Origin of the sequence: Salinimicrobium terrae DSM 17865, from assembly GCF_000424665.1 — a bacterium.
Lineage (GTDB): Bacteria > Bacteroidota > Bacteroidia > Flavobacteriales > Flavobacteriaceae > Salinimicrobium > Salinimicrobium terrae.
Genome location: NZ_AUKI01000002.1, coordinates 1 through 57,671 on the forward strand (window position 1 = coordinate 1; position 57,671 = coordinate 57,671).

Consider the following 57,671-nt stretch of genomic DNA (forward strand, 5'->3'; position numbering starts at 1 on the left):
CAGATGCATGGAATCGATTTCCAGTATATCCAGCCAGGGAAACCCACACAGAATGCTTTTATTGAACGATTCAACGGCACCTATAGAAGAGGAGTTTTAAATAAATACATTTTTGAAGACTTGAATCAGGTAAGAGAACAAACTCAAATCTGGATGGATGATTATAATAATCAAAGACCACATGATGCATTAGGAAAAATGGCACCAATAGAATATGCTGAATTTAATTCTCTATTAGCGACTACAGATAAAACCAAAAACAATAATTTTATCCCATCAAACAGTTCTAATTAGGGGAAGCTTACAGTAGCTCCTCTCCTTCGGAGAGGCGGGGGTGAGGCTTTATTTCAGCAATACACCCTTCTTCTGCATCACAGGCACATCCTGAAGAGCTTTATCATTGATGCTGTTCTTTGGGAACGTAAATTTTTTATGGAACATTTTTCCTTCAGCAAAAAAGGAAACGGAAAATTCATTATTCAGCTGGAGAACGTCGTCCTGCAGAAATTCTACTTTAGCAAAAGATTGTGGCGGCAATTTCGTTATGCTGTGCCTCATTGTTGAAGTTTCCCGTTTACCATCGTAACCTTTGGTCACAATCAAAACTCCTTCAATTGCTTCAGACCGGTCATTAATCAGGTAAGCATTCCAGTCAAAAGTGCCATAATCCTTATGCTTTTCCCGCACGGCAGCAACGTAAACCTCTTTAACTTCAGGAATTTCAATGTCCTTCTTCACTAATCGCTGATCTTGTTTTTAGCCCATTTATAAAGCCCGTAAAGGATTAGTGCTGCAACTCCAAGAAGGATGGCTCCTATTGTAAACTCAATGATTTCAATGGCTATTAATAAGATAATAATTCCTAAAGCAATAACTCCGATAACAATAAGGCCTGCTGTTTTCATATAGATGATTTAAACTGTTCTAAAAATCTCATGTCGTTTTCATAGAACATTCGAATATCCCCAATCTGGTAAAGCAGCATAGCAATTCTTTCTATTCCCATCCCAAAAGCAAAACCTGAATATTCTGAAGGATCTATGTTACAGTTACGCAGCACATTTGGATCGACCATTCCGCAGCCCATGATTTCCAGCCAGCCGGTACCTTTCGTGATTCGGTAGTCGGTTTCGGTTTCAAGGCCCCAGTAAATGTCAACCTCTGCACTTGGTTCTGTAAACGGAAAATAAGAAGGTCGTAACCTTATCTTCGATTTCCCGAACAACTGCTTAGTAAAGTACAACAAAGTTTGCTTTAAATCTGCAAATGATACGTTTTTGTCAACGTAAAGTCCTTCTACCTGATGAAAAATACAATGTGATCGGGCAGAAATGGCCTCATTTCTAAAAACTCTTCCGGGAGAGATGGTTCTAATCGGCGGCTTATTGTTTTCCATATACCGCACCTGCACCGAGGAGGTATGGGTGCGCAACAGCACATCGGGATTCGTCTGAATGAAAAAGGTATCCTGCATATCCCTTGCCGGGTGATATTCGGGAAGGTTAAGGGCAGTAAAATTATGCCAGTCATCTTCCATTTCAGGCCCTTCAGAAACATTGAATCCAATATTGGAGAAGATCTCAATGATCTGGTTCTTTACAATAGAAATAGGATGGCGAGCACCAATTTCAACCGGTTCACCGGGACGCGTAAGGTCACCATAGATCCCTTTTTCTTCCTCACGACTCTCCAGTTCCTCTTTTAGCTGCTGCACTTTATTGGTAGCAGCATCCTTAAGTTCATTCACCGCCTGTCCAAAAGCTTTTTTCTCCTCATTTGGCACCGCTTTGAATTCAGCAAAATACTGGTTCAAAATACCCTTTTTGCCAAGGTACTTTATACGGAAAATTTCTACTTCTTCTTTCGTATTTGCCGTGAAAGCTTCAATTTCAGCGATGTGTTCCTTAATGGTTTCTGTCATGGTTCCTTTTCTTTAGGAGGCGCAAATTTAGGAAAATAATGCGGCACTTCAACTGTCCAGGTAGACCGTATAAAATGATTACTTACCTGTCAAAAATGCTATTTTATGTATTCTTTTTCCAGGAAATACTGAACAATAGCTTCTTTCATGAGCACCTGTTGCTCCCCCGCCTTTAATTGTGGCAGATTTTCCAAAGTCTTGTAGTGTGGCCAGCCTTCATCATCAAAATATTCAAATTCGTAGTACCCGTAAGGCTCCAGGAGCCGACAAATTGCAATATGCATTAGGTCGAGCTTATGATCCTTTTTGAATTTCCTGTGCACCTGCCCCAGTTCCTGAAGACCTATAATATATATAATGGCATCGAGCTCCAGTTTTTCACCATCTGCAAATTGCTTTGACAGCTTGGTTTCCACCTCGGCCCAGCGTTGTTTTAATTGTTCATCTCTTGACATGGCGCAAAGATAATTACTAAGAACGGGAAATTGCTATCTTTGAGCACATGAATGTTCTGGACCTGCTCCTCAGTATATTCCTCCTTCTTGGGCTTGTAAGGGGGCTTTTTAAAGGCTTTTTTGCAGAACTTGCCGGCCTGCTGTCCCTCATTGGAGGGATATATGCCGCTATTCACTTTTCAGGTGCCACCTATGCATTCCTGAATTCGTTTATTGATTGGGATGAAAAATATCTCACCGTTCTTTCTTTTGCCGTCACTTTCTTTCTAGTCGCTTTTCTTATCTCGCTGGCGGGGAGTTTCCTTACCAAGATGGTGCACATGGTGGCACTTGGAATCGTTAACAGGTTAGCCGGCGCAGCGTTAGGGGTGCTAAAAATGGCATTTTTGGCAAGTATATTTATCATGTTCATAGAACGCTTCGAGGTTTTTCATGCCGAAGAAGCTACAAAAGAAGAATCTGTCCTCTACGAACCTGTCAGGATACTCGCCCCGGCTTTTCTACCCACTATTATTGAAGAAGTAAAAGAAGGGGATCTTTTCAAAACCTCTTCTGAAGCTGATGAAGCTCAAAAATAGTATTGAAAAAATCACCTTTTTTGGAAGGTGTTTTAGAAGCTCAATTGATAGACCTCATCAAGTTCGGAGTTGTTGCTGATGTTCACTCCCAGATCCTGAATAATTCCTGATCCCACTCCATAAACCACACCATGAAGAAATAATGGCTGATCGTGATTCCAGGCGTTCTGCACGATGGAAGTCTTGGCAAGATCATTAACCTGTTCTCGAACGTTCAATTCCACAAAACGATCAAAACGCTCCTGTTTATCTTCAATGGCATCAAGTTCCCGGTTGTGAAGACGATAGACATCTTTTATATGACGAATCCAGTTATCAATTAGTCCTATGGATTCATTACCCATAGCAGCTTTTACCCCACCGCAGCCGTAATGTCCGCAAACGATTACATGTTTCACCTTAAGTACATTCACTGCATAATCCAGAACACTCAGCATATTCATATCGGAATGCACTACCATATTGGCAATATTTCTGTGAACAAAGACTTCTCCCGGTTGCGCTCCAATGATCTGGTTGGCGGGAACACGGCTATCTGCACAACCTATCCACAACAACGGTGGTTGTTGTCCCTGAGCCAATCTTTCGAAAAATTGCGGATCATTTAATGTGGTTTCTTCAACCCATTTTTTATTGTTCTCAATTATTTTTCTATAAAAATCAGGCATAGTATTTTTTATTAGAACTCTCGGATTAAATTTTTTCCCAAATATTTCCAATACTCTCGTTTCTCAATTCCCGTTCCCTGTCCTTCGGCATTTTTTAAAAAAACCATGATATCAGACATGGATTTTAATCGCCGTTTTTTAGCTTCTATTTTTCTCAACTAAGTCGCAGGACTTTGACCTGCAAATGATCAGATATAAATTAACCACGAGTAAAATAATTCAATCCTTTAAAAGCTTCAAAAAGGGAGCTAAATGAAAATATTCAGGAAAAATTCACCTCCTTCTGCTGTTATATAAAAGTAGATAAAAAATAAAACATCACATATTTTCCGGGAGAAAGTATCTCATTTTTTCCGTCAGAGAATCGTAAATTACTCCTGACGGCTTCAAGTTGGAAAAGTTACAGCGGTTGAAGATTATATCGGTTTCACGGAGTTTTTAATACAACCTGGAATGACTTTTAAATGTATTTAATAGAGTAGGCACTCCTCACATTCTATTTAAGTAATTAATAAATTTCTGTTTATGTATATTAATTCGGAGATTTGCACCGGTCTAAAGTTTTAAGGACCTTCAAATATTAGAATTAATTTTTTATATATTTCTTTTAATTCAAAATCTGAGATTATGTACACTTTGAAATTAATAGATAATAAATTCACTCCCGAGGAAGCAAAGGAGGTTCTTCTGACCCTGATCAACGATAAAATCAAATTCCATTCTACAAAGAACTTCAGTTCTGAGATACGCACTGGATTATCCCAGGAACATTCCCGGCAGAGAATCAAAGAGCTGGAAGAGGCGAAAAAGGAAATAATCGCATTGATCAGAAAAGCTGAAGATGTGAACATCTTACTGGATGTGGAATCTTCCATACATATCTCTGGAAATCCTGTAGAAAAGAAATACCAGATTTAAGAATAATTATTTAAAATTCAATTAAACCCCCTCCTGGATGAATATAGATCTATTAATTGACAACCTCACCAGTCCGGCTTTACTGTTCTTCCTTTTAGGAATTATTGCAGTTTATATCAAAAGTGATCTGGAAATACCGCCTAACTCATCAAAATTTATTTCGCTTTATCTCCTGTTTTCGATTGGATTTAATGGGGGACGGGAACTTGCCCATAGCGAATTTTCCATGGAAATTATATGGGTTCTTTTATTTGGTGTGGTAAGTTCTATCATTATTCCCATTTATACCTTTTTCATCTTAAAAAGAAAACTTAGTACTGAAAATGCCGGAGCCATTGCAGCAGCTTACGGTTCTATTAGTGCTGTGACTTTTGTTACTGCAGTTTCATTTCTGGAATTGCAACAAGTTCCTTACAGCGGACACATGGTTGCTCTTATGGCCCTAATGGAAGCACCAGCAATTGTTGTAGGAGTAGTATTAATTATGCTGTACGGGAAAAAAAGTACAACATCACCAAAGGTAGGAAGCCTGGTAGGTCATTCTTTTGCCAATGGAAGTGTATTGATGATTCTTGGAAGCCTTGTAATTGGAGCTCTTGCAAGTGAAAGTCAGGCACAAGATATAACTCCTTTTACTACTGACATATTTAAAGGGTTCCTGGCTCTTTTCCTTTTAGACATGGGAATTGTTAGCGGAAGAAAATTAGGAGATTTTTTAAGAAATGGCTGGTTTACAACTCTGTTTGCCATTTTTATTCCGGTGGTAAATGGAATTGCGGTTGCATGGTTAAGCCAATTTGTAACAGAAAGTGTAGGAGATAGATTTATGCTCGCGATCCTTTGCGCCAGTGCATCTTACATCGCTGTGCCGGCTGCCATGAAAATGGCAGTACCAAAAGCAAATCCGGGATTATACTTGCCTATGGCCCTGGCTGTAACTTTCCCCTTCAATATAACTCTGGGATTCCCGCTCTATATGTCGGTGATCCTAGCATAAGGAACAAGAGAATATAATACTTCTTTAAAGAAGTTAGGATTATGATGATATTAACTCCGAAATTCAAGATAAGAGAAGAGTAACAAAGAAATCTTTCATTAAAGAGTGCTAAACTTTAATTAAAGCACCGATCATACGCTCTAGAATTGGAAAACAACTGTTAAGCTTAAGCTTATAATCTTTTTATACCCTCTTTAGGCATCCAGCCACGACTTCCGTTTGGCAACTCAATTTCAACCCAGTCCTGGAAATCTTCGACAATCTTCACCTTCGCTCCTTCATGGAGTAATAAAGCTTCTTCGGCCCGGGGCGAGGGTTCGTTCTTTACTTCAACCTCTTCAGAAAAAATTATAGCATAATCCCTTTCCTGCTGAAAGTTTTGCTTTGTTGCGGCTATTATTGCTGAAGATATTGCCATCACGACAAAGAACATGGCTCCTATGAAAAGCAATCTCTTAACCATGGTTTTTCTACTGAAATAATAAACCAGAAAGAACACGACAAACGTTAGCATACAAAAAATGGCAACCCAACCCCAGCCTGATGCAGAGAATGCTGCAGTAGAAGTGTCAAAAATGCCTCTAAACCCGGTTCTTTCTTCCTCTCCTATAGCGTCTATTGCCATATTCTTAGCAAATTCAAGATTGTTGCGGACATCCTCATCACCGGGTTTCAATTGTAAAGCCTTTTCGTAGTGGTAAATACTGGGCGCAACTCTGTTCAGCTTGTAATAAGAGTTACCCAGGTTGTAATGCACTGCGGCCGATGTTTCTCCGCCAGCGAGGATCTGTTCATATTGCTCAATCGCCCTATCATAATTTCCTGCGGCATATGCCTCATTAGCAGTCTCAAAAAGTTGAGAATTTTGAGCAATTCCGGTAAAACTGAAACACAATGCCAGTAAAAAGATTAGCTTTTTCATACTTGTTTATCCAATTTTGAAATTACACGCACGGCCTTATCATAATCCTGCTGCATCGCAACGTTTGATGCAGGAGTATAGCGGGCAAATTCACAGCTCTTTAGCAGCTCATTAAACTCTGCCACCGTAGTGGCATTAGCACCCTTACTTTCTAAAAGCTCCATTATCCTTTCCTTACTCATCTCACTGGTCTGGATGTGTAACTTGGCTTTTAAATAATTATGTAGTGCCCTTTCAAGGGATTCGTAAAATTTTGTTTGATCTCCCAGATTCTTTTTAGCTTCAGAAAGATATTTACGCGCCAAACGATCGGCTTTTCTAATCCTGTTTCCGCGGACATCCCCGGCTTTTTCACGCCTTTTTTTTCCCAAGAGGATCACCAGCGGAATGAAGAGTAAAGGTGAAAGAAACAAACTCCAGAATAAAGCAGATCCCATAAAAGGCGCTTCGCCAATTGTTTTTAAAGAGGTACTGAGTTTTATATATCTAAATTGCTTTGCAGCGGTAGGCTCCTGCTGTACGATCGCTCCTGTACTTCCCGAAGCCGGTTGGCTTCCCCCCGGCGGTGCAGCCACATCTACCATGATCTCGTCTGAAGTGAGGGTTCTATAGGACTGGGAATCGAGATCAAAATAACTAAAAGTGACAGGGGGAATCGGATACTTTCCTTTTGACTGCGGCACCAAAGTGTAGTTATTCAATATGCTCCCCTGCATCCCATTAATTGTGGTATTGACGTCTTCTACATACTCAGGCTCATATTTCTCCATAGAGGCAGGTACGGTCAAAGGTGGCAGGTCGAACAATTTAAGATTTCCCTGTCCGGTTACCTCTACAGTGGCCTGCAGCGACTCGGTTGCGCGAAGTTCAGTTTTGTCGGTGGTTACGTTGAGATTCAGATTTTTACCAACAGCACCGGTAAAGTCGGCCGGGCGGCCTTCCTGTGGTAAAGGTTTTACTTCAATACTGCGATTTCCCGCAGCAACTACTTTATCTACAGTTTCATAAAACCTGTTCCCAAAGATATCCCTTCGGTTACCGGGCACCTCAACAGAAATATTCAGGGTTAGCGGTTCAATGTTCAGCTTTCCGGTCTTTTGCGGATAAAGCACTGTCTTCCGAAGTACCACAAACCTGTAGGGTTCGCCATCATAGGTTCCATTCTCGACCTGCAGCCTTCTAATATCTATATTCTGGCTCCAGAAATCGCTAAACTTTGGACTATCGATCTGGCGCCAGTCACTCACATTGATACGAGGACTCACATACAACTTATAGACAACCGTAATGGCCTCATTTAAATAAGGGTTGGTATCGGATATTTCTGCTACCAGATGAATATTTTCTGAAGCTATGTATTCTGAATTTTCACCGTCTGTTGGTTCATCTACAGCCGCAGTGACTTCCACCTGTACCGGTGTAGTTTTATAAATATTACCGTCTATCGTGATCTCAGCTTGGCCAATAGTGAAATTTCCCCGGCCTTTTGGAGCGAGAAAATAGCTGTATGTTTTGGAGTAGCTTCTCTTTCCATTGATCCAGCTGTTACTTACCGACTGGTTTGGACCTCCAACAACAGTAAAGTTGGCAAATTCCGGAGGATTAAAATTATCACCATCCTGGTTCATTTCAAAGTCAACCCTAAGACGCTCATTCACCCCAAGTTTATCCTTGCTTACTTTGGCCTCAAACTGTACCTGTCCAATGGCAAAGCCTGAGACAAGAAACATCACTAAAAGTAGCAGTTTGTGCTTCATTTTTTACCAGTCTTTTTCTGTTTGTACAGGAACACCCTTAGCCTTTTTAGCATTTATCCTTTCCTGCACTTTCTGTTCTTCATTTCCCATAGCTTCCAGCAGGTTTTTCACCTGTTGTGGAGAAAGCTGTCCCGGCCGTTGTTGTGGCTGTTTGGGCTGCTCACCTTCTTTTGGTTGTTCCTGTTTTTTCTGCTCTTTATCGCCTGGCTGGCCGGCATTATCTTTCTTTTGCTCGCCTTCTTTATTTTCGTCTTCTTTTTTATCACCACCCTCTTTATCATCGGGTTGACCGTCATCGCTCTGCTCCTTCTCGTTCTCTCCCTCCTGCTGTTCGTTCTTATCCTGTTGATTTTCCTGGTCCTGCTGATCCTTTTCGTTGCTGTCACCGCCGCCGCCCTGCTTTTCCTCTTCTTCCAGCATCTTTTTAGCCAGAGCAAGATTATAACGGGTTTCGTCGTCTTTTGGATTATTGCGCAGGGATTGCTTATATGCCTCCACAGCTTCACTGTACTTTTTCTGCTTCATATAGGCATTACCCTGGTTGTGAAAAGCGTCATGTTTTAAAGGCTTTTCCTCAGCTGTAGTTGCAGCGCCACGGTGACGCTCCAAAGCCTGACTTGTAATGTCCTTGTTATAGTAAAGATTTCCCAGATTGTATTTCGCTTCGGCATTTGCAGGATCTTTTGCTATTGCTTTACGATAAAAAGCTTCTGCAGTAGCCGGGTTATTATCGGCCAGTGCAGCTTCTGCTTCCTGCATATATTTTTTTGCTGCTTTAGTTGCAACTTCAGGATTTTCCTGCGCAGCAGCAAAAAAAGGAAAAGAAAAAAGGATACCAAAAAACATCATTTTTGGCAGGTATTGTTTGGTCATTCTTTTCATCATCAGCTTCTTTTTTCGTTAAACAAATTTAACCTTTTTAACCAGGAAGTTTGTCGTTCAAGTAACAGAATATCAAGCAACAAAAACAGCAGACCCAAGGCTAAAAACCATTGGAATTGACTTTTATACTCGGCTATTTGCTGCGATTCAAATTCTTTTTTGTCCATATTTTGGAGGATCTCTGTCACTTCTTCCACAACTTCGGAAGTTACTCTTCCATCAATATATCTCCCGTTTGCTTCGGAAGCTATCTCCTTCAGGGTTTCTTCATTAAGTCTGGTAATTACTGTTTCCCCCTGATTATCCTTCTTATAATTCTGAATTACGCCATTTCTTTTCACGGGAATTGGTCCTCCTTTTGAAGTTCCCACCCCAATAGTCACGATCCTGATGCCTTCACGGGCAGCTTCCGCAGCTATTTCCTCAATATTTCCTTCATGGTCTTCCCCATCACTAATTAGAAAAAGGACCCTGTTAGTCTGTCCATCATCATTAAAGTAGGTTTTTGCCAGTTCTATCGCTTCCCTAATGGCTGTTCCCTGCGATGAAAGCATATCGGTATTCATGTTCTGAAGGAACATTTTAGCCGCAGCATAATCTGTCGTGATTGGTAACTGCGGAAATGCACTACCGGCATAAGCTATGATCCCAACCCGGTCACTGGCCAGATTGTTAATTATCTGCGTGACCAGTTGTTTCGATTTCTCAAGCCGGTTTGGCGCAATATCTTCGGCCAGCATACTCTTTGAAACATCCAGAGCAAAAACGACATCTACTCCCTCTCTTTTTACAGTTTCCAATTTTGTGCCAAACTGCGGATTCACCAGTGCTATTACAAAACTGGTAATAGCAAGGCAAAGCAGGATGATCTTCATTACCTGTTTCCCGGTGGAGCGGTTAGGGCTCAACCTGTCCAGCAATTCTTTGTCGGCAAATTTGCGCTGTGTTCTTTTTTGCCAAAAGATAACCATGGCATACAGCAGTACTATGACAGGAATGCCGATCAATAACCACAAATAAGTTTTATCTTCTAACAAAAACATCTTCTACTTTTTTTATACAAAGCTTCTGAAAACAGTAAATCTCAACAGTACTTCAAACAATAACAGAAATCCTGCCAGTAAAATCAACGGCCGGAATTTTTCCTCGTAATTATAAAACCTGAATTCTTCTATTTCAGTTTTTTCCAGCTCATCTATTTCCGCATATATTTCCTCAAGGGATTCATTATCGGTCGCCCGGAAGTATTGTCCGCCGGTGGTTTTGGAAATTTCTCTTAGGAGGTCTTCATCAATTTCCACGGGTACCCTGCCGTACTGGAAATTTCCATTTGGTAAAATAGCTATGGGAGATAAGGCGGTGCCGTTACTTCCCACTCCGATGGTATATACTTTAATCCCGAATTCAACCGCAAGTTCGCTGGCTATGGTGGGATCGATAAACCCTGCATTATTCATTCCATCGGTAAGCAAAATGACCACTTTACTTTCCGCTTTACTATCTTTTAATCTGTTCACTGCTGTAGCGAGACCCATCCCAATAGCGGTACCATTCTCCAGCAAATTGTTGTACTCAATCTCCTCAAGTGCACTTAGCACAATGCTTTTATCACTGGTAATAGGAGTTTGAGTAAAACTTTCTCCGGCGTAAACTACCAGTCCTATCCTGTCTGCAGGACGATTTTTGACAAAGTCTGCGGCCACTTCTTTTGTTGCTTCGAGCCGGTTTGGATCAAGATCACGCGCCAGCATACTCGCTGAAACATCTATAGCCATTACAATGTCAATCCCAAAATTACTGCTGGTTTGGGAGGAGACATCGACGCTACGCGGTCTTGCAAGTGCTGTTATTACAAGAGCGAGAACCATCAATCTCAACACGAATAAAACCGGACGAAATTTTCCAAGTAAGCCGGGTTTGGCTTCAAAACCTTTTATGCTCGAGATCCTGAGTTCGGCTGTTTGGCGGTTGCGTTTCCACACATACCAGCCCAAAGCCAGCGGCAGGAGCAGCAATAACCAAAAGAACTGCGGGTCTTCAAAAAATAATCCTTCGAACATTAATTCGCTTTGTTTATAAGTTCAACCGATGTCGTTATTCGCTGAGCAATCTCATCGGCATATTTATCTTCTTCATTGTAGATCATTACCACCTGCTGGTATCCTTCTCCCATTCCAAAGTTCAGAATCGAATATTTTTTTGAAACAGGTTGTGATTTTTCATCTTCCTGGAAGGTCATGGTTCCAAAGACTTTTAAACCTTCCAATCCATTTAGAGTTGTAAATTCTTCCTGCTTGGTAATTATATTTCTCGCACCCCTCTCTTCCAGATATGTATAAACCTCCTCAAGAGCAGAGTCAAGACTAAAATCTTCCCCTGCCCGGCGGGTATTAATACTTACGAACAGGTTGGAATCAAGACTTCCGTAATTAAAAGTTTCTTTTCCGGTAGCCATTGCATCGGGGTTATTTATATCCCTCACCAGGACATCCGGGGTGGCAATAGTAACTGCAGGAGTACCGTATTCACTGGAGATCCATTCACTTTCCAGTATTTCTTTGCTTGTATTTCCTATGTAAGTATCTGTAAAATATTCAAATCCGCGGGTGGAGATTATGTAGGCCGTACCTGCACTTATAAGTAGTACCACCACAACTATTCCTAAAATGATCTTTTTGACCTTCTTTTTTCGCTCTAACCTTTCGCGATATTCTTTATCGGCAAGCAATTCCTCCTCTGTAGGCTGCGGAATTGAAGCTTTCGTGTCTTTAATTACATTCTCAACACTACTGCGATCTTCCTTTGCAGTAAGGACATCGGGCCGGGAATTTGCAAACTTGGCGAGATCGGCTCTTTCTAAAATCTCTTTTAACCGGCTAATCGTGGTGTTCTCAAGTTTTAATCTGCCACGATCTCTTTCGGCTTCGAGGTAGGCGATGAGTTCATTTGTGGTACTTTCCAAAGCATGATCGTAAATGTCCCCATCAAGATATCGCCTCACAGCGGCTGAAAGCTGAGAATAGTATTCCTTGATCTCCCGTTGTTCTAAAAGATGAGAATCATCAAGCTGTTTCAGTTCAAAAAGTGCACGCTCGTATGGCGGAAGCTGTTTCGCAGCCTCTTTTCTTTTTTTCCTGCTCCTGTAAAGCAGGTAAACTACTACCCCCAAAAGTATAATCCCCAGCAACCACAATATCCAGGCTGAAATTTCAAAAGCCGGTGGCACCTCAACGGCAGGTTTTATGGGAAACATTTTTTGCTTTGTGGTATCAACTACTACATCATTCACCACCACTGCAAAGGAATCAGTAAGAAATTCCCGATCATTGATCAATACCCGCTGCCGCGGAATAGTATAGCTGCCGGAGTCAAATTGGGTAAGGGCGTACTCACGAACGAGACGGTAACGGTCACTAATATCGCTGGTGTCAATGGCATAAGCCTCGATCATTTCCAGCGGAGAAAAAGTCTGGCCTTCGGGGAAAACTACCAGATCTTCCCGGTCTGCTTCCACCGAAAGTTTATAGGTGATCTGCTCTCCAATTTTAATCGTGGTAGTATCCACAGAAGCCGAAACTTCCTGGGCACGAACTTCAGTAAGTCCTGAAGTAAGAAAAAATATGAACAGACAGAATAAAAGAAAGTTATTCTTTAGGGTTTCAAAAATGCCATTCTGCCTTAAAATTCTTTGCATTAAATAATCTTTTATCTGGCCTTAAAATAGCCGAGTAATTTTTTTACATAACTTTCATCAACACGGGTGCTAAGGCTTCCTGCCCCGCTTCTTCTAAAGCTTTCAGAAAAATAGTCAACCCGTTCGCGGTAATACCGGGAATAATTTTTCCGTACTGCTCTGGAAGAGGTATCTACCATTATTCTTTTACCGGTTTCTTCGTCCTGCATGGCGACCATTCCAAGGTTAGGAATTTCCTCTTCCCGTTCGTCGTAGACCCGAATTCCAGTCACGTCATGGCGGCCACTGGTTATTTTTAAGGTTCGCTGGTAGTCTTCATCAATAAAATCTGAAAGCACAAATACGATCGCCTTCTTCTTCATGACGCGAGAAAGATAACTCAGCGCATTTTCAAGGTTAGTTTTGTGGCTTTTCGGTTCAAACTCTAAGAGTTCTCTAATTATTCGAAGTACGTGAGAGCGGCCTTTCTTCGGCGGAATATAAAGCTCAATAACATCTGAAAAAAGAATGAGCCCGATCTTATCATTGTTTTGGGTAGCCGAAAATGCCAAAGTAGCGGCAATTTCTGTGATGATGTCCTGCTTAAATCCATTTCGGGTTCCAAACAATCCGGAACCGGAAACGTCAACTACCAGCATCATTGTGAGCTCACGTTCTTCTTCAAAAACCTTCACAAAAGGTTCGGAATAACGCGCAGTCACATTCCAGTCAATATTTCTTACATCATCTCCAAAATGATACTGGCGCACCTCACTAAAGGTCATTCCACGACCTTTAAAGGTAGAGTGATACTCGCCGCCAAAGATGTGGTCACTTAACCGGCGGGTTTTAATCTCTATTTTCCGTACTTTTTTGAGTAACTCCTTAGTATCCATTTTTTCAATTGACAATGATCAATAAACAATTAACAGGAAATAATCAGCAATTATCAGAATCTAAAAACCTGATCATTGCTAATTGATCAATTGTTCATTATTAAGGTACTTCGATCTCGTTTACGATCTTGTTAATGATATCTTCAGAAGTTACATTTTCGGCTTCGGCTTCATAGGTAATACCAATCCTGTGACGCAGTACATCGTGTACGATGGCACGAACATCCTCTGGTACTACGTAACCGCGACGTTTAATAAAAGCGTAGCATTTGGCTGCTGTCGCCAGGTTTATACTTCCCCTTGGAGAAGCTCCGAAATTGATAAGCGGCTTAAGGCTCTCAAGCCTGTATTTTTCGGGGAAACGTGTAGCAAAAACTATATCGAGAATGTATTTTTCAATCTTTTCATCCATATATACCTCCCGCACCGCTTGTTGTGCCCTTGCAATTTGCTCCAGACTCACAACAGGATTCACCTTTTCAAAACTTCCTTTAAGATTGGCTCGAATGATCATTTGTTCATCGGCCATTTCGGGATATTTTATTACCGTCTTCAGCATAAAACGGTCAACCTGTGCCTCGGGCAGCGGATAAGTTCCTTCCTGCTCCACCGGGTTTTGAGTGGCCATAACCAAAAAAGGACGATCCAGCACAAAAGTTTCTTCTCCAATAGTAACTTGTTTTTCCTGCATGGCTTCAAGTAGAGCCGATTGCACTTTCGCCGGCGCCCTGTTAATCTCATCTGCAAGAACGAAATTGGCGAAAATAGGTCCTTTTTTAATGCTGAAATCATTTTCCTTCATGTTGAAAATGAGCGTCCCAACAACATCTGCCGGAAGAAGATCGGGCGTAAACTGTATCCTGCTGAAGGAACCATGCACAGCCTGGGATAGCGTATTTATGGCCAGTGTTTTTGCAAGTCCGGGAACTCCTTCCAGCAGAATGTGTCCCTGGCCAAGTAACCCGATTAACAAGCGTTCAACCATATGTTTTTGGCCTACTATGACCTTCTTCATTTCTGAACTGAGTATATCAACAAAGGCGCTCTCGCGTTCTATTTTTTCGTTGATACTCGCTATGTCTACCGAGCTGTTATTTTCCTGCATGAATGATTAATTTTTATATGTGAAGATACTTATCTATAGTCAACGGCGCAACCTCAGCAAATATTCAACCAATTTATCTTAAAATTTTGTTAAAAGAAAAAGCAGCGGGATTACCGCTGCTTTATTACTAGCAAAACTTTATTGCAATTTATTCAGTTACATCGAGCCATAAAGTTTCGACATCCACATCGGCACCAGCTGCAACTACTACATTATTCACAACAGCTATGTCTAATCCTAATCCGGAAGCCGGAGTAGCAGTCACTCGATAAGTTCCCGCAGGAAGACCATGTATTTGAAAATTCCCATTAGCATCGGTATACGTCGAAGCATTTAAAGAACCGCTCTCAGCTGTTACCAGTACCTGCTCGGTTGTAGGATGAACCTTCCCTACAATAGAACCGGTATTAGCCTCTGCCGCCACTCTAATAACAGGATGAAGTTTATAACCCTCGCCGGCAATATTCTTAACAGATTTGTCAACGTCAAAATCCAGAATAAAAGTATATTCTGCATTTGCCTCGAGCTCTTGATCTACCATTACTTTGAGTCCCGACTGTTGTGCACTGGGAGTTTCTAAGGCATACTTATGCTCCACCTGCTCTTCATCCACTACTACAATAGTGTTATTATCTCCAAGAACAAGTCTGATTTGATGAAGGTAACCTGCTTCAATTTCGGTATCAACCAATAATTCAGTAACACCACCTGTGAGACTTAGAAGATCAATAACTCCCGTATTTACTCCTTCAAGACTGGTCCAGTCTTCTTCCTCACTTCCTTCAGCAGTCGTTTTAATCATCACATCTTCAACTTCAACCAAGACATGCTCATAATCCCCAGGGGCATCGGTTAACTTTACGGCCACTCTTGCCATACCTTCCTCTGTTCCTCCGGAATTATCATCTGAACTACAACTAACAAGCCCCGATACCAGAGCAAAAAGGAATAAAAATAAATGGTACTTTTTCATAAAAGATTGTTTTTAGGTTTAGGCATAATAACGCTCGATAAAGTGGTTTAATTTATCGATTAATGAAGTTTAACTAAAATTAACTATCCTCAACACTCCTTTAACAACACAGCTTTTAGTTAAAATGCAGGAGTTCATTACTTTTAAAAAATGAGACAAAGAAATTCTTATTCCCGTATCATTCAGGATCCGGAAGCATGGGATGAAATATCGAAAGGAAAGAAAATAAGACTTTTTCAACATTGCGTGGAAAAAGGGATAACAACATTTCTAATTAATTTATCAAAGGATAAAAATTATAATCATAGCCTGGGAACTGCATTTAGTGAAAGTGGATTAAGTCGTGATCAGGTACAAATGGTTGCCTTCCCGGGCAGAGATCTTACAAATAAAGAGACGATCATCTCCCGGGTAAAAAAGATTCTCAAGCTCCTGGACACAGATTATCTCGACCTGTTAATCCTGGACTTTAATGCACCTTTAGAAGTGCTTTTTTCAACTATAAAAGAACTAAGGGCCGGTGGTAAAATTGTGGAAGTAGGAATGCTGGAAATAAGACCCGGGGAGAAAAAAGAATTTTTAAAAGATTTTCCTGCCAGTGCCACTCTTTCTACCTTCAGCTTTACCCCTGGAGCAGTGAAAACCCTTACCTTAGCTGAAGCCGCTACAGAAGACACCACACAAATGATAATTCCCGAAAATGGGGATTGGGAAAATGAACATGAGGAGCTAAAAAAGGTAGCAAATAAGTATAACCTGCATCCAAAAGAGATGCTTTTCGCCTGGTTACTACACCACAAAGCTCAATTTCATGCAGTAATCAAAGGAAATTCTGAAACGATCATAGATTCGGCTCATAAAGCATTTCACACTTCTATTATTGAAGAAGATTTGAAAAAGCTACCTGAAAGACTTTAAAAAAACACATTTTTGACACCTATGAATAAGACAGCTTTAGTAACAGGAGCCAGTAGCGGGATTGGAAATGCAACAGCCATTGCCCTTGCCGAAGCCGGATTCAACCTCGTCATTTGCGGCAGAAGAAAAGAAGCACTTCAGGAGCTTAAAACCAGACTTCAGAAAAAGGTAAAAGTTGAAATTCTGATTTTCGACGTAAGAAATAAGGAGGAAGTTAATAATGCATTACAGGGCCTTCCGCAGGAATTCAAAAGAATAGATGTTTTGGTGAATAATGCCGGTAATGCCCATGGTCTTGATCCTATACAGAATGGAAATATGGATGACTGGGACGCCATGATCGATATCAATGTGAAAGGCTTGCTGTACGTGAGCCGGGAGATCATTCCTCAAATGGTGGAGAGAGGAGCAGGAGACATTATCAACATTGGCTCACTAGCCGGAAAAGAAGTTTATCCCAACGGGAATGTCTACAGCGCCAGTAAACATGCGGTAGACGCTATTAATCAGGGAATGAGAATCGACCTGAACGGAAAAGGAATTAGAGTGGGTGCTATTAATCCCGGATTGGTGGAGACTAATTTCAGTGAGGTAAGATTCAAAGGAGATTCCGAAAGAGCGAAATCTGTTTACGAGGGATATCAGGCCTTAAAACCTGAAGACATCGCCGAGCTTGTGGTTTTCGTTGTCACAAGACCCGCTCATGTAAATATAGCCGACCTGCTGGTACTGCCTACTGCACAAGCCAGTTCTACAATTGTGCATAAGGAATAAGAAGCCATGATCAACAAGCGCCTTCTTATTAAAAACCTGCTCGCACATAACAGCGAGAATAGTTTTTATGATAAAAAGCGCCAGATCAACCTAGCCGAGAAAGAAGGTAAAGCCAAATTTTTAAAACATATTTGCGCCCTTGCCAATTCCAATCCCAACAACAATTCCTTTATGGTTATTGGCGTTGAAGACGCGGATAATGCGATCCAGGGAGTAGATTTCTTTGATGACAGCAAAATACAGAATTTGGTGAATGCCTATATTGAGAATCCGCCGCTGGTAGCCTATGAAAATATTCCTTTTCCGCACTTATCTGATGAGTTAGTGGTAGGGCTGGTAACCATACGGCCTAACAAAGACAGAACCTGCTCATTACGCAAAGGCATTTGGAAATATCCAAAAGGCAGCGTTTTTTTAAGAGAAGGCAGCATAAGTATTGCTTCAGAATTTTCCCGTGGAACCCAAAGTGACAATTCGCTTATTGTAGAATCAATAGAAGCCCATTCCCAAAACAACATAGAAATGACACTCGATGGGGTTTTTGACTTTATGGGAAAACATAAAAACCTGAGCCCCATTTATAAAGTTTTTAAAGAGTATTTTGTTATTTGCTGGAGTGGAAAGAAAAAAGAACTGAAGGGGAACACCTATTTTTCAAGGGTAGATATTGAACTTATTAATGAGCAGGTAAAGCTGTTTTATTCTGAACTTGATGAGGTGAGTATAGAAATTTCTGATGATCTATTTACGATCCTGGAATATGTGCGGCTGGGACTAAATGACAGATTCCAGTATTACCCCCTGGAAGAGGTGAAGATCTTTTTTAGAGATAATGCCACTTACGAGATCAAGACCAATATGCTCTTTGAGCCTCCACAGTTTGAGAAAAGGACTTTATACCATATTTACAATTCCAATATTGCACTGGTAAATAAGCTAAAGCAAAACCTTACATTATCTCCGTCCGAAGAAAAAGACCTCTATAACTTGCCAGCCACCTATTTGTTATGTTACTTCAATGGTTTTAACGCAGCACTGGAAAAGCTGGAAGAATCAAAAGACGAATTAAGGAAATATGATGAAAGGATCTATCAGCAATATAAGGACAGCCTTCGGATCCTAAGAAAGGTAAAATATAATTGAAAATGGGAAGAACTCTGGTTATTGGAGATATACATGGGGGGCTAAAAGCCCTTGTTCAGTTACTCAAACGAGCTAACATAACCCCCGAAGACGAACTCATTTTTCTTGGGGATTATGTTGATGGCTGGAGTGACTCGGCAAATGTAGTTTCATATCTTATTGAGTTTGCCAAACAAAACACCTGCATCTTTTTGCGTGGTAACCATGATGATCTCACCCATCGCTGGCTTAAAACCGGCGAGCTAAATGACAGGTGGCTCCAGCATGGAGGCCAATCCAGCATCGATGCCTACAGGCAATTTTCAAATAAGGAAAAAGAAGATCATATTGAATTTTTTGACCAAATGGTCAATTATTACATCGACAAAGAAAACCGTTTGTTTGTTCATGCAGGATTTACTAATCAAAAAGGTCCCGGGGAGGAATACACGCCCACCCCGTTTTACTGGGACCGTACGCTTTGGGAAATGGCCATGGCCCTCGACCCTTCGTTAAAACCGGGAGATACCCATTACCCAAAACGCCTGGAACTGTTCAATGAAATTTTTATTGGTCATACGCCTGTAACGCGGATAGGCCGGGATAAACCTACCCGTTTTGCCAACGTGTGCAATGTAGATACAGGGGCAGCTTTTATGGGAAAAATTTCTTTATTGGATGTGAACTCGGGGGAATTGGTTCAAAGTGATCCTGTACATTCACTATATCCCGAAGAATCGGGCAGAAATTAAGATTATTTTTAAATATCTCCCTTATTAACTTCTTATCTTTGTAGATTACCAATCCTTAAATGGTGCGGTGTTAACCTTGCAAGATAAATTTTATGGCCCTTAAGAATATACGTTTAGAAGTAATGCAGACCGTGGAAAAATCCATTGATGATTTCGTGGAAAAATACCTTATTCCCGTTGAAGATATATGGCAACCTACAGATCTTTTACCAAATTCTCAGGAAGAAGGTTTTTTTGAAGAAGTGAGGCAAATACGTGAGGAAGCCCAGGAATTAGGGTATGACTTCTGGGTGGTGTTGGTAGCCGATATGGTAACCGAAGAAGCTCTTCCTACCTATGAATCCTGGCTTATGGATATGGAAGGAGTGGAGCAGCACGGGCAGCAAAAAGGATTACAGAATGGTTGGGCTAAATGGATTCGCCACTGGACCGGGGAAGAGAACCGTCACGGGGACACCCTTAACAAATATCTTTATCTCTCGGGAAGGGTAGACATGAAAGAAGTTGAAAAAACTACTCAATATTTAATTAACGACGGTTTTGACATTGGAACAGGACGTGATCCTTACCGCAATTTCGTTTACACAAGTTTCCAGGAATTAGCGACTAACATTTCTCACAAGCGGGTAGGCCAGCTGGCGAGAAAGAAAGGAAATAAAATGCTGGCAAAGATGTGCAACATCATCGCCGGTGACGAAATGCGCCACCACCTTGCCTACAGGGAGTTTGTAAAGACCATTTTCGAATATGACCCAAGTGAGATGATGCTGGCTTTTGAAGATATGATGAAAAAGAAGATTGTTATGCCGGCGCAGTTTATCAGGGAAAGTGGTCAGGGAATTGGCGAAGCTTTTGAAAATTTCTCCAATGCCGCTCAGAGACTCGGGGTTTATACCACCCAGGATTATATTGAAATTCTTCAAAAACTTAATGAATACTGGGAGATCGACAAAATTAACTCTCTTACAGATCAGGCTGAAAAAGCCCGTGATTATCTTATGAAGTTACCAGACAGGATGACAAGGATCGCAGAAAGAATAAAAGTTCCGCAGGATCCTCACCAGTTTGCCTGGGTAGCTCCAAACGGAAAATTATAATCTACAACCCCGCAATTGTGGGGTTTTTTTAATGCTTAGAATTGAGAAAGGTTTAATTTTCACCTAACCAAGATCTCTTTCAGCTTTGCAAAATTAAAATCCTCGGATACTACAATAAAAATTATTCCGCCTGATCCCCTAGCTCCATAAATAACAGTGATTTTTCCCGTTTCTACATTCACTTCGGAAATATTCTCCGGAATCAGCATTTTTGAAACCTCAACAATTTTTTCCGCAGATGGATTAGTAGGAAAAATTATCCGCCCCTCCTTGTTCTTAGTGAAAATATAAATGGGTCTTGAATTAAAGTTAATTCTGTTCCTTGAATCTTTTTGGTGCGGTATGCCCGGTTGTGCTATTACAGCGGTGTCTGCCATCCACCTTTCCTTAATCATCTCCAATTTTTCCTCAAGCTGCCGGTCATCCAGTTCCTGTAGCCATCGGGAATTTTGTTCTTCGGTAGTTATTGGCCCGGCTTTTTGTGCAAAAGAAACGTTGACTGATAATAGAAAGACTAATAGAAGGTATCTCATTTTGTTTAATTTTAATTTCAGGAGAAACGAAGATCAGAAATCTGCTTCTAAAATGCCATTTTTGAGATCTATTCCCACACCAAATTTTTTGCTTTCTCTATTTAGAACCTCCCGGAGCCAAGCTGCATCTTTATTAGAAGGTTTGTTAAGGCTCAATTTCTTTATTTCCATAGGTACCATTTCCAGGTTAACAAGATCTCCGCTATTGGGATCTAATTCGGGGAAATACATAAGGGAAAGTTCTCCCCGGTACTTTTCATGACCACCAATGCCTTCGTAATCATTGATAAAATCTCCTGCTCCGTAAAGAATTAGTTTGTCGTTGTACACTTCGATCCCCATGGGATGGTGCGATGAATGACCGAAAATCAAATCAACACCTGCCTTATCTATTAACGAATGGGCAAATTGCCGATGCGCTTCAGGAACATCATAGCCCCAATTAGGTCCCCAATGCATTGATAAGACAACTATGTCTCCTTCTTTTTTAGTAGCTGAAATATTTTGTTGTATCTCCTCAACCTGCTGCTCTGTAAAGGCCGGCAAAAAATTTACTCCAGATCTGTCATTTTTGGCAGCCCAGGTTTCAGGAATTCCGCTTCCGGGGGAGCCGTAAGAGTAAACCAAAACCCGTCCCTTTTCTACCTCAAAGATGGATGATTCGGCTGCTTCCTCTTCGCTTTTACCGACTCCCGAAAATGCTACTTTTGCATCATGCAGGCTGCGCATAGTTTCTGCCATGCCTTCCCGGCCCCAATCCAGCACATGATTATTTGAAAGACTGGCGTGATCAATGCCGGCCACAGTGAACAGCTTCACATTTTTTGGGTGCATACGGTAATGGATTCCTTTCCCCGGCCAGGGCTCATCATTGGTTGTAATACTGGTTTCCAGGTTGATAAGCTTAAGATCTGGATTATATTGGTCCCAAACCTTCAACGCATCTCCCCAAATGTACCTGTAGCTTAAGGGAAGATCCAGCTCTCCACTCTCCTGCTCTGCAAACAAAAGATAATCCCGGGCATCTTTTACGTAAGGTTCGTAAAGAATCGGCCCTACAGAAAAGGGCAAAGCCTGATCAATACCCCGGCCAGTCATAACATCCCCGGCCAAAAAAAGTTTTAAGGTCTCTTTTTCCATAGATGTCTGAGCAGTGCAAAAAATACCTGCAAGTATTCCGCAGCAAAACATTAATTTTTTCAGCATTTTTGGCACTCTTCAATTTTTTGTTCCCAATAAGATACACATTTTAGAGAATATGTCTTTTCCGGCAATGGCAGTAGCAGCCGATTTATCACTAAGTTTGCAGAGCAAAAATTCAGCATGAGTTCGCCTAAAAATCCACTTTTTATCATTCTTGCCTTTTTTTCCATCTATGTGATTTGGGGATCAACTTATGTGTTAAACAAGATTGCGGTGACCGAATTGCCTCCATTCATGTTGGCTTCAATACGTTTTGTAACTGCCGGTCTCTTGATTTTCGGAATAAGCCTGGCAATGGGTAAAAGATTGCGAATTACCCGCGCCCAATTTTGGAACACCGTAATTGCCGGTTTCCTTTTTTTGGCTTTTGGAAATGGGGTTGTGGTGTGGGCACTGAGGTTTGTTGACAGCGGTTTTGCCGCCCTGGTCATTTCTGCTCAGCCCCTGGTGGTTCTTGTGTTCATGAGAATTTTTGAAGGTAAAAAGATCCTGCCCATGTCAATGGTGGGAGTAGCTTTAGGATTAATTGGGATCTACCTGCTCGTTAGCCAAAAGGAAATTACTTCCCAGGAAAATTCCATCCTCGGAATCCTCATGATCTTTGCCTGTCTCTTAAGCTGGTCTTACGGAAGTTTATTTGTAGGCCAAGCAAATTTACCAACCAATCACTTTGTGAATACCGGTTACCAAATGTTTACTGCCGGAATCATTCTTGGTGTTTCAAGTTTCCTGTTTGATGAACCATGGAGTTCTCCAACCGGCTGGAGTACACCGGTGCAATATTCAATGATACTGCTTATTATTTTTGGAAGTATAGTAGCTTTTACTGCTTTCAATTACCTGTTAAAGGTGGTATCTCCCGAAAAAGTGGCAACTTCCACTTATGTTAATCCGGTAATAGCCATGCTCCTGGGCTGGTATTTTCTTGATGAGCAAATTACAACCCAGTCGGCTATCGCCGCTGCGGTTTTATTGACGGGGGTATATTTTATTAATACCAAGAAGAAATTAGTGGTACTGTCAAGATTCACCAGCAAAGCATCCCACTACCTTAAAAATAATTAGGCTCACGATTCCCAGATGTCTCTTCCTTGCTAAGAATTGACTTCTGAAAAGTTCAACTTTTACCAGAATTTGAACAGGTTAAAAGGAATATCTATTCTACATCCAGAACCTGATGATTGACATTCACTCCCTCATCCTGGATTTCAAATTCAAGAATTTTTTTTAAAGCACCTTCTTCTTCCTCAAGGTAGCTTCCGGTTGTGGATTCCTGTTGGCCATTGCTTCTGGAGAAACTGAAGGTGTATTTCCCGTCGGCAGAATTTCCTGGTACCTGGAGAGTATGTGCAATTTCCTGCCCTGCAGGTAAAACATCAGCTTCAAATGAAACCCGGTCTCCGGCAGTGAATAATTTAAGGTTTTCTACAGGTTCCGCAGTATTGTTCACTATTTCAATTTCAAGAACATGGTCTTCGGGGACACAAGAAAAAAATAAACCTGTAAAGAATAAAAGAAGTAGATTTTTTTTCATAGCTGTATTTGACTTTAATTTTCTCCTAAGATAAAGAATCTGCTTCATTAAAAGAAAACACCTTCGCACTCAAGGAGGGGTTGGTCCTTTCCTGGGGGTTTAAGAACCCATAACTTAACATACTTTAACCCTTTCTCTTGATCTACATCAATTTCAACCGGGATACCCTTTCGTACTTTTGAAGTAATTGATAATTGACCTAATCTTAGGTCGCTAATAAATTAAATATGAGTAACAAACAAGCACTATTACAAACTTATAATAAAGAAAATCTTAACTTGAAAAATAGGGTGGTAATGGCACCAATGACCCGAAGCAGAGCCAATAATTCGGAAAATAAACCTACCGGGGAGCTTCAGGGGGAATATTATAAGCAGCGCGCCAGCGCCGGATTAATTATTACCGAAGGTTCCCAGATTTCCAAGCAGGCAGTGGGATATATTAATACCCCCGGAATTCATTCAGAAGAACAGGTGGAAGGCTGGAAAGAAGTCACTCAAAAAGTACATGAGGCAGATGGAAAGATTTTTATCCAGCTATGGCATGTAGGCAGAATGTCGCATCCGGATTTTCACAATGGGGAACTTCCTTTAGCACCTTCGGCTATAAACCCGAATGCAAAATCCTTTACTTCAGAAGGCCTGAAGGATACAGTTACTCCTAAGGAGATGAGTCTGAAAGAAATCAAGAATACCATTCAGGATTTTAAAAAAGCGGCTGCCAACGCCATGGAAGCAGGTTTTGACGGGGTGGAAATACACTCTTCTAACGGATATCTACTTCATCAATTCTTTAATGAAACCTCAAATCATCGAACAGACGAGTATGGAGGAAGTATTGAAAAGCGTGCTAAAATTCTCTTTGAAGTAATTGATGCCATTAAGGAAGTTATGCCCGAAAATAAAATTGGGATACGTCTTAACCCTTCGTTAAACGGTATTTTTGGAATGACCATGGATGAAGAAACAATACCCACCTTTGATTATATCGTTAAAAAATTAAACGATTATGATCTGGCATATCTTCATCTCTCCGAACCGTTTAATGATGTTTCAGACATTCCTTATGCGGAGACTGAAATTGCAAAACGCTACAGACCTGTTTATAACGGCACCTTAATGATCAATACAAATTTTAACCAGGAGAGCGGAAACGCGGTATTAGAAGAAGGAAACGCCGATCTTGTTGCCTTTGGAAAGCCATATGTCTCAAACCCCGACCTTGTGGAACGCTTTGAACAAGACATTGACCTGACGGAATGGGATCAGGATACTTTCTATACCCCCGGAAAGGAAGGGTACCTCGATTACCCTGTAAAAAGTGAAAGAGAGGCTTCATTACAATAGTTAAGTACTACAGCTAAAAAAAACCCGCTCTTTTAAAGCGGGTTCTTTTTTGTCTAAAGTCTTATGTACGAGTAGATCTTCTACAAATCGAACTTTATTCCCTGGGCCAATGGCAACTCAGTAGTGTAATTGATCGTGTTGGTTTGACGACGCATATAGATCTTCCATGCATCGGAACCTGATTCTCTTCCACCACCGGTTTCTTTTTCACCACCAAAAGCTCCGCCTATTTCAGCTCCGGATGTTCCTATGTTTACGTTAGCTATTCCGCAGTCAGATCCTTCTACAGAAAGGAATCTTTCGGCTTCTCTCAGGTTGTTGGTCATTATTGCAGAAGAAAGTCCCTGCTTAACGCCATTTTGAAGAGCTATAGCATTTTCAAGATCTCCGCTGTATTTCATGAGATATAAAACCGGAGCAAAAGTCTCATGCTGCACGATCTCATAATGGTTTTGTGCTTCAGCAATGGCAGGTTTTACGTAGCAGCCACTTTCATAACCCTCACCTTCCAGCACTCCGCCTTCCACAATGATCTTTCCGCCCTCTTCAACAACTTTATCCAAAGCCGCCTGATAATTTTTTACGGCATCCTTGTCGATAAGTGGCCCCACGTGGTTGTTCTCATCCAGCGGATTCCCAATACGCAGTTGCTTATAAGCATCTACAATGGCATTTTTCACCTTGTCATATACGTCCTCATGCACGATCAGTCTTCTGGTAGAAGTACAACGTTGGCCGCAAGTACCTACAGCTCCAAAAACAGCACCTATTACCGTATTTTTTACGTTCGCATCGGGAGTTACAATGATCGCATTATTTCCTCCAAGCTCAAGTAGGGATTTTCCTAAACGTGCCGCTACTGCCTGCGCCACAATCTTACCCATTCTTATAGAACCGGTGGCCGAGATAAGAGGTACGCGCTCATCATTTGTAAGCAAAGCGCCCACTACATAATCTCCTGTGATCAAACAGGAAATACCTTCGGGCAGGCCTTCTTCATTAAATACTTTAGCGGCGATATTTTGGCAGGCAACAGAAGTAAGCGGAGTCTTTTCAGAGCCTTTCCATACGCACACGTCTCCGCAAACCCATGCAAGGGCTGTGTTCCAGGCCCACACGGCTACAGGAAAGTTAAATGCTGAAATTACTCCCACTATTCCCAGTGGGTGATACTGCTCATACATACGGTGGCCTGGACGTTCAGAATGCATAGTAAGCCCATGTAACTGTCGGCTTAATCCCACTGCAAAATCGCAGATATCGATCATCTCCTGCACCTCACCAAGACCCTCCTGGTATGATTTTCCCATTTCATAGGACACCAGTTTTCCAAGCGGTTCTTTTAGTCGGCGTAATTCATCATTAAATTTCCGCACTATCTCTCCCCGCTGTGGCGAAGGCATGGTTTTCCATGTTTTAAAAGCCTCCTGTGCAGTTTCAATTACACGATTATAATCTTCTTCTGTAGTAGCTTTTACCTTTCCAATTAAAGCTCCGTCAACGGGAGAATATGATTCTATGACCTCTCCCGAAGAAAACCATTCCTTCCCTGTGGAAGTTCCGTTATTAACTTCGTCTACATTAAGTCCCAGCTCTTTCAAAGCTTGATTTATTCCAAATTTTTCGGCAGTTGCGCTCATTTTTGTTGTTGTTTTGTTATGGATTTGTTTGGATAGTTGCGAATATAAAAAATATTCATGGAAATCTTGAGCAGCTGCGGTCTACTTTGGCTTCTCCATCACCGTTCCGCATTCATTGCAAGTGCGAAGTTCCTTACTACTGTAAAAATGCTCAAAATGCTTCTGAAAATCATTCTCAATATCGTGCAACGGGAAATAGACTTCATAAAGTTTGTTGTTGCAGTTCTCACAAAACCACAGCAAACCATCTGTAGCTTTAATATCAGTTCTTTTACGTTCCACCACGATTCCCACAGAACCTGTAGTACGCTCTGGAGAATGTGGCAGTTTTGCAGGATTCAGGTACATATCTCCCGGTCCCAGTTCAAAAGTTCTTTTTTCCCCCTCGTCCTGGATATGCACCTTTATTTGCCCTTCCAGTTGATAGAATAATTCTTCTGTTTCATTATAATGATAATCCTTGCGGGCGTTTGGACCTCCAACCACCATCACGATATAATCTTCCGCATCGGGGTACAAACTTTTATTGGCCACCGGTGGTTTGAGCAGGTCACGGTTTTCCTTAATCCACTTGTTGAGGTTGAAAGGTTTTGGTATGGGCATAGAATTTTATTTTTAGGAGCCTAAATTTACGGAATCTTTTCCTGAAGGCCCTTCTCGAAGAATCACTTCGCTGCTAACCCACCCTTTTTTATTAACTTTCCTGCTGAAAAATCCAGATCATGAAAAAAATACTTTTCGTTTTTGCCCTTTTTGGCACCTTAGCCTGCAACAATTCTCCTGAAGAAAATTCAGTTAATACTGAAACTCCTGAAGTTGCTTCTGAAGAAAAGGATACCATTCCAAATTTCGGAATTGTCATACATGGTGGTGCTGGAACTATTCTGAAGGAAAACATGTCCGATTCTCTTGAGCAAGAATACAAATCAAAGCTTGAGGAAGCCGTGAGAGCGGGGCATGCCGTACTGGAGCGTGGAGGAACTTCAATTGAAGCCATCGAGCAGGCCATTAACATAATGGAAAATTCTCCGCTGTTCAATGCCGGTAAAGGTGCGGTTTTCACCAACGCCGGAACCAATGAACTCGACGCTGCGGTGATGGACGGAGAAACACTTAATGCCGGAGCTGTTGCCGGAGTAACTACCGTCAAAAATCCTATCGATCTTGCCATTGCAGTGATGAAAAATTCTGAACACGTGATGATGATAGGGGAAGGAGCCGAGACTTTTGCTGAAGAGCAGGGTATGGAACTTGTAGATCCGGAATATTTCTTTACAGAGAACCGCTTTAAGAGTCTTCAGCGCATCAAGGATTCAGAAAAAACACAACTGGACCATGATGATCAAAAAACGGCATTTTTAGATCCTTATATTAAGGATTCCAAGTTTGGGACCGTGGGGGCTGCTGCTCTTGACAAGCAAGGAAATCTTGCTGCGGGAACTTCTACCGGGGGAATGACTAACAAAAGATGGGGGCGTGTGGGAGATGTTCCTGTAATTGGCGCAGGAACTTACGCAAACAACAAGACCGCTGCAATATCGGGTACAGGATGGGGAGAATTTTTCATTCGTGGGGTAGTTGCTTATGACATTTCTGCACTTATGGAGTATAAAGGACTGTCTCTGCAGGAAGCTGCCGAAGAAGTGATCCAGAAGAAAAACGTTGAACTGGGAGGAAACGGCGGGATCATAGCCATTGACCACCAGGGAAATGTTGCGATGGAATTCAACACTGCCGGAATGTACCGTGCAAAAATGAACCGCAATGGAGAGCTGGAGATAGGGATTTATGGGGAGGAGGAGTAGGTAACCTTACCACTTCTTTGAGCCCTCTGTGGTCTTAAAGTAATTTATAGAGGGTGTTTTTTATTTTTATAGAAATGCACTTGCTCCTCTCATAATCTTTAACAGAAGATTATATGCAATTTTATTGAAGTACAGCGAGTAGCTTCATAGCTTTGGCGCGCCTAAAAATTGGCCTTATGAAGTATATTATCGTCCTAATTTTAATTTTCACCTTCCAGAGCAACATCCTTAGCGCACAGAGATTAACAAAGCAGCAGGTGGAGGATACTATTTCCAAAATGCCTGCTTTTTCCATGTATAAGGACACTTATTTCATATCGGGAGTGCCTTTTCAGAATGTTTCCAGGGAGACGGCAGATGCGAAATATCAAATTAGTTTTAGACAACTGCTTACGCGCCAGACTCTACCGCTGGATTCTTACCTCTTCTTAACCTATACACAAACTGCATTTTGGAGAATCTACAGTAATTCAAGTCCTTTTGAAGAGATAAATTTTAATCCCGGAATTCAGGTTGGAAAACCCATTTTTGACCGGCAGGAGAAAATTGTAGGGATGGCATTTTTAAAGGCTGAACATCATTCGAACGGCCGGGAATCCATCTACTCCCGAAGCTGGAACCACCTTGCAGCAAGCTATCACGCGAAGATCTGGGAAAAAACCACAGTTGCTGTAGAAGCATGGTTCCCTTTCCAGTACCAGGAAGACAATCCCGACCTCATGGAGTACATAGGTTATGGTGAAGTGAACGTAATTCAGGAAATCAAACAGGACAGGATGAGCATGGAACTCATGTTAAGGAAAGGCTGGAATTGGGAATCGAAAGGAGCGCTAAGGATGCGATTTATGTATCGTCCCTTCGGAATTAGAAATTTATATATCATGGCTGAATGGTACAATGGATATGCTGAAAACCTTATAGATTATGACGTCTTTACTAATATGGTTCGGGTGGGACTGGTTCTTCGGTCTGATGAACTCAACTTCCTGAAACAATCTCCTGCAGCCTCAGGCCAATAGAAGTCAATAATTATCACAGAATCTCTATTAAAATACGTCTACACTTCTTTAACACTTCTTTAGGTTCCTTTAGTTCGGAAATTTCAGAACCAAAGTGTAATTTTGCGCCTTCAATTTTTTAGGAGGTAAAAATGAAGTTAGAAGTACAAAAAAAGAACTTGATCGAAGAGCTTGGAGTGCACTTGGAGGGAGACAATCTTGCCCCTCTTGCTGCAAGAATTCTTTCTACTCTTATTTTATCAGGTAAGAAAGGGGTAACTTTTGATGAATTGGTATGTCAACTACAGGCCGGTAAAAGCACTGTTTCTACTCATCTTGATCATCTTCAAAATTCAAATCGTGTAAAATATTTTACCAAACCGGGTGACCGCAAGAGATATTTTGTAATTGACCCAAACCTTATCCTTAATGTTATGGATGAGATGATCGACAAATGGGAGAAAGAGAAAAAATTACATTTAAAAATTAAGGAATATAAAAAACAATGTAATTGTGAGGCCGAAGAAACCGGAGACTTCCAGTTCGATCTGGACTTCCAGGAAGATTTCCTCACCTTTTTAGAAGAAACCTCGACGGCGGTTAAAAAATTTAAAGCCAAACTTCTGGTAAGAAACAACTAACATTCAGACAGAAAGAAAATATGAGAAATTTAAGTTTTATAATATACATTTTAAGTGCTTTTACAGCGGTTTCTTGTCAGGACCAAAATCAAGGTCAGCAACAGGCGGGTGGTGCTGCACCATTTCCGGTTATAGAAGTTTCGCAGAGAACGGTTACCGGCTTTACATCATACCCTGTGAGCATTGAAGGAATTGTGAACAGCGCAGTAAGAGCTAAGGTGCCGGGATATATCACGCAGGTACTTGTAGATGAAGGTGAAAAGGTAAGCAAAGGACAAATTCTTTTCAAACTTGAAACAGAATCTCTTTCTCAGGATGCCGGGGCCGCAAAAGCCAATGTAAACGCTGCCCAGGTTGAAGTTGATAAGTTAAAACCACTGGTGGAAAAAGGAATTATTAGTTCAGTGCAGCTGGAAACTGCAAAAGCCAGGCTGGAACAGGCAAAAGCAGGTTACAGCAGCATTGCAGCAAGTATTGACTATGCCAATATAAAAAGTCCGGTAGACGGGAATGTAGGGGCTATCAACTTTAGGGAAGGTGCTCTTGTAAGCCCCGGAGATCCTACTCCTCTTACAACTGTTTCAGATATTGATGAGGTATATGCTTTCTTCTCTATGAACGAAAGAGATTATCTCAATTTTATTCAAAATGCAGAAGGAGAAAATCTTTCAGAAAAAATTGGGAATTTTCCTCCGGTACAACTTCAGTTGGTGAATGACCAGATTTATTCAGAATTAGGAGAGATACAAACAGTAACAGGCCAGGTGGATCCGTCCACAGGAACGGTAGGTTTTAGGGCCATTTTTCCTAATCCTAACGGCATTCTTGCAAGTGGAAATAGCGGTAGGATACGGATTCCCCGCACCTATGCAAATTTTCCTGTAGTGCCCGAATCTGCTTCTTTTGAGCAGCAGGGAAGGGTTTATGTTTATGGAGTGCAGGGAGACAGCATTGCAATTTCAGTCCCGATTGAGGTTGTAGACCGCGTGCAAAATCTAATTGTTGTGGGAGCCGGAGTTGAACCCGGAGATATGATCGTTGCCCAGGGAGTAGGAAAGCTTAGAAATAATACCCCTATTGTTCCGCAGCCGGTATCTTTTGACAGTATCGCTACCTCCATTAAACCAATCTTTAAATAGGAAAGACTAATGCTGAAGACTTTTATAGAGAGACCTGTTTTATCTACAGTAGTCTCAATAGTTATAGTAATGTTGGGTGTTTTGGCCATTACTACGCTGCCGGTGACTCAATATCCCGATATTGCACCACCCACCGTACAGGTGAATGCCAGTTATCCCGGAGCCAATGCTGCAACTGTTTTGGAGAGTGTGATCATTCCCATTGAAGAACAAATCAACGGAGTGGAGGGAATGGATTATATCACTTCCACTGCCAGTAACAACGGGAGTGCAAGTATCCAGGTCTTTTTTGAACAGGGCATTGATCCCGATATCGCCGCTGTGAATGTACAAAACCGGGTGGCGAGGGCTACTCCTTTGCTTCCGCGGGAAGTAACCCAGAGTGGAGTTACAACTCAAAAACAGCAAACAAGTGCCTTAATGTTCTTTACGGTGGTTTCTGAAAATGAAGCCTATGGTGCCACCTTTATTCAAAATTACCTGAATATCAACGTCATTCCTGAACTAAAAAGGATCAACGGAGTTGGAGACGTGAATGTATTCGGAGCCAAGACCTATGCAATGAGGATCTGGTTGCAACCGGAAAAAATGGCTGCCTATAATCTTATTCCTGCCGATGTTATTGGAGCTATTAATGAGCAAAGTCAGGAAGCTGCTGCGGGATCTTTAGGTCAAAATAATGCTGAAGCCTTTGAATATGTCATCCGCTACAGCGGTAGATACAACAGTGAAGAAGATTACCGGAACATCGTCATTAAAGCATTGGACGACGGAAGGTTCTTAAGACTGGAAGATGTAGCCGAGGTAGAACTTGACGCGCAGGGGTATAACGTGATCTCCTTCACGAATGGCAAACCCGGAGTAAGTATGGGAGTATACCAAACTCCGGGATCCAACGCGCAGGAGATCATCGAGAACATTCATGAAAAGCTGGATGAACTTGAAGATAATTTTCCGACAGGACTGGAGGTAAGAATAAACTTTGACTCCAACGAATTTCTTAATGCTTCTATAGATAAAGTGGTTCTTACCATTTTGGAAGCCTTTTTACTGGTGTTCCTGGTTGTATTTATTTTTCTTCAGGATTTTAAATCCACACTTATTCCGGCGATTGCGGTACCCGTATCTATTATAGGAACCTTCTTCTTCTTAAACCTCTTTGGCTATTCTATCAACCTGTTAACACTTTTCGCCCTCGTACTGGCCATTGGTATTGTGGTAGATGATGCGATCGTAGTTGTCGAGGCTGTTCACGCCAAACTGGAACAGGGTGCCGAAAATGCCAAGGAAGCAACACATTCTGCCATGGAAGAAATTGCAGGTGCGATCATCTCCATAACTCTGGTAATGGGTGCTGTGTTCATTCCGGTGACCTTCATTACGGGCCCAACGGGAGTCTTTTACGAACAGTTTGGAGTTACTTTGATGGTCGCTATTGCAATCTCAGCGGTAAATGCACTAACTCTGAGTCCCGCTCTTTGTGCACTTTTTTTAAAACCACATCACGAAAAAGAAGGCAAGAAGAAAGGCTTCTTAAAAAGGTTCTTTTCAGCCTTTAATGTCGCTTTTGATGTCACCACAAAAAAATACGTAAAATCCGTCTCCTTTTTATATACACATAAATGGATAACCGGCGTGATCATTATAGCCGCAGTAGGAGGAATTTTCTGGGCTTCTGCCATTACGCCCACAGGATTTGTACCCGATGAAGACCGCGGGATGATCTTCGCAAATATCGCGCTTCCTCCCGGGGCCTCTCTTGACAGAACTGCTGAAGTTACTGCGGAATTGAGCCGAAGAGTGCAGCAAATTCCCGGAGTGGATGTTGTTTCGGTCGTTAACGGATTCAGCTTTTTAGGAGGCGCCGGAAGTAACTACGGAATTTCATTTATCAAGCTCGATGACTGGGATGAACGAACAGAAGATGGTATGTCAGCCGAAGCTATCATCGGAAAATTCTTTGCCACAGCCGCGGGAATAAGTGATGCCGATATTCTCTTTTTCCAGCCTCCCAGCGTTCCGGGATTTGGTGCGTCATCGGGATTTGAGGTGAAGGTTTTGGATCGAACTGGCGGTAGTTTTGAACAATTGGATGGTGCCACACAGAACTATCTTGCAGATCTTTCTGAAAGGCCGGAGATCCTCTATGCAAATAGTTCCTTTAACACCAATTATCCGCAGTATGAGATTGACCTCAACATTCCAAAAGCCAAGGAAGCAGGAGTAGATATTGGCACTATTTTCTCCACCCTTCAGTCTTACATTGGATCTGTATATGCTGCCGATTTTGCCCGCTTTGGAAAGCAATACCGGGTATTTGTTCAAGCCTTGCCCGAGGACAGAGCGACAGTAGATGACCTCAATTCAATTTTTGTGCGTAATTCCCAGGGAGAAATGGCACCTATTACTCAATTCGTCACTCTGAGCCGGGTTTATGGGCCACAGTCGGTTACCAGGTTCAACCTCTTTAATTCGGCTAGTGTAAATGGTGCAGCGGCACCAGGTTTCTCTTCGGGAGACGCTATTGCTGCCGTGCAGGAAGTGGGAACGGGATCCCTTCCAGAAGGTTTTGATATAGGTTTTTCCGGCTTAACACGGGAAGAAATATCGGCAGGAGATCAAACCACCTTTATCTTTTTATTAAGTATCCTGTTTGTGTTCTTTATCCTTGCAGCTCAGTATGAAAGTTACCTGCTGCCTTTTGCAGTCTTACTCTCTCTTCCGGTAGGAGTAATGGGAGCCTACGTTACCACAGCCCTCACCGGCCTTGAAAACAATATTTATTTTCAAATCGCACTCATAATGCTGCTGGGCTTACTCGCCAAAAATGCCATTTTAATCGTGGAATTTGCTATACAGAGACGTAATGCCGGGAATTCTATAGTTGATTCTGCACTTGGTGCAGCACAAGCCCGTTTGCGACCCATCCTTATGACCTCCTTTGCCTTTATCGTAGGGCTTCTTCCTCTTGTATTTGCGACAGGAACAGGAGCTGCAGGAAACAGATCAATCGGGACAGGGGCTGTTGGCGGATTGTTAATAGGAACTATTCTGGGGGTTTTCATTATTCCTATTCTTTTTATCCTTTTCCAGTGGCTTCACGAAAAAGTCTCCGGTGAACCTAAAGCCGCAAATGAAACTCTTTAGAAAATGAGAAAAATTCAAATATTTAAGTTTGTTTTAATTCCGGTTGTATTGCTGTCCCTACAGTCGTGTTTTGTGGCTAAGGAATACACCCGGCCTGCGGAAGTCGTAGAAAACGAAACGTACAGAACAGATGAACTTCCTACAGATACTATTTCCATGGCCCGAATCTCCTGGAGAGACCTGTTTACAGATCCGGTTTTAGAGGGTCATATAGATCGGGCACTGGAGAATAATATTGACATTCGTATAGCCCTGCAGCAAATAGAAGCTGCGGGTGCCTACCTTAAACAGGCAAGAGCTGGGCATTTACCTACATTAGGATTATCTGCGCAGGTGACTCACCAGCAACTGGCGCAAAACAGTCAGTTTGGAAGCTTTTTTGAAGGGTCCATTACTCAGTATGACGCCACCGCCAACCTTTCCTGGGAAGCCGATATCTGGGGAAGGATTGCCAGCAATCAAAGAGCACAAAGAGCAGCCTACCTGCAAACAGTTGCAGCTCATCACGCAGTAAAAACCCGCTTAATAGCAAATGTTGCCAATCTTTACTATCAGCTTTTGGCACTAGATGAGCAGCTGGAAGTAACGCAGGAAACAGTTGAGAACAGGATAAACAGTCTTGAAACTATTGAAGCCCTCAAAGAAGCGGGAAATGTGACTGAGGTAGGCGTAAAGCAAACCGAAGCTCAGCTCTACCGGGCCCAGGCAGTAGTAATAGACCTGGAAAACCAGATAAGACTTCTGGAAAATACATTTTCGATCTTACTGGGAGAGGCTCCACATGCTATTGAAAGAACTGAACTTGGGCTTCAGGAATTAAATACCGATCTAAGGATAGGAGTGCCGGTGCAGTTACTTAGAAATCGTCCCGACGTCATAGCTGCGGAATATAATCTTGTAAACGCTTTTCAACTTAAAAATGTCGCCAGAAGCAACTTCTATCCCGCGCTACGTCTCACAGCGAATGGTGGATTCCAGAGTCTCGACCTGGCTAAACTTATCGATGCCAATTCTTTATTTGCAACACTGGTAGGTTCTCTTACGCAGCCTATTTTTAACAGAAGACAGATCAGGACACAGTTTGAAGTAGCTCAGGCACAGCAGGAAATCGCATTTCTGGAATTTAGAAGAGCCATCCTTGATGCTTCGAGAGAAGTTTCGGATGCTTTGTACAACTACGCTGCAGCCGACAAAAAATTAGATATCAAGCAGAATGAATTTGAAGCCTACGAACTGGCGACTTCTTATTCAGAAGAATTGCTAAATAGTGGTTTCGCAAATTACCTGGAAGTGCTTACTGCAAGGGAGAATGCTCTAAACTCACAGCTGGAGCTGGTAAATATTAGATATGAAGAATTGAGTTCCATAGTGAATCTTTACCAGGCCCTTGGCGGCGGCTGGGAATAATTTTTTTTGCATCGCCGTGGTTGAAAGAACGGCCGTCTGGAGATTTCCAAATCGTCATTCTGAATTTATTTCAGAATCTTTTTGATCTGATGTTTAAATTATATAGAACCTGAAACAAGTTCAGGTTGACCGCTATCAGTTCAAATCAGCTTCATCGTTTTTACTTCAACATGCTTCCCTTGGCTGCCCACCAGGGATGGATCTCCACCTCCAGCCTTCCCGCTTCCACCATAGGATCAAGCCGGGCAAGACTGTCGGCCATTTCTATAGTGGGAATGTTGTAAACTGCAATTCCGCGAATATTACCATCATCACCTAAAGGACCGGCAAGACTTATATAACCTTCAGAAGCCATTCGACTCAGGTGTGCTAAATGTTGTTTCTGAAGTACTGCTGCAGTGGCAGAATCCTGCGCCCGGTTCGTACCCGATTTCAGGAATACTATAAAATACTGCTGCATCAGGTAAGTACTATCTTCCTCTTCATATAGAAAAGTTTGATAGCCTTCCTCCTTTAGTAGACGGTCCCGTTCATCTATATTGGGCAAATCATCGATGGCGGCTTCCACTTCGGCAGGTCCCGGAATTCCGCGGATATCTTCTTCATAATCCTTGCATCCTGTCAAGGCCAGAAAAATCAAACCGATTGTTAATCTCTTCATTTATTGAAATTTGTCCATTCTTTAAATGGGAATTTACTAAGATAAGAATTGTAATATTTTTTGTTTCCGGTGACTTCAGCTCCTAACCAACTTGGCTTTTCAATTTCTTCCTGTGGATAGTGCAGTTCAACTTCTGCCAGTAATAAACCATCATTTTCTCCGGCAAATTCATCAGCTTCAAAAATGTGACATCCGACTTTAATTTCGTAACGTGTCTTCTCAATAATTCCCGGCTCACACAACTTCAAAAGTTCTTCAGCTTCAGCAACAGGAATTTCCTTCTCCCATTCAAACCTGCTTAAACCGTCACTGCTACTTTTACCTTTAATTGTTAAGAATCCTTGATCACCACTTATTCTCACCCTCACAGTTCTTTCCAATGCTGAATTAAGGTATCCCTGGACAATCCTTGTCTTGCTGAAAGCTTCATCCCTAAAATCGGGGATATCTAAAATGAGAAATTTTCGCTCTATTTCCTGCATTTGCTTTTATTAACGGTAACTCTCTGCAATTTCTCTGATTTCACCCGACTCTATTCTCGTGGAGGCGTATTTATTATTGGCAACATAGATCATCGCATCTGCAATCGTTCCTGCGTGAATGCTCCGGTACTTTTTTAAAGGTCCAACAAGCAAATGGTTCCCCACGCTCATTACCTTTTTCCATGCTGCTTCAAAAGGGCGACTTTCTTCCCTATTTCCGGCGATGAGAGAGGGTTCAAAAATGTAGGTTTCAGGAATTTCCTGCACCAGCACATCCCGCTCCATTTCCCCTTTGGTACGGTTATAGAAAAAGCGGCTTTCGGGATCGGCTCCAAGAGCGGAAATGACTAAAAATCGAGGAATATTATTCTTCTTAGTCAATTTTGCTGCCGATACCGGGATCCCGTGGTCGATCTTATAATATTTTTCCTCATCGGGTGTTTTTGACTGGGTGGTACCAATGCAGCAGAAAACTTCGTCGGCCTTAAAGTCTTCCGAATGCTTCTCCAGTTCAAAAAGGTCAACTAAATGTTCTTCAATTTTGTCATTTTTGACACCTATGGGAGAACGGGAGAAAAGTTTGATCTTGCTGTACCTGTCATCGTTAAGAAGTTTGTGGAGCAGCTCGCCACCGGTAAGACCGGTAGCTCCTAATATTATTGCTGTTTTCATAGCATTTGTTTTTTATGAAGATAACAGATTTCAACCTCAATTCCTAGGTGTCAAAAATGGCACTTTTAGAACATTATTTTTTTGCAAATTCCCTGAGACAGAAAGAACTTCCTCTCACGTTCAACAATAAGTTTCACTAATTTTACCACAATGAAGGAGACAAGACAGCGGAAGATCATTCATGTAGACATGGACGCGTTCTATGCCTCGGTGGAGCAGCTGGATAATCCGGATTTAATAGGAAAACCGATTGCCGTGGGAGGCAGTTCCCAACGCGGCGTAGTAGCTGCTGCGAGTTATGAAGCCAGGAAATTTGGTGTAAAAAGTGCAATGAGCAGTGTCCTGGCAAAGCGCAATTGTCCCAACCTCATATTTGTTAAGCCGCGTTTCGACCGCTACAGGGAACTTTCTCAGCGCATTAGAAATATCTTTTTCGAATATACCGACCTGGTAGAGCCGTTATCTCTTGATGAGGCATACCTTGATGTTACTGAAAATAAAAAAGGAAATCCCAGTGCTTCTCTTATCGCCAGGGAAATTAGGGAAAAAATTAAGGAAAGGACAGGCTTAAATGCCTCTGCCGGAATTTCCATCAATAAATTCATTGCCAAGGTGGCGAGTGATGTTAACAAACCAAACGGGCAAAAAACAGTACCTCCCGAAGAAGTACAAGCTTTTTTGGAAGAAATGGAAATTAGAAAGTTCTACGGGGTGGGCAAAGTAACAGCCGATAAAATGTACCGGCTGGGAATTTTTACCGGGAGGGATCTTAAAACCAAATCTCTTGAATTTTTAAATGAAAACTTCGGCAAGAGCGGGGAATATTATTTTTATGTAGTGCGCGGGATTCACAATAGCGAAGTAAAGCCTTCGCGTATCAGGAAATCTTTGGGCGCAGAACGTACTTTTGAGGAGAATATCTCTTCAGAAATTTTTATGCTCGAGCGGTTACAGAATATTTCCGAAGAAATTGAACGACGACTGGCAAAAAGTAAGGTGGCGGGGAAGACAGTTACTTTAAAGATCAAGTACAGTGATTTCACTCTCCAAACCCGAAGTAAAACTCTTCCAAATTATGTTTCTTCCAAAGAACATATCTTGGAGACTGCAAAAGAGTTATTGTATCAGGAGAAAATGAAAGAGTCGGTTCGTTTGCTTGGTATTTCTCTTTCCAATCTCAATACCGATAAAGACGAAGAGAAAGAAGAGGAGAAAGTGATCGCAGTGCAGCTGAAGTTTGACTTCTAAAAGGATACCGCTGCGCTTTCAGAAGCAAGAAACAAGAAACAAGACATGGTCTCTTAAAAAAAGCCACAGAGATCTCGTCTCTGTGGCTTTTCTTTATCTCAACTCTAAGATCTCAGATCTAAAATTTATTCTATTTCAGAGATGCGCAGGGTATTCACCATTCCCTTATTGGTGATAGGCATAGCTGCGAGGTTGATCGTAAAATCTCCTTTCTCTACAAACTTATATTCTGTTGCAATCCTGTTGATATCGTCAATTGTTTCATCTGTACTCACCATTTTATCGTAATAGAAAGCACGAACTCCCCACAGGAGGCTCAACTGGTTGAGTATTCTTTTGTTGGAGGTGAATACCAGAATATTGGATTCGGGTCTCCAGGCAGATATCTGAAATGCGGTGTAACCACTATTAGTAAGCGTACAAATAGCCTGAGCTTTTATCTCGTTAGCCATGTGTGCTGCGTGATAACAAATGGATTTGGTGATGTACCTTTTTGTGCGCACATGAGGTGGTTCATGAGGAACTTTAATGAGTGGTGAATTCTCTACACTCATAAGAATTTGACTCATCTTTTCGATCACCTGTACGGGATAATTACCAACAGAAGTCTCTCCACTAAGCATAACAGCATCGGCTCCATCCATGACAGAGTTTGCCACATCGTTTACCTCTGCCCTTGTAGGGGTAAGACTGGTGATCATGGTTTCCATCATTTGAGTGGCAATGATAACCGGGATCCTTGCTTTCTTGGCTTTTAAAACCAATTGTTTCTGAATAAGCGGAACTTCCTGCGCCGGAATTTCTACACCCAAATCACCACGAGCAACCATGAGTCCGTCGCAGTAGGCTACGATCTTATCGATATTATCGACACCTTCTGGCTTTTCAATCTTGGCAATTATCGGAATTTTTTCATCTGTATGTTCCTTGATAAGGTTTTGAAGCTGAATAAGATCATCACTATTCCTTACGAAAGAAAGAGCAATCCAGTCGACACCCTGTTTAACAGCAAATTCGGCATCCTGGATGTCTTTTTCGGTAAGAGCCGGAAGGGAAATCTTTGTATTAGGAAGATTTACTCCCTTTTTTGATCTTAGGGGACCACCCTGGATCACTTTCGCCAGAACTTCATCCTTTTTATTGGTACTTACTACCTCAAAAATCAGTTTTCCATCATCCAACAAAATCCGTTCTCCGGCTTGAACATCCTGAGGGAATTCGTCGTAGTTCATATATACTCTGGAAGATGTTCCTTCAAACTCTTCTCCGGTAGCAAAGGTTATTTCGTCTCCTTTTGTAACTACTACCTCTTCCTTCATCTTACCTACCCGTAGTTTTGGTCCCTGAAGGTCTCCCAGTATGGCTGTGGTAAAGCCGAGTTCTTCGTTAAGCTCCCGGATAAGTTTTATGCGCTGTTCTACATCTTCATAATCGGCATGAGAAAAATTGATTCTGAACACGTTTACACCTGCACGCATCATATCTCTCAAAACATCTTTAGAACTGGTTGCCGGCCCTAAGGTGGCTACAATTTTAGTCTTTTTCGTATTCGGCATTAGTCAAATATTAAATTTTCTTTCGTTTTTATTTGATGAAAATCAATGTCATAGGCGGTAGACACCTGTGGGATCTCCATTATCCTGGAAGTGAGCATCTTTATAAACACCGCATCCAGTTCATCTTCGATCTTCATTAAAAAATCTACCTGCTTAAATTCCGGTAATAAAAATGATTTTTGGATAGCCAGTTGATCTTCCAAAAACAGAGAATCCTCAATTGATCCAGACCTTCCTTCCTGCCTGGATACATTGCTCACCAGGTGATAGGTGCAATATTTTTGCAGATCTTCATAAATAAAATGGGGGAAGAAAATACTATCCTTCCCTTTATGAAGATCAATGTCTCTGAGGGTCCTGGCCAACTTTAGGTTCAAATGCTTATTCAACAGATAAGCCAGCTTATATTCTTCTACCGAAGAATGTATAGCAAGGAGCTTATAGGGCTGTTCAAAAACGTCATCTAAAACCAGTTTATGCGCCGGCATATGATTTACATCAAAGGTTAAAGATAATTATTGTGTAGTAGAAAATTAATTTTTTTGGGGTATATTTTCAGAATATCTTACGAAAACGTTGTAGTTTCTGCTATATATTTAAGAGGGTGTAATTTTATTCTGCAGGGCATAATAGGCTCTTTTGGATGCTTTTTCTTCGGCTTTCTTTTTTGAAGTAGCTCGCGCTTTGGCCACTACTCTATTATCGATTCGGAGTTTCACGGCAAAATGTTTTAATTCATCCTTACCCGTATCTTCATAGATCTCATAGTTAAACTCCCTTTTCTCCTTTTGACACCACTCGATAAGAAGACCTTTATAACTTATTACCGTTCCCTCCAGTTGCTCAATATCCACATAGGGTTCGATGACCCGCTCATAGATAAACTTTCTTACATATCTGTAACCCCGGTCAAGATAAATGGCACCAACAAGAGCTTCAAAAAGATTTCCGTGAATATTCGTTCCAAATTGATCTGTGGGAATATTAGTCTGGATATGTTTTATTAATTCAAGGTCTTTCCCCAGCTCATTGAGATGTTTACGACTTACTATCTTGGATCGCATCTTGGTAAGGTATCCTTCGTTTCCGCCTGGAACTTCACTAAAGAGATGAGAAGCAATGACCGCACTCAACATGGCATCGCCTAAAAACTCCATTCTCTCGAAGTTAATAGCATTTCCGTCAGAATCTTTTTGATTGAGCGACCTGTGGGTAAACGCTTTTTTATAGTGGGAAATATTCCGTGGTTTAAAGCCCATGATCCTTGTCAATTCGACAAAAAAATTCCCGCCTCTGGAAGAGCGGGAATTTAATATATTTCTTATAACACTCATGGTGAGTCCTTAGTCGTCCATCTTTTTGAAAAGCACACAGGCATTATGACCACCAAAGCCAAAAGTATTGCTCATGGCTACCTTTACCTCCCTCTTTTGTGCCTTATTTAATGTAAGGTTCAATTCTGGATCAATATTCTCATCGGCAACCTCATGATTAATGGTAGGCGGTACCAACCCATGTTTCATGGCAAGGATTGATGCGATAGCTTCCACCGCTCCGGCAGCACCTAAAAGGTGTCCTGTCATAGATTTAGTGGAATTAATATTCATACTTTTTGCATGTTCCCCAAAAACCTTTTTAATCGCTTTGAGTTCGGCTACGTCGCCAAGTGGGGTCGAAGTACCATGTGTGTTGATGTGATCAACATCTTCCGGCTTCAGTTCTGCATTTCTAAGACAATTTTCCATTACAGCCACCACTCCAATTCCTTCCGGATGTGGTGCAGTCATATGGTGCGCATCCGAAGATAATCCCCCGCCGAGTACTTCAGCATAGATCTTTGCTCCTCTTGCTTTTGCATGCTCATATTCTTCGAGAATGAGAGCACCTGCACCTTCACCCAAAACAAATCCGTCTCGTGTAGCATCAAATGGTCTCGAAGCCGTCTCGGGACTTTCGTTCCTGGTTGACAGAGCGTGCATGGCATTAAATCCACCCATACCTGCAGGAGCAACTGCTGCCTCACTACCTCCGGTGACAATAACATCACTGTAGCCTAACCTGATGGTATTTAAGGCATCTATTAATGCATTAGCCGCAGAAGCACAAGCCGAAACCGTTGTATAGTTAGGGCCCATGAATCCATGTTTGATGGAAATATTCCCGGGAGCAATATCGGCAATCATTTTTGGTATAAAGAAAGGATTGAACCTTGGGGTTCCATCGCCTTTACCAAAAGCCAGAACTTCATCCTGAAAAGTCTCAAGACCTCCTATCCCGGCACCCCAAATCACTCCAACACGGAGCTTATCTACGGTATCAAGATCCAACCCCGAATCCTTTATAGCCTCATCTGAGGCCACTAAGGCATACTGAGCAAATTTGTCGAGTTTCCTGGCTTCTTTTCGATCGAAGTGATCTAAGGCATTGAAATTTTTGAGCTCACAAGCGAATTTAGTTTTGAATTTTTCGGTGTCGAAATAGGTAATGGGTGCAGATCCGCTTTTACCATTCACTAAACCTTCCCAGTATTCTTCAATATTATTTCCGATTGGGGTAAGGGCACCTAATCCAGTTACTACAACACGCTTTAACTCCATAAGGATATGTTACTTTTTATTTTTTTGCGTCTTCAATATAAGAGATTGCCTGACCTACAGTAGCAATGTTTTCGGCCTGATCGTCTGGGATCTGGATATCAAATTCCTTCTCAAATTCCATGATCAACTCTACAGTGTCTAATGAATCAGCGCCCAAGTCGTTGGTGAAGCTAGCTTCGTTTACTACTTCATTTTCGTCAACTCCTAACTTGTCAACGATAATCGCTTTTACTCTTGATGCAATGTCTGACATAACTTGTGTTTTTAATTTTAAATTAAGTGGCAAAAATAAAAAACTTTATTTTAAAACCTGTTTTTACTTTAAAAATGTGAACGTAAATTACATAATTTCCGCCTAAAGCCAGTATTTTTACCTGCTAATAATTGTTAAGACCCTTCTCTTGCAAAAAGTAGGAAATTCCAAAAAAAAGAAAATAGTGATCTTTGCCTCAGGTAATGGATCGAATGCCGAAAATATAATCAAATACTTTCAGGATAAAGGGACAGCCGAAGTCACGGCTGTATTTTCAAACAACCGGCAGGCAAAAGTTCTTCAAAGAGCTCATAATCGAGGCGTCAAGGCATTACATTTTGACCGTGAAGCTCTTTATGAAACCAATGATATTTTTAATTTGCTAAAGGACATGAAACCAGACCTAATTGTGCTGGCCGGCTTTCTATGGATTTTTCCAAATAAGATTCTGCAGGAATTTCCGGGAAAAGTGATCAATATCCATCCTGCCCTACTTCCCAAATACGGCGGAAAAGGAATGTACGGAATGAACGTTCATGAAGCCATTTTAGAGCAGAAAGAAGTGGAAACGGGAATTAGCATTCATTATGTAAATGATAAGTATGATGAGGGAAAACTTATTTTTCAGAAGACTACTTCCGTAGATCCCCATGACACTGCTGAGTCCATTGCTCAAAAAATCCACGAACTGGAATATGAGCACTTTCCGAAGGTAATCGAGAATCTTTTATTCCCTTCGGAAGATGCATAATGCACAAGTCCATATTTATACAGATGGGGCTGCGCGGGGAAATCCAGGCCCCGGAGGTTATGGAATAGTCATGGAATGGGTGGGGAAACCTTATCGAAAGGAGTTTTCTAAAGGCTTTAAACACACCACCAACAACCGAATGGAACTTCTGGCTGTCATAGAAGCCCTGAAGAAGCTGAAAAATTCCGACACCACCGCTATGGTTTTTACAGATTCCAAATATGTCGCCGATGCTGTGGAAAAAGGCTGGGTTTTTAACTGGGAAAAAAAAGCTTTTAAAGACCGAAAGAATGTTGACCTGTGGATTGAATTTTTAAAGGAATACCGTAAGCATAAAGTCAGGTTCAAATGGATAAAAGGTCATAATGAACATCCACAAAATGAACGTTGTGACCAGCTGGCAGTACGAGCTTCCAAAGGAAATAAGTTGTTAATCGATACAGGATTTGAAGAGGGCTCGAAAAGCCTTTTTTAAGACCTTATAGGTTTTACTGCTTGAAAAACAAAACCGTATATTTGCACCTCATTTTTAAATAATATTATGAACAAATTATTAATAGTGGGTACCGTTGCTTTTGATGCTATCGAAACCCCTTTTGGTAAAACTGATAAGATCCTTGGTGGAGCAGCAACTTATATAGGGCTTTCTGCCGCACAATTCGAGATTGACAGTGCCATTGTCTCTGTTGTAGGAGAAGATTTCCCACAGGAATATCTCGACCTGCTTAGCAACAGGAACATAGATCTATCAGGAATTGAAATAGTCAAAGGCGGTAAAACCTTTTTCTGGAGTGGTAAATATCACAACGACCTTAATTCAAGAGATACTTTAGATACCCAACTTAATGTACTGGCAGATTTCCAACCCGTGGTACCTGACAATTTTAAATCTCCCGATGTTGTTATGCTGGGGAACCTTCACCCGCTGGTGCAACTTAGTGTACTTGAACAGATAGAAAGACCAAAGCTGGTGGTGCTTGATACCATGAACTTTTGGATGGATAACAGTTGGGATGACCTCATGAAAGTGATTGGTAAAGTAGATGCTCTTACCATTAATGACGAGGAAGCACGGCAGCTTACAGATGAATATTCCCTCGTTAAAGCCGCCCGTAAAATTGCCGAAATGGGTCCAAAATATGTAGTGATTAAAAAGGGGGAACATGGAGCACTTCTATTCCATGACGAGCAGATATTTTTCGCGCCTGCCTTACCTATTGAGGAAGTTTTCGATCCCACCGGGGCCGGAGACACTTTTGCCGGTGGTTTTACCGGATATTTAGCCCATACCGGCGATATATCTTTTAAGAACATGAAGAATGCAGTAATTTACGGCTCAAACCTTGCCTCTTTTTGTGTTGAGAAATTCGGAACAGAGAGAATGCAGGATCTAACCAAAGAAGATGTGCATCAACGCCTGGAGGAGTTCAAATCTTTAACACAATTCCAGATAAAACTTACTTAATATTTCTGCCCTGTAATTTCAGGGCTTTTTTTATGACTAAAACCGGGTCAAACAACAATAGTTTATGAGTGATGCTTTAAAACACGAATGCGGAATTGCCCAACTGCGCCTGCTAAAACCTTTGGAATACTACAAAGAGAAGTATGGAACAGCATTCTATGGGGTGAACAAGATGTACCTTATGATGGAAAAGCAGCATAACCGCGGTCAGGACGGAGCCGGTTTTGCGAGCATTAAACTTAATACTCAGCCGGGAGATCGATATATTAGCAGGATTAGAAGTATCGCTGGACAACCCATACAGGATATTTTTGCCCAGATCAATGATCGCATAAATGAGGAGATAAAGCAACATCCGGAATATGCCGATGATGTTGCACTGCAAAAAAAGCACATTCCCTACCTGGGAGAATTATTCCTCGGTCACGTTCGCTACGGCACTTTTGGAAAAAACAGTGTGGAAAGCGTTCATCCTTTTCTGCGGCAGAATAACTGGATGCACAGAAACCTCATAGTTGCCGGAAATTTTAATATGACTAACGTACACCAGCTTTTTAATAATCTGGTGGAATTGGGGCAGCATCCTAAAGAAAAAGCCGATACTGTAACTGTTATGGAGAAAATTGGCCACTTTTTGGATGATGAAGTTCGTAAACTTTATAAAAAATTAAAGAACGAAGGGTACTCCAAGGTCGAAGCTTCCCCCCTAATCGCCGAACAGTTAAAAGTAAGTAAGATCCTTAGAAAATCTGCTAAGAACTGGGATGGGGGTTATGCCATGGCCGGATTGTTGGGTCATGGTGATTCCTTTGTGTTGCGGGATCCTGCAGGTATAAGGCCATGTTATTATTACTGCGATGACGAAATTGTAGTAGTTGCTTCGGAAAGACCTGTCATTCAAACCGTTTTTAATGTTGAATTTGACAAAGTAGTAGAATTACCTCCGGGACATGCCATTATTACCAAAAAAAATGGTGAAGTTCGGATTAAGCAGATCCTCGAACCTTTGGAAAGAAAGGCCTGCTCCTTTGAACGTATATATTTTTCCCGCGGAAGTGACGCCGAGATCTACCGCGAGCGGAAAATGCTTGGAAAGCTTTTAATGCCGGAAGTGCTTAAAGCTATAGATCATGATACCGTAAATACTGTTTTTTCTTTTATTCCTAACACAGCTGAAACCTGTTTCTACGGAATGGTTGAAGCAGCACAGGATGAACTTAACAAGCAAAAGAATGATACTATTCTTGCCGAAAAAGAAACTTTAACCGATGCCCGCCTGCAGGAGATCCTTGCCCACCGGCTAAGAACCGAAAAAATTGCGATCAAAGATGCCAAGCTACGCACCTTCATCACAGAAGACAGCAGCCGGGATGACCTGGTAGCACACGTTTATGACGTGACTTACGGTGTGGTAAAACCCGAGGATACCCTGGTGATCATCGATGACAGTATTGTAAGGGGAACAACCCTGAAAAAGAGTATTCTCAAAATGATGGACAGGACAAATCCCAGGAAGATCGTGGTTGTTTCCTCTGCCCCACAAATACGTTATCCCGACTGTTACGGGATTGATATGGCAAGATTAGAGAATCTTGTGGCTTTTGAAGCAGCTCTTGAATTACTTAAAGAAAGTGACAAGTACCACATAGTGGAAGAGGTGTACGAAAAGTGCAAAAAACAGGTAGATCTTGAAGATAAGGAAGTGAAAAATTTTGTCAAGGAAATTTACGCACCTTTCACAGATGAACAAATTTCAGATAAAATAGCTGAGCTACTAAGTCAGGAAAATATAAAAGCTGAAGTTAAAATTATATTCCAGTCTGTGGAAAACCTTCACAAGGCATGTCCAAAAAACCTGGGGGATTGGTATTTTACAGGGGACTATCCTACTTTTGGAGGAAATAGAGTTGTAAACCGTGCCTTTATTAATTTTTATCAAGGAAGTACTGAAAGAGCCTATTAATATGGCCTTTTTCTTTACTCCTTAAAGACCTTTGTGTAGTTCAACTAGAATACCTGCTGTTCATCTAAAAAGATCTCAAAGACAAAGAATAATATTTACTTTTACAAAGCCATAACATAAGTAGGTTAAGTTCATGGTAGATTTGGGGCAAAAAAGGTGGAGCTATCCACCTTTTTTATTTGGTATAAACTCAGTCTTGGTCTTCCTCCCCGGAATAATCTTCAAAAATGCTCTTTTAGGAAGATAATCAATTAAAGCTTCTATTTATACTTTAATATCCTTACTTCAGGGGGAATCCTGACCTGTCAAAATAGATATTTTTGTTCCTCTTTTTTAAAGCTTCTGTACAGAAAAAGTATCTCTGGTGCCAGGATTAATTAAGAAATTTTGCATAAAAAAAGGCTCTGAAAAATGCTCCCAAAGCCTTTTTAATCAACTACCAACTGTTTCTACATTAAGAAACTTATCATTATACCGGCGGCAACGGCAGAGCCAATCACCCCACTCACGTTTGGCGCCATTGCATGCATGAGTAAGTGGTTTGAAGGATCGCTCTTGATCCCTTCCTGCTGCACTACCCTGGCACTGTCCGGCACCGCAGAAACTCCCGCAGCCCCGATTAATGGATTGATTTTATTTCCAGGACTCATAAAAAGATTCATGATCTTGGCAAAAATGAGTCCACCCGCAGTAGCAATAATGAAAGAAACTGCTCCCAGAGCGAAGATCTTTATTGAGCTTGAGGTAAGGAAAACACTTGCTTGTGTAGAAGCTCCTACGGTTACTCCCAGTAAAATGGTCACTATGTCAATCATCTTGGTTCTCGCTGTATCTGCCAAACGCTCTGTCACTCCACTTTCTTTAAGGATATTTCCAAAGAAGAGCATTCCTAAAAGTGGAATAGCCGATGGAGAAATGAAGGTGGTTATTAATAATCCAATTATTGGGAACAGGATTTTTTCTGTTTTAGATACGGCCCGTGGAGGTTTCATTCTTATAAGCCGCTCTTTCTTGGTGATCAATAATTTCATAATTGGTGGTTGGATCACCGGCACAAGGGCCATATACGAATAAGCCGCAATAGCTATACTCCCTATTAATTGAGGAGCCAGCTTAGCAGAAGCAAAAATCGCCGTTGGTCCATCTGCCCCACCAATTATGGAAATTGCACCTGCTTCGTGAATTTCAAATCCCAGAGCTACAGCCCCAATAAAAGTTCCAAATATCCCTATCTGTGCAGCCGCACCCAGGAGCATTAGCCGCGGATTCGAGATAAGAGATGAAAAATCGGTCATTGCACCAATTCCCAAAAAAATAAGAGGTGGATAAATTCCCTGAGTAACACCAAAGTAAAGGTAATTGAGAACCGACCCTGATTCATAAATGCCTACTCCCGCACCAGGAGAGAAGGGAATGTTTCCCAATAGAATACCAGTACCTATTGGAATGAGCAAGAGAGGTTCATAATGAAGTCGGATAGCCAGAAAAATAAAGATCAAACCTATGGCAATCATTATAAGATTTCCAAAACTTACGTTTGAAAAACCAGTATAATCCCAGAAATGTCTTAGCCCTTCAAACAGACCGCCTGTTTCTTCAGATGTTTCAGAGACTAAATTTTGGGCCATTAAATCACTTCCAAAGATTAAAGGAATCAGGTATAGAATAGCCAGTATACTTAAAACAGTTATTAATTTTTTCACAATCTTATCATTTAGATATTCAGAGAATTGTCCATTGTTCCTATGAAGAACAAAAAATTACTCTATCACAAGAAGAACATCATTTTGAAGTACTGCATCTCCTTCTTTTACATTAATTTCTTTTATTACTCCCGCCTGATCTGCCAGCACATCATTTTCCATTTTCATTGCTTCCAGAATGAGCAGGGAGTCCCCTTTTGCTACCGTATCCCCCACTTTTACTTTCAATTTAAAGATACTACCAGGTAAAGGTGCCTCTACAGGAAAACCGCCTGTAGACTGCTTTTTGGTTATATGACCTTCTCCAGGCTTCCTTACCACGCTTTCTCTAACCAGTTTGGGTGTTTTTACCGGCCTTTTCTTATCCTGGTGGACCTCTACTATATATTCAGTACCATTGACGTGAATGGTAGCGAGTTCATCCTCTATTTCTTTAATGTCTACGGAATATTTATTTCCGTTAATTGTAAAATCAAATTTTTTCATGATAAAAAATTTTACCTGGGATTGTTGTTTACTCCGTAAATTTTAGAACTCCAGGGAGAATAAGTACGGGCAACGCGTTTAATAGTTATTATTCCGCTTTCCTCGTCATGTTGCTCTTTGTAATAAAGAGTAATAGCGAGACCTATAGCTGCACTAACCTCTCCTGAGATATATTTTTCCTGTTTGGTTTCTCCATTCTTCCTGGCAGCGGCTTTTGCCCTTACCTCTTTTATCTTAGAACTTAATCCCAGATTTAAAACCTTGGGCATGCTCTGGAACAGGAACATGAGCAGGAGAAGAGCCAGGAACACTACCATATAACCTACTCCTGTAATGATCCATATCTCGGACCAGTCTATAAAAGACATTGAGTTTTCTTCCATAATGAGTAAATTAAAGCGGGATGTTATTGTGTTTTTTAGGAGGATTGGTCACCTTCTTCGTCTGCAGCGTTTGCAAGCCTCTAATGATCCTAAAACGTGTATTTTTTGGTTCTATCACATCATCAATATATCCATAGGCAGCTGCTTGATATGGATTCGCGAATTTCTGCTGATATTCCTGTTCTTTTTCCAACTTGTATTTCGCTTTCTCTTCGGGGTCTGTGATCTCACTCATAGCTCTTCCTTCCAATACCTCAATGGCTCCTGAAGCACCCATTACCGCAATTTCTGCAGATGGCCAGGCGTAATTAAGATCCCCACGCAGCTGTTTACAGCTCATTACGTCATGGGCCCCTCCATATGATTTCCTTAAGGTAATTGTAATCTTAGGTACGGTTGCCTCTCCATAAGCGAACATTAATTTTGCCCCATGAATAATAATTCCGGCGTACTCCTGTCCACTTCCCGGCAGGAAGCCAGGAACATCGACAAAAGTGAGGATAGGAATATTAAAAGCATCACAGAATCTTACAAACCTGGCAGCTTTTCGGGAAGCATCACTGTCGAGGACTCCCGCAAGGAAATTTGGTTGATTTGCCACAATACCAACAGATTCCCCGTTCATCCTCCCAAAACCTACAATAATATTCTTCGCATAGTTTCTATGTACCTCCAGGAATTCCCCTTCATCTACAATACTGTAGATCACCTCCTGCATATCATAAGGTTGGTTTGGGTTATCGGGAATTATGGTGTTGAGAAAATCATCCCGCCGGTCAATAGGATCATGCGTGCTGAAGATTGGTGCTTCTTCCAGGTTATTCTGTGGAAGGTAGGAGAGCAACTTTCTTATAAGTAATAATCCGTTTTCTTCGCTGGAGACCTTAAAGTGCGATACTCCCGATTTCGAGGCGTGAATATTGGCCCCACCAAGATTTTCAACAGAAATATCTTCCCCGGTCACGGTTTTAACAACCTTAGGTCCTGTAACGAACATATAGCTGTTCTCTTCGGTCATCATTACAAAATCTGTAAGAGCCGGAGAATACACTGCTCCGCCGGCACAGGGCCCAAAAATGGCAGATATCTGCGGAATTACCCCCGAAGCAAGGATGTTGCGTTCAAAGATTTCAGCATATCCTGCCAGGGAAGTCACCCCTTCCTGGATTCGGGCACCACCACTGTCGTTAATACCTATTACAGGGGCTCCCGCTTTCATGGCCATATCCATTACTTTGCATATCTTTTGTGCAAAGGTTTCAGAAAGGGAACCACCAAATACAGTGAAATCCTGGGAAAATACATAGACAACTCTCCCGTCTATTGTACCGTGGCCGGTAACCACCCCATCTCCCAGCACCTTACTGTTTTCCATACCAAAGTTGGTACACCTGTGGGTGACAAACATGTCGAACTCTTCAAAGCTGCCGTCATCTAAAAGGATGTCTATGCGTTCCCTTGCGGTTAATTTCCCTTTCTCATGCTGGGCATCAATCCGTTTTTGCCCACCACCTAAACGGGCTGTTTCCCGTTTTTGGATCAATTCATTTACTTTATCCTGGCTTGTCATATTCTTTCAGATTATTTTTCCGGTTTTTCGCAAAGTTCTGTCAAGACACCAAAAGTGGATTTTGGGTGGAGAAAGGCAATATTTAAACCTTCTGCTCCTTTTCTTGGAGTTTTGTCAATTAATTGTACATCTTTTTGTTCCAGCTCTTTCAACCGGGTTGAGAGATCCTTCACTGCAAAAGCTATATGGTGAACGCCCTGACCTTTCTTTTCTATAAATTTTCCTATTGGGCCATCTGGAGCTGTAGATTCCAACAATTCGATCTTTGTTTGCCCTATTTTGAAAAAGGCCGTTTTAACTTTCTGGTCCCTGACTTCTTCTACAGAGTAACATTTTAATCCAAAGGTTTTTTCATAAAAGGGAATTGCCTCTTCAAGACTTTCAACAGCAATACCTATATGTTCTATGTGCGTTGGTTCCATGATTTATATAGTTTTTAGTTCACTTCAGTTTAGAGCAAAAAAAAATCGCACAAGGCGATTTCTAATTTTTACCGGTAATATTATTTATCCCTTCTCCTTCAGGAAGAGATAAAATGATGTCAAAATCTGTATTCCAGGGTAAAATTGGAGGTAAGGCAATTCTTAAATTTCGGTAAGAAAAGCACAACTTAAACCAGTGGAAAATTTTACTTAAAACACGTATCATTTTGATACATTTAATTGCTCTATAAAGGTAACGAAACTTTAACTTTCCCACTTAATAAAATCAGGGTAAATTTTTATAATTTAACGCAATCGTTGTAGTAATAGCAAGGGCTACCAAAGGGTCCGAATTAAAAATTATACTGTAAAGGTCGGTCAAAACTTTCTCTTAAAGAATGATTAAAATCATGACGATTTTATCTCCATTTCACAAAACTTCTGAGTAAATTTACTGGTGAGATTTTAGCCGGTCCTTTGAAAGAAAAAAAGACTACCGCAAAGGGTATTATTTAATTTCTGGTAGTTTAAAATTAGAAGGCTTTTAAGCGGGGGAAAACACTTTCTCTTCTTTTTTTCACAAATCCACTTTCAAAACAGCCGGGAGATTCTTTTCACTTAAGATTTAGGTTGTGAACTTCTTGTTCCATTTCAGCAGAGATCAAAAGCAGGCTACATTAAAATATAGCCAGGGCCAACTTTTGAAGATATTAAAATTTCAAAAGGAGTTGCTGGACCACTTAAGATTCAATACCACTTTTAATAACAAAGACTTTTTAAAACATCCCATAAGGGATATTTACAAAACAAATTGCGAGACAATCCCGTAATCTCACACGCAGCAATGCAATTACTTTCATTAAAATGAAAACAATGAAGGAACCATTATTTAAAGAATTTCCGGAAGTTTCAACAGAACAATGGAAACAACAAATCGAGCGCGACCTTAAAGGTGCCGATTATGAAGAGAATTTAATTTTCAGGTCCCTGGACGGGATCGATGTCCAACCTCTTTATACTTCCCAAGAAGTAAAAGCAAATATTGAATTACCTCCACCAAAACAGTGGAAGATCTCTGAAAGAATAGTTGTCGAATCTGCTTCACAGGGAAATCAATCTGCAAATCAAGCTCTTGAAAAAGGAGCAGAAAGTCTCTGGTTCATCCTTTCCTCAGAAAACATTGATCCAAATGCCCTTTTTGAAGGGATAGATCTTCAGAAAATTCCTGTCTATATCAAGTTGAAATTTCTTTCTGAAGATTATGTGCAAACACTAAGGGCTGTCTTACCAAATAAATCTTCGGTTTACCTTCAGGTAGATCCAATAGCACATCTAGTCGAAACCGGAAACTGGTTTTTTGACCAAAAAAAGGATATTCAGGTTTTAAAATCTTTAAAGTATGCTTCAGGATTCACCTCTGTTATAAGTGTAGATTCGGCAATTTACCAGAATGCAGGAGCTAACATTCCGCAGCAACTTGCCTTTGCACTAGCGCATCTCAATGAATATTTAAATCTACTGTCTCAAAAAGGGCATATTTCAGAGAAATTTGAGCCACAATTCATAATGGCCGTAGGGAGCAATTATTTCTTTGAAATAGCAAAAATTCGAGCTCTTCGACAGCTTTACGCCAGCCTTGCCGCAGAATACGGTCTTTCCGAAACCTGCTTTATCCTCGCACAGCCTACAAAAAGAGATAAGACCTTATATGATTATAATGTAAATCTTTTACGTACCACAACCCAATGTATGAGTGCTGTTCTTGGAGGCGCAAATGCTGTGAACAATTTGCCGTATGATGAGCTTTTCCATAAGAACAGTGATTTGGGGAATCGTATTGCACGCAACCAACTCCTTGTAATGAAACACGAGGCATATTTTGATAAAATAGCAAATCCTGCAGATGGGGTTTATTATATTGAGAGCCTTACTTCCCAGTTTGCAAGTGCAGCATTTGAGATCTTTCAAAAAATTGAAAAAGAAGGAGGTTACCTTAATATGTTGTTGGAAGGAAAAATTCAAAAAATGATCAACCAGAGTGCAGAGAAAGAACAGGCGCTTTTTGACAAAGGAGAATTGATCCTAATTGGCACTAATAAGTTTGCGAATCCACAGGACCAAATGAAAAATGACCTGGAATTGGATCCTTTTAAAAAGATCACTGCTGAAGAAACTATAATAGAACCTGTTTTTCCTGTTCGACTAAGCGAAAAAGTCGAAAAAGAAAGGTTACAGAAGGAACAGGAAGCACAAACTGAAAGCTAAAACTATGGAACGAAAATCTCTTCAAAATATGACACTTTTGGAGCCTCAAACAGCGAGTGATGTTGCTGTGGCTCCAAATCCAGACAGAGAATTTAAAAACGAGGTTGACGCCAGGAAATTTTATTCTGAAAAAAATCTTGAAAATCTCGAACACCTGAAGTTCTCTGCCGGAATCCCGCCTTTTCTAAGAGGTCCTTACAGCACCATGTACGTGATTAGGCCATGGACCATTCGGCAATACGCCGGATTCTCCACTGCCGAAGAAAGTAACGCCTTTTACCGCCGGAATCTTGCCGCGGGTCAAAAAGGACTTTCTGTTGCCTTTGATCTTCCCACCCACCGCGGATACGACAGTGACCACCCACGAGTAGTGGGAGACGTTGGAAAAGCCGGAGTGGCCATAGATTCTGTGGAAGACATGAAGATCCTCTTCGACCAGATCCCGCTGGACCAGATGTCGGTTTCCATGACCATGAACGGGGCGGTACTTCCCATTCTCGCCTTTTACATCGTGGCTGCCGAAGAACAGGGCGTAAAACCCGAACTACTTTCGGGAACCATTCAAAATGACATTTTAAAGGAGTTTATGGTGAGGAATACCTACATCTATCCTCCTACTCCGTCGATGAAGATCATTTCAGATATTTTTGAGTACACCTCTAAGAATATGCCACGGTTTAACAGCATAAGTATCTCGGGATATCACATGCAGGAGGCCGGTGCGACAAGTGAGATCGAACTCGCCTATACCCTGGCCGACGGACTCGAATATATCCGGAAAGGTCTCGAAGCAGGGATGGATATTGATAGTTTTGCTCCCCGACTTTCCTTCTTCTGGGCCATAGGTATGGATCATTTCACCGAGATCGCAAAAATGAGGGCTGCCAGAATGCTTTGGGCAAAACTGGTTAAGCAGTTCAATCCTAAGAATGAAAAATCCCTTGCCCTGAGAACCCATAGCCAGACCAGCGGCTGGAGTTTAACAGAACAGGATCCTTTTAACAATGTAGCCCGTACCTCCATAGAGGCTGCGGCAGCTGCTTTTGGAGGTACGCAAAGTCTGCACACCAATGCGCTGGATGAGGCTATTGCCCTGCCAACAGATTTTTCGGCAAGAATCGCAAGAAATACGCAGCTGCACCTGCAACAGGAGACCCAGATCACAAAAACTGTTGATCCATGGGCAGGAAGTTATTATGTAGAAGCTCTCACAGATGAAATTGCCCATAAAGCATGGGACCTCATCATGGAAGTGGAAGAGCTGGGCGGCATGACAAAAGCCATTGAAGCAGGAATTCCGAAACTCCGCATAGAAGAGGCTGCAGCCATCAAACAAGCCAGGATCGACAGTTCCCAGGACATCATTGTGGGAGTAAATAAGTACCGCAGAGAAAAAGAAGATCCTATTGTCACCCTGGAGGTAGATAACCAGAATGTGCGCAGGCAACAGGTAGAACGCTTAAAACAGCTTAGGGAAGAGAGAAATAGCGAGGAAGTGAAGCTGGCTCTGCAAAAACTCACCGAAGCAGCAAAATCTGAAAAAGAGAACCTGTTGGCTTTGGCTGTAGATGCTTCCCGCAAGCGTGCTACTCTTGGGGAGATAAGTGATGCCCTGGAAGAAGTTTACGGCAGGTATAAAGCACAAATTAAATCCTTTAGCGGCGTGTATTCAAAAGAGATAAAAGATGACTCTGCCTTTAAAAAGGCAAGGGAAATGGCAAATCAATTTGCCGAACAGGAAGGAAGACGACCAAGGATCATGATAGCCAAAATGGGTCAGGATGGCCATGACCGTGGTGCTAAAGTAGTATCCACAGGCTATGCCGATGTTGGTTTTGATGTGGATATAGGTCCGTTATTCCAAACCCCAGCAGAAGCTGCAAAACAAGCGGTGGAGAATGATGTACATATCCTGGGAGTTTCTTCCCTGGCTGCAGGGCACAAGACCCTGGTGCCACAGGTGATTGAGGAGCTGAAGAAATATGGCCGGGAAGATATAATGGTCATTGTGGGCGGAGTGATCCCTTCACAGGACTACCAGTTCCTGTTCGATGCGGGTGCCGTGGCAGTGTTTGGTCCGGGAACAAAGATCAGCGAGGCAGCAATTAAACTGCTGGAGATCCTTATTGACGAATAGAATCCGGAGGTAAATACGAATTATTAAAATCAATATTATGAGAAATTCTCTAAACATAGTTTCCCCTCAGGAAGCTGTATCTCACGTAAAATCGGGAGAAAGGGTGTTCCTGCAAGGTGCGGCAATGACTCCAAATAAATTAATTGAAACTTTAACCGGGCGCTACAGCGAATTAAAGGATGTAGAGTTCATTCATATTCATACAGAAGGTCCTGCGCCATATACCCAACCCCCGTACAACCAATCTTTCAAAACAAACAGTTGCTTTGTTGCGGGGAATGTGAGACAGGCTGTTAATTCCAGCATTGGAGCTTATATTCCAATATTCCTAAGTGAAATACACCTGTTGTTCAGAAGGAATATTTTACCTCTTGATGTGGCATTCATTCAGGTTTCCCCTCCAGATGAACACGGCTACTGCTCCTTAGGAGTCTCTGTGGATATCACTTTGCCTGCCGTGCAAACCGCAAAGAAAGTAATCGCTCAGGTGAATCCAAAGGTTCCCCGCACCCACGGCGATGGAATTATTCACGTGAGCCAGATTCATGCAGCCATTGAGGTTGATCATCCAATCCATATCCATGACATCCCTCGACCTTCAGAAATTGAACAAAGAGTGGGAGAATATGTTGCCGGGCTGGTAGAAGACGGTGCTACCCTGCAAATGGGAATAGGCGGGATTCCTAATGTAGTGCTTTCCAAACTAACCAATCATAAGCGCCTGGGAATTCATACCGAATTGTTCTCTGATGGCGTGCTTCCCCTGATTGAAAAAGGTATCATTACCGGAGAAGAAAAAAAGATCAAGACCGGAAAAATAGTGACCTGTTTTGCTGCCGGAAGTCAGAAATTATATGATTTCATTGATGATAACCCCGTGGTGCATTTCAAAGAAGCCGCTTATACCAATGATTCGGCTCTTATTCGACAGAACCCAAAGGTTACAGCAATTAACTCGGCGATCGAAATCGACTTAACAGGCCAGGTATGTGCAGATACCATTGGAAAATACCATTTTTCAGGAGTAGGCGGCCAAATGGATTTTATTCGTGGCGCCTCCCTTTCTCAAGGTGGGAAAGCCATTTTTGCTATGCCATCTGTAACGAATAAAGGAATTTCCAAGATCGTTCCCTCTCTTAAAGAAGGTGCCGGAGTTACTACTACCCGTGCCCACGTTCATTATGTAGCTACGGAATTTGGGGTGGTAAATCTCTACGGGAAGAACCTTAAACAGCGGGCAAAAGCACTTATTTCAA

57 protein-coding genes (1 of these 57 running past the window's edge) are annotated in these 57,671 nt (G+C 41.6%); 25 read left to right on the top strand and 32 right to left on the bottom strand.

Annotated elements, in window-relative coordinates; translation table 11 throughout:
- A partial coding sequence (locus H148_RS0100535) for an integrase core domain-containing protein (protein ID WP_029033045.1) occupies positions 1-294 on the top strand: 294 nt, incomplete at its 5' end.
- 48 nt (positions 295-342) lie between these two features.
- On the opposite strand, the gene H148_RS0100540 is transcribed toward H148_RS0100535, so the two are convergent.
- The 4 genes from H148_RS0100540 to H148_RS0100555 all read right to left on the bottom strand — a co-directional run bounded on the left by H148_RS0100540 (position 343) and on the right by H148_RS0100555 (position 2,376).
- Entirely contained in the window at positions 343-738 is a 396-nt protein-coding gene (locus H148_RS0100540; RefSeq protein ID WP_029033046.1) for a hypothetical protein, read from the bottom strand.
- The gene (locus H148_RS18550; protein ID WP_156877173.1) at positions 738-905 is read right to left on the bottom strand and encodes a hypothetical protein; all 168 of its coding nucleotides are present in this window, start codon (positions 903-905) and stop codon (positions 738-740) included. The genes H148_RS0100540 and H148_RS18550 overlap by 1 nt, the downstream gene beginning before the upstream one ends.
- On the bottom strand, positions 902-1,921 hold the full coding sequence (gene pheS, locus H148_RS0100550) for a phenylalanine--tRNA ligase subunit alpha (RefSeq protein ID WP_029033047.1): 1,020 nt from the start codon (positions 1,919-1,921) through the stop codon (positions 902-904). Before pheS ends, H148_RS18550 begins: the two co-directional genes overlap by 4 nt.
- Before the next feature lie 98 nt (positions 1,922-2,019).
- Positions 2,020-2,376, bottom strand: a complete 357-nt coding sequence (locus H148_RS0100555) for a hypothetical protein (RefSeq protein ID WP_029033048.1) — start codon at positions 2,374-2,376, stop codon at positions 2,020-2,022.
- A gap of 47 nt (positions 2,377-2,423) precedes the next feature.
- On the opposite strand from H148_RS0100555, the gene H148_RS0100560 reads away from it, so the two are divergent.
- On the top strand, positions 2,424-2,954 hold the full coding sequence (locus H148_RS0100560; protein ID WP_029033049.1) for a CvpA family protein: 531 nt from the start codon (positions 2,424-2,426) through the stop codon (positions 2,952-2,954).
- 32 nt (positions 2,955-2,986) lie between these two features.
- On the opposite strand, the gene can is transcribed toward H148_RS0100560, so the two are convergent.
- Positions 2,987-3,622, bottom strand: a complete 636-nt coding sequence (can, locus tag H148_RS0100565) for a carbonate dehydratase (RefSeq protein ID WP_029033050.1) — start codon at positions 3,620-3,622, stop codon at positions 2,987-2,989.
- Positions 3,623-4,249: 627 nt separating this feature from the next.
- On the opposite strand from can, the gene H148_RS16980 reads away from it, so the two are divergent.
- Positions 4,250-4,540: a hypothetical protein gene (locus H148_RS16980; protein ID WP_051286106.1), complete on the top strand. Its 291-nt coding sequence runs from the start codon at positions 4,250-4,252 to the stop codon at positions 4,538-4,540.
- Between the two features lie 37 nt (positions 4,541-4,577).
- Positions 4,578-5,537, top strand: coding sequence for a sodium-dependent bicarbonate transport family permease (locus tag H148_RS0100580; RefSeq protein ID WP_029033051.1), 960 nt, complete (start codon positions 4,578-4,580; stop codon positions 5,535-5,537).
- Positions 5,538-5,709: 172 nt separating this feature from the next.
- Here H148_RS0100580 and H148_RS0100585 read toward each other — a convergent pair whose 3' ends face one another.
- From H148_RS0100585 to H148_RS0100625, 9 genes are all read right to left on the bottom strand, one after another.
- The gene (locus H148_RS0100585; RefSeq protein WP_029033052.1) at positions 5,710-6,459 is read right to left on the bottom strand and encodes an SH3 domain-containing protein; all 750 of its coding nucleotides are present in this window, start codon (positions 6,457-6,459) and stop codon (positions 5,710-5,712) included.
- Positions 6,456-8,216, bottom strand: coding sequence for a BatD family protein (locus H148_RS0100590; protein WP_029033053.1), 1,761 nt, complete (start codon positions 8,214-8,216; stop codon positions 6,456-6,458). Before H148_RS0100590 ends, H148_RS0100585 begins: the two co-directional genes overlap by 4 nt.
- A 3-nt stretch (positions 8,217-8,219) precedes the next feature.
- A complete protein-coding gene (locus tag H148_RS0100595; protein ID WP_051286107.1) occupies positions 8,220-9,101 on the bottom strand; it encodes a tetratricopeptide repeat protein in 882 nt (293 codons plus the stop codon).
- Complete coding sequence (locus H148_RS0100600; protein ID WP_029033055.1) at positions 9,101-10,141, bottom strand: vWA domain-containing protein; 1,041 nt, start codon at positions 10,139-10,141, stop codon at positions 9,101-9,103. Before H148_RS0100600 ends, H148_RS0100595 begins: the two co-directional genes overlap by 1 nt.
- Before the next feature lie 12 nt (positions 10,142-10,153).
- Complete coding sequence (locus tag H148_RS0100605) at positions 10,154-11,158, bottom strand: vWA domain-containing protein (RefSeq protein ID WP_029033056.1); 1,005 nt, start codon at positions 11,156-11,158, stop codon at positions 10,154-10,156.
- A complete protein-coding gene (locus H148_RS0100610) occupies positions 11,158-12,792 on the bottom strand; it encodes a DUF4381 domain-containing protein (RefSeq protein WP_156877174.1) in 1,635 nt (544 codons plus the stop codon). The genes H148_RS0100605 and H148_RS0100610 overlap by 1 nt, the downstream gene beginning before the upstream one ends.
- Positions 12,793-12,803: 11 nt before the next feature.
- Positions 12,804-13,667: a DUF58 domain-containing protein gene (locus tag H148_RS0100615; RefSeq protein ID WP_029033058.1), complete on the bottom strand. Its 864-nt coding sequence runs from the start codon at positions 13,665-13,667 to the stop codon at positions 12,804-12,806.
- 100 nt (positions 13,668-13,767) lie between these two features.
- Positions 13,768-14,772 (bottom strand): AAA family ATPase, encoded by a 1,005-nt coding sequence (locus tag H148_RS0100620; RefSeq protein ID WP_029033059.1) that lies wholly within the window; start codon positions 14,770-14,772, stop codon positions 13,768-13,770.
- Between the two features lie 148 nt (positions 14,773-14,920).
- On the bottom strand, positions 14,921-15,745 hold the full coding sequence (locus tag H148_RS0100625; RefSeq protein ID WP_029033060.1) for a DUF4382 domain-containing protein: 825 nt from the start codon (positions 15,743-15,745) through the stop codon (positions 14,921-14,923).
- Between the two features lie 150 nt (positions 15,746-15,895).
- On the opposite strand from H148_RS0100625, the gene H148_RS0100630 reads away from it, so the two are divergent.
- The 5 genes from H148_RS0100630 (at position 15,896) to H148_RS0100650 (ending at position 20,408) form a co-directional block, all read left to right on the top strand.
- Positions 15,896-16,663 carry an aldo/keto reductase gene (locus H148_RS0100630; RefSeq protein ID WP_029033061.1) on the top strand — a complete coding sequence of 256 codons (768 nt, stop codon included), beginning with the start codon at positions 15,896-15,898 and terminating at the stop codon, positions 16,661-16,663.
- A gap of 21 nt (positions 16,664-16,684) precedes the next feature.
- Positions 16,685-17,437 carry an SDR family NAD(P)-dependent oxidoreductase gene (locus H148_RS0100635; protein ID WP_029033062.1) on the top strand — a complete coding sequence of 251 codons (753 nt, stop codon included), beginning with the start codon at positions 16,685-16,687 and terminating at the stop codon, positions 17,435-17,437.
- 6 nt (positions 17,438-17,443) lie between these two features.
- Positions 17,444-18,580 (top strand): ATP-binding protein, encoded by a 1,137-nt coding sequence (locus H148_RS0100640; RefSeq protein ID WP_029033063.1) that lies wholly within the window; start codon positions 17,444-17,446, stop codon positions 18,578-18,580.
- Positions 18,581-18,582: 2 nt separating this feature from the next.
- The gene (locus tag H148_RS0100645; protein ID WP_029033064.1) at positions 18,583-19,311 is read left to right on the top strand and encodes a metallophosphoesterase family protein; all 729 of its coding nucleotides are present in this window, start codon (positions 18,583-18,585) and stop codon (positions 19,309-19,311) included.
- Between the two features lie 92 nt (positions 19,312-19,403).
- Entirely contained in the window at positions 19,404-20,408 is a 1,005-nt protein-coding gene (locus tag H148_RS0100650; RefSeq protein WP_029033065.1) for an acyl-ACP desaturase, read from the top strand.
- 59 nt (positions 20,409-20,467) lie between these two features.
- Here H148_RS0100650 and H148_RS0100655 read toward each other — a convergent pair whose 3' ends face one another.
- Entirely contained in the window at positions 20,468-20,941 is a 474-nt protein-coding gene (locus tag H148_RS0100655; RefSeq protein ID WP_029033066.1) for a hypothetical protein, read from the bottom strand.
- A gap of 33 nt (positions 20,942-20,974) precedes the next feature.
- Positions 20,975-22,147: a CapA family protein gene (locus H148_RS16985; protein WP_083961530.1), complete on the bottom strand. Its 1,173-nt coding sequence runs from the start codon at positions 22,145-22,147 to the stop codon at positions 20,975-20,977.
- A 117-nt stretch (positions 22,148-22,264) separates the two neighbouring features.
- On the opposite strand from H148_RS16985, the gene H148_RS0100670 reads away from it, so the two are divergent.
- Positions 22,265-23,209 carry an EamA family transporter gene (locus tag H148_RS0100670; protein WP_029033067.1) on the top strand — a complete coding sequence of 315 codons (945 nt, stop codon included), beginning with the start codon at positions 22,265-22,267 and terminating at the stop codon, positions 23,207-23,209.
- Positions 23,210-23,300: 91 nt separating this feature from the next.
- Here the strand turns inward: H148_RS0100670 and H148_RS0100675 are convergent, their stop codons facing one another.
- Positions 23,301-23,678, bottom strand: coding sequence for a hypothetical protein (locus H148_RS0100675; RefSeq protein WP_156877175.1), 378 nt, complete (start codon positions 23,676-23,678; stop codon positions 23,301-23,303).
- A 227-nt stretch (positions 23,679-23,905) separates the two neighbouring features.
- On the opposite strand from H148_RS0100675, the gene H148_RS0100680 reads away from it, so the two are divergent.
- Entirely contained in the window at positions 23,906-25,024 is a 1,119-nt protein-coding gene (locus H148_RS0100680; protein WP_029033069.1) for an alkene reductase, read from the top strand.
- Positions 25,025-25,104: 80 nt separating this feature from the next.
- Here H148_RS0100680 and amaB read toward each other — a convergent pair whose 3' ends face one another.
- On the bottom strand, positions 25,105-26,664 hold the full coding sequence (amaB, locus tag H148_RS0100685) for an L-piperidine-6-carboxylate dehydrogenase (RefSeq protein ID WP_029033070.1): 1,560 nt from the start codon (positions 26,662-26,664) through the stop codon (positions 25,105-25,107).
- A gap of 81 nt (positions 26,665-26,745) precedes the next feature.
- A complete protein-coding gene (locus H148_RS0100690) occupies positions 26,746-27,267 on the bottom strand; it encodes a 3-hydroxyanthranilate 3,4-dioxygenase (RefSeq protein WP_029033071.1) in 522 nt (173 codons plus the stop codon).
- 119 nt (positions 27,268-27,386) lie between these two features.
- On the opposite strand from H148_RS0100690, the gene H148_RS0100695 reads away from it, so the two are divergent.
- From H148_RS0100695 to H148_RS0100720, 6 genes are all read left to right on the top strand, one after another.
- On the top strand, positions 27,387-28,469 hold the full coding sequence (locus tag H148_RS0100695) for an isoaspartyl peptidase/L-asparaginase family protein (RefSeq protein WP_029033072.1): 1,083 nt from the start codon (positions 27,387-27,389) through the stop codon (positions 28,467-28,469).
- A 176-nt stretch (positions 28,470-28,645) separates the two neighbouring features.
- A complete protein-coding gene (locus H148_RS0100700; RefSeq protein ID WP_029033073.1) occupies positions 28,646-29,488 on the top strand; it encodes a phospholipase A in 843 nt (280 codons plus the stop codon).
- 131 nt (positions 29,489-29,619) lie between these two features.
- Positions 29,620-30,108 carry a GbsR/MarR family transcriptional regulator gene (locus H148_RS0100705; RefSeq protein WP_029033074.1) on the top strand — a complete coding sequence of 163 codons (489 nt, stop codon included), beginning with the start codon at positions 29,620-29,622 and terminating at the stop codon, positions 30,106-30,108.
- Between the two features lie 20 nt (positions 30,109-30,128).
- A complete protein-coding gene (locus tag H148_RS0100710) occupies positions 30,129-31,247 on the top strand; it encodes an efflux RND transporter periplasmic adaptor subunit (protein WP_029033075.1) in 1,119 nt (372 codons plus the stop codon).
- Between the two features lie 9 nt (positions 31,248-31,256).
- Positions 31,257-34,394, top strand: coding sequence for an efflux RND transporter permease subunit (locus H148_RS0100715; protein ID WP_029033076.1), 3,138 nt, complete (start codon positions 31,257-31,259; stop codon positions 34,392-34,394).
- A 3-nt stretch (positions 34,395-34,397) separates the two neighbouring features.
- Positions 34,398-35,801, top strand: coding sequence for an efflux transporter outer membrane subunit (locus tag H148_RS0100720; protein ID WP_029033077.1), 1,404 nt, complete (start codon positions 34,398-34,400; stop codon positions 35,799-35,801).
- Between the two features lie 160 nt (positions 35,802-35,961).
- Here the strand turns inward: H148_RS0100720 and H148_RS0100725 are convergent, their stop codons facing one another.
- From H148_RS0100725 to H148_RS0100735, 3 genes are read right to left on the bottom strand one after another with little or no spacing between them, the layout of a single operon-like run.
- Positions 35,962-36,462 (bottom strand): YciI family protein, encoded by a 501-nt coding sequence (locus tag H148_RS0100725; RefSeq protein WP_029033078.1) that lies wholly within the window; start codon positions 36,460-36,462, stop codon positions 35,962-35,964.
- Complete coding sequence (locus H148_RS0100730) at positions 36,459-36,944, bottom strand: CYTH domain-containing protein (RefSeq protein WP_029033079.1); 486 nt, start codon at positions 36,942-36,944, stop codon at positions 36,459-36,461. The genes H148_RS0100725 and H148_RS0100730 overlap by 4 nt, the downstream gene beginning before the upstream one ends.
- A 9-nt stretch (positions 36,945-36,953) precedes the next feature.
- Complete coding sequence (locus H148_RS0100735) at positions 36,954-37,616, bottom strand: NAD(P)H-binding protein (RefSeq protein WP_029033080.1); 663 nt, start codon at positions 37,614-37,616, stop codon at positions 36,954-36,956.
- A gap of 150 nt (positions 37,617-37,766) precedes the next feature.
- Between H148_RS0100735 and dinB the strand changes: the two genes are divergently transcribed.
- Complete coding sequence (gene dinB, locus H148_RS0100740; RefSeq protein WP_037324450.1) at positions 37,767-38,864, top strand: DNA polymerase IV; 1,098 nt, start codon at positions 37,767-37,769, stop codon at positions 38,862-38,864.
- A gap of 125 nt (positions 38,865-38,989) precedes the next feature.
- On the opposite strand, the gene pyk is transcribed toward dinB, so the two are convergent.
- The 5 genes from pyk to H148_RS0100765 all read right to left on the bottom strand — a co-directional run bounded on the left by pyk (position 38,990) and on the right by H148_RS0100765 (position 43,270).
- A complete protein-coding gene (gene pyk, locus H148_RS0100745; RefSeq protein ID WP_029033082.1) occupies positions 38,990-40,420 on the bottom strand; it encodes a pyruvate kinase in 1,431 nt (476 codons plus the stop codon).
- Positions 40,420-40,908: an IPExxxVDY family protein gene (locus H148_RS0100750; protein WP_029033083.1), complete on the bottom strand. Its 489-nt coding sequence runs from the start codon at positions 40,906-40,908 to the stop codon at positions 40,420-40,422. Before H148_RS0100750 ends, pyk begins: the two co-directional genes overlap by 1 nt.
- 108 nt (positions 40,909-41,016) lie before the next feature.
- Entirely contained in the window at positions 41,017-41,754 is a 738-nt protein-coding gene (gene rnc, locus H148_RS0100755) for a ribonuclease III (RefSeq protein ID WP_029033084.1), read from the bottom strand.
- A 9-nt stretch (positions 41,755-41,763) separates the two neighbouring features.
- Complete coding sequence (gene fabF / locus H148_RS0100760; protein ID WP_029033085.1) at positions 41,764-43,017, bottom strand: beta-ketoacyl-ACP synthase II; 1,254 nt, start codon at positions 43,015-43,017, stop codon at positions 41,764-41,766.
- A gap of 16 nt (positions 43,018-43,033) precedes the next feature.
- The gene (locus tag H148_RS0100765) at positions 43,034-43,270 is read right to left on the bottom strand and encodes an acyl carrier protein (protein WP_013069791.1); all 237 of its coding nucleotides are present in this window, start codon (positions 43,268-43,270) and stop codon (positions 43,034-43,036) included.
- Between the two features lie 184 nt (positions 43,271-43,454).
- Between H148_RS0100765 and purN the strand changes: the two genes are divergently transcribed.
- The 4 genes from purN (at position 43,455) to H148_RS0100790 (ending at position 47,449) form a co-directional block, all read left to right on the top strand.
- Positions 43,455-44,021: a phosphoribosylglycinamide formyltransferase gene (purN, locus tag H148_RS0100775; protein ID WP_245583367.1), complete on the top strand. Its 567-nt coding sequence runs from the start codon at positions 43,455-43,457 to the stop codon at positions 44,019-44,021.
- Complete coding sequence (gene rnhA / locus H148_RS0100780) at positions 44,014-44,496, top strand: ribonuclease HI (RefSeq protein ID WP_029033087.1); 483 nt, start codon at positions 44,014-44,016, stop codon at positions 44,494-44,496. Before purN ends, rnhA begins: the two co-directional genes overlap by 8 nt.
- A 66-nt stretch (positions 44,497-44,562) precedes the next feature.
- On the top strand, positions 44,563-45,486 hold the full coding sequence (locus H148_RS0100785) for a PfkB family carbohydrate kinase (protein WP_029033088.1): 924 nt from the start codon (positions 44,563-44,565) through the stop codon (positions 45,484-45,486).
- A gap of 64 nt (positions 45,487-45,550) precedes the next feature.
- Positions 45,551-47,449: an amidophosphoribosyltransferase gene (locus H148_RS0100790; protein WP_029033089.1), complete on the top strand. Its 1,899-nt coding sequence runs from the start codon at positions 45,551-45,553 to the stop codon at positions 47,447-47,449.
- 449 nt (positions 47,450-47,898) lie between these two features.
- Here the strand turns inward: H148_RS0100790 and H148_RS0100795 are convergent, their stop codons facing one another.
- From H148_RS0100795 to mce, 5 genes are read right to left on the bottom strand one after another with little or no spacing between them, the layout of a single operon-like run.
- Complete coding sequence (locus H148_RS0100795; RefSeq protein ID WP_037324453.1) at positions 47,899-49,152, bottom strand: sodium ion-translocating decarboxylase subunit beta; 1,254 nt, start codon at positions 49,150-49,152, stop codon at positions 47,899-47,901.
- A gap of 57 nt (positions 49,153-49,209) precedes the next feature.
- Positions 49,210-49,638 (bottom strand): biotin/lipoyl-containing protein, encoded by a 429-nt coding sequence (locus H148_RS0100800; protein ID WP_029033091.1) that lies wholly within the window; start codon positions 49,636-49,638, stop codon positions 49,210-49,212.
- Positions 49,639-49,649: 11 nt separating this feature from the next.
- Positions 49,650-50,021: an OadG family transporter subunit gene (locus tag H148_RS0100805; protein ID WP_037324454.1), complete on the bottom strand. Its 372-nt coding sequence runs from the start codon at positions 50,019-50,021 to the stop codon at positions 49,650-49,652.
- 10 nt (positions 50,022-50,031) lie between these two features.
- Complete coding sequence (locus tag H148_RS0100810; protein WP_029033093.1) at positions 50,032-51,591, bottom strand: acyl-CoA carboxylase subunit beta; 1,560 nt, start codon at positions 51,589-51,591, stop codon at positions 50,032-50,034.
- An 11-nt stretch (positions 51,592-51,602) separates the two neighbouring features.
- Complete coding sequence (gene mce, locus H148_RS0100815) at positions 51,603-52,013, bottom strand: methylmalonyl-CoA epimerase (RefSeq protein WP_029033094.1); 411 nt, start codon at positions 52,011-52,013, stop codon at positions 51,603-51,605.
- Between the two features lie 873 nt (positions 52,014-52,886).
- On the opposite strand from mce, the gene H148_RS0100825 reads away from it, so the two are divergent.
- The 3 genes in view from H148_RS0100825 to H148_RS0100835 are tightly spaced (at most 37 nt apart) and all read left to right on the top strand, a layout consistent with a single transcriptional unit that may run on beyond the window.
- On the top strand, positions 52,887-54,278 hold the full coding sequence (locus H148_RS0100825) for a methylmalonyl-CoA mutase subunit beta (RefSeq protein ID WP_029033095.1): 1,392 nt from the start codon (positions 52,887-52,889) through the stop codon (positions 54,276-54,278).
- Between the two features lie 4 nt (positions 54,279-54,282).
- Entirely contained in the window at positions 54,283-56,415 is a 2,133-nt protein-coding gene (gene scpA / locus H148_RS0100830; protein WP_029033096.1) for a methylmalonyl-CoA mutase, read from the top strand.
- Positions 56,416-56,452: 37 nt separating this feature from the next.
- A protein-coding gene (locus tag H148_RS0100835; RefSeq protein ID WP_037324455.1) for an acetyl-CoA hydrolase/transferase family protein crosses the window boundary here: on the top strand, positions 56,453-57,671 show its 5' portion. Its footprint extends 59 nt past the window's final position; only the first 1,219 of its 1,278 coding nucleotides appear in the window; the start codon lies at positions 56,453-56,455; its stop codon lies off the right edge, out of view.

Bases quoted from the DNA above. Each gene is read 5' to 3' on its own strand.
- H148_RS0100600 (WP_029033055.1), bottom strand. From the start codon at position 10,141: ATGTTTTTGTTAGAAGATAAAACTTATTTGTGGTTATTGATCGGCATT.
- H148_RS0100630 (WP_029033061.1), top strand. From the start codon at position 15,896: ATGAGACAAAGAAATTCTTATTCCCGTATCATTCAGGATCCGGAAGCA.
- H148_RS0100715 (WP_029033076.1), top strand. From the start codon at position 31,257: ATGCTGAAGACTTTTATAGAGAGACCTGTTTTATCTACAGTAGTCTCA.
- H148_RS0100765 (WP_013069791.1), bottom strand. From the start codon at position 43,270: ATGTCAGACATTGCATCAAGAGTAAAAGCGATTATCGTTGACAAGTTA.
- scpA (WP_029033096.1), top strand. From the start codon at position 54,283: ATGGAACGAAAATCTCTTCAAAATATGACACTTTTGGAGCCTCAAACA.
- H148_RS0100560 (WP_029033049.1), top strand. From the start codon at position 2,424: ATGAATGTTCTGGACCTGCTCCTCAGTATATTCCTCCTTCTTGGGCTT.
- H148_RS0100670 (WP_029033067.1), top strand. From the start codon at position 22,265: ATGAGTTCGCCTAAAAATCCACTTTTTATCATTCTTGCCTTTTTTTCC.
- H148_RS0100825 (WP_029033095.1), top strand. From the start codon at position 52,887: ATGAAGGAACCATTATTTAAAGAATTTCCGGAAGTTTCAACAGAACAA.
- fabF (WP_029033085.1), bottom strand. From the start codon at position 43,017: ATGGAGTTAAAGCGTGTTGTAGTAACTGGATTAGGTGCCCTTACCCCA.
- H148_RS0100790 (WP_029033089.1), top strand. From the start codon at position 45,551: ATGAGTGATGCTTTAAAACACGAATGCGGAATTGCCCAACTGCGCCTG.
- H148_RS0100585 (WP_029033052.1), bottom strand. From the start codon at position 6,459: ATGAAAAAGCTAATCTTTTTACTGGCATTGTGTTTCAGTTTTACCGGA.
- H148_RS0100675 (WP_156877175.1), bottom strand. From the start codon at position 23,678: ATGAAAAAAAATCTACTTCTTTTATTCTTTACAGGTTTATTTTTTTCT.
- H148_RS0100620 (WP_029033059.1), bottom strand. From the start codon at position 14,772: ATGCAGGAAAATAACAGCTCGGTAGACATAGCGAGTATCAACGAAAAA.
- H148_RS0100730 (WP_029033079.1), bottom strand. From the start codon at position 36,944: ATGCAGGAAATAGAGCGAAAATTTCTCATTTTAGATATCCCCGATTTT.
- H148_RS0100690 (WP_029033071.1), bottom strand. From the start codon at position 27,267: ATGCCCATACCAAAACCTTTCAACCTCAACAAGTGGATTAAGGAAAAC.
- rnc (WP_029033084.1), bottom strand. From the start codon at position 41,754: ATGAGTGTTATAAGAAATATATTAAATTCCCGCTCTTCCAGAGGCGGG.
- H148_RS0100655 (WP_029033066.1), bottom strand. From the start codon at position 20,941: ATGAGATACCTTCTATTAGTCTTTCTATTATCAGTCAACGTTTCTTTT.
- H148_RS0100615 (WP_029033058.1), bottom strand. From the start codon at position 13,667: ATGGATACTAAGGAGTTACTCAAAAAAGTACGGAAAATAGAGATTAAA.
- H148_RS0100610 (WP_156877174.1), bottom strand. From the start codon at position 12,792: ATGCAAAGAATTTTAAGGCAGAATGGCATTTTTGAAACCCTAAAGAAT.
- H148_RS16980 (WP_051286106.1), top strand. From the start codon at position 4,250: ATGTACACTTTGAAATTAATAGATAATAAATTCACTCCCGAGGAAGCA.
- rnhA (WP_029033087.1), top strand. From the start codon at position 44,014: ATGCATAATGCACAAGTCCATATTTATACAGATGGGGCTGCGCGGGGA.
- H148_RS0100785 (WP_029033088.1), top strand. From the start codon at position 44,563: ATGAACAAATTATTAATAGTGGGTACCGTTGCTTTTGATGCTATCGAA.
- pyk (WP_029033082.1), bottom strand. From the start codon at position 40,420: ATGCCGAATACGAAAAAGACTAAAATTGTAGCCACCTTAGGGCCGGCA.
- H148_RS18550 (WP_156877173.1), bottom strand. From the start codon at position 905: ATGAAAACAGCAGGCCTTATTGTTATCGGAGTTATTGCTTTAGGAATT.
- H148_RS0100595 (WP_051286107.1), bottom strand. From the start codon at position 9,101: ATGATGAAAAGAATGACCAAACAATACCTGCCAAAAATGATGTTTTTT.
- H148_RS0100650 (WP_029033065.1), top strand. From the start codon at position 19,404: ATGGCCCTTAAGAATATACGTTTAGAAGTAATGCAGACCGTGGAAAAA.
- H148_RS0100705 (WP_029033074.1), top strand. From the start codon at position 29,620: ATGAAGTTAGAAGTACAAAAAAAGAACTTGATCGAAGAGCTTGGAGTG.
- H148_RS0100680 (WP_029033069.1), top strand. From the start codon at position 23,906: ATGAGTAACAAACAAGCACTATTACAAACTTATAATAAAGAAAATCTT.
- amaB (WP_029033070.1), bottom strand. From the start codon at position 26,664: ATGAGCGCAACTGCCGAAAAATTTGGAATAAATCAAGCTTTGAAAGAG.
- H148_RS0100800 (WP_029033091.1), bottom strand. From the start codon at position 49,638: ATGAAAAAATTTGATTTTACAATTAACGGAAATAAATATTCCGTAGAC.
- H148_RS0100700 (WP_029033073.1), top strand. From the start codon at position 28,646: ATGAAGTATATTATCGTCCTAATTTTAATTTTCACCTTCCAGAGCAAC.
- dinB (WP_037324450.1), top strand. From the start codon at position 37,767: ATGAAGGAGACAAGACAGCGGAAGATCATTCATGTAGACATGGACGCG.
- H148_RS0100645 (WP_029033064.1), top strand. From the start codon at position 18,583: ATGGGAAGAACTCTGGTTATTGGAGATATACATGGGGGGCTAAAAGCC.
- pheS (WP_029033047.1), bottom strand. From the start codon at position 1,921: ATGACAGAAACCATTAAGGAACACATCGCTGAAATTGAAGCTTTCACG.
- H148_RS0100555 (WP_029033048.1), bottom strand. From the start codon at position 2,376: ATGTCAAGAGATGAACAATTAAAACAACGCTGGGCCGAGGTGGAAACC.
- H148_RS0100635 (WP_029033062.1), top strand. From the start codon at position 16,685: ATGAATAAGACAGCTTTAGTAACAGGAGCCAGTAGCGGGATTGGAAAT.
- H148_RS0100590 (WP_029033053.1), bottom strand. From the start codon at position 8,216: ATGAAGCACAAACTGCTACTTTTAGTGATGTTTCTTGTCTCAGGCTTT.
- H148_RS0100735 (WP_029033080.1), bottom strand. From the start codon at position 37,616: ATGAAAACAGCAATAATATTAGGAGCTACCGGTCTTACCGGTGGCGAG.
- H148_RS0100605 (WP_029033056.1), bottom strand. From the start codon at position 11,158: ATGTTCGAAGGATTATTTTTTGAAGACCCGCAGTTCTTTTGGTTATTG.
- H148_RS0100750 (WP_029033083.1), bottom strand. From the start codon at position 40,908: ATGCCGGCGCATAAACTGGTTTTAGATGACGTTTTTGAACAGCCCTAT.
- H148_RS0100720 (WP_029033077.1), top strand. From the start codon at position 34,398: ATGAGAAAAATTCAAATATTTAAGTTTGTTTTAATTCCGGTTGTATTG.
- H148_RS0100810 (WP_029033093.1), bottom strand. From the start codon at position 51,591: ATGACAAGCCAGGATAAAGTAAATGAATTGATCCAAAAACGGGAAACA.
- H148_RS0100625 (WP_029033060.1), bottom strand. From the start codon at position 15,745: ATGAAAAAGTACCATTTATTTTTATTCCTTTTTGCTCTGGTATCGGGG.
- H148_RS0100580 (WP_029033051.1), top strand. From the start codon at position 4,578: ATGAATATAGATCTATTAATTGACAACCTCACCAGTCCGGCTTTACTG.
- can (WP_029033050.1), bottom strand. From the start codon at position 3,622: ATGCCTGATTTTTATAGAAAAATAATTGAGAACAATAAAAAATGGGTT.
- mce (WP_029033094.1), bottom strand. From the start codon at position 52,013: ATGGAACCAACGCACATAGAACATATAGGTATTGCTGTTGAAAGTCTT.
- H148_RS0100695 (WP_029033072.1), top strand. From the start codon at position 27,387: ATGAAAAAAATACTTTTCGTTTTTGCCCTTTTTGGCACCTTAGCCTGC.
- H148_RS0100710 (WP_029033075.1), top strand. From the start codon at position 30,129: ATGAGAAATTTAAGTTTTATAATATACATTTTAAGTGCTTTTACAGCG.
- H148_RS0100805 (WP_037324454.1), bottom strand. From the start codon at position 50,021: ATGGAAGAAAACTCAATGTCTTTTATAGACTGGTCCGAGATATGGATC.
- H148_RS0100640 (WP_029033063.1), top strand. From the start codon at position 17,444: ATGATCAACAAGCGCCTTCTTATTAAAAACCTGCTCGCACATAACAGC.
- H148_RS16985 (WP_083961530.1), bottom strand. From the start codon at position 22,147: ATGCTGAAAAAATTAATGTTTTGCTGCGGAATACTTGCAGGTATTTTT.
- H148_RS0100725 (WP_029033078.1), bottom strand. From the start codon at position 36,462: ATGAAGAGATTAACAATCGGTTTGATTTTTCTGGCCTTGACAGGATGC.